This window comes from Lentzea xinjiangensis, from assembly GCF_900110955.1.
Lineage (GTDB): Bacteria > Actinomycetota > Actinomycetes > Mycobacteriales > Pseudonocardiaceae > Lentzea > Lentzea xinjiangensis.
Map to the genome: position 1 here is coordinate 1 of NZ_FOFR01000018.1, position 55,184 is coordinate 55,184.

Genomic DNA, 55,184 nt, shown 5'->3' on the forward strand with positions numbered 1-55,184 from the left:
GGTGGACACCGAGACGCTGTACCAGACCACCACGGGCGTCATCGCGCTCGCCGAACGGCGGCGGCTGCGGCTGTTCCTGCGCCGCGACCCGTACGGCCGCTTCTTCTCGTGCCTGGTCTACCTGCCGCGCGACCGCTACACGACGACGAGCCGCCTCGCGATGCAGGAGGTGCTGCTCGCCGAGCTCGGCGGCCTCAACCTCGAGTACAGCGCGCGCATCGGCGAGTCGGCGCTCGCCCGCGTGCACTTCATGGTGCACACGGACCCGGCGCGCACGCTGGAGCCCGACGTCAACGCGATCCAGGCCAAGCTCGCGGAGGCCGTGCGCAGCTGGGACGACCGCATGGTCGAGGCCGTCACCGGCGGCAACGGCGAGCTCGGCGCCGAGTCGGCCACCGAGCAGGGCCAGCGGTTCGCCGCGGTGTTCCCGGAGGCCTACAAGGAGGACTTCCCAGCCGCCACGGGGCTCGAGGACTACCGGCGCATCGAGGCGCTCGCCGAGGGCGATCTCGACATGGTGTTCTACGTGCCCGAGAACGCCGAACCGGGGGAGCGGCGCTTCAAGCTGTTCGTGACCGGCGAGGGCATCACGCTGTCCGACGTGCTGCCGATGCTGCAGCGCATGGGCGTCATCGTGGTCGACGAGCGGCCGTACGAGATCGCGCGCGAAGACGGCGTCCAGTGCTGGATCTACGACTTCGGCCTGCGCATCGACGCGGCCTCGCTCTCGCAGTTGTCCGAGTCCGACCTCGACCACGTGCGCGTGCGGTTCCAGGACGCGTTCGCCGCGGTCTGGCGTGGCGAGGCCGAGGTCGACAGGTTCAACTCGCTCGTGCTGCAGGCCGGGCTCACCTGGCAGCAGGCCGCGATGCTGCGCGCCTACGCGAAGTACCTGCGCCAGGCGGGCACGCCGTACTCGCAGGACTACATCGAGGACGCCGTGCTCAGCCACACGAGCGTCGCGATCGCGCTGGTCGCGTTGTTCGAGTCGAGGTTCGACCCGCGGCTCGACGACGCCACGCGCGCCGACCGCACCGAGACGATGGTCACCGAGATCGGCAAGCTGATCGACGACGTGACCAGCCTCGACGCGGACCGCATCCTGCGCAGCCTGCTCACCCTGATCAACGCCACCCTGCGGACGAACTACTTCTTCCGCGACGCCGACGGCAACGCGCGGCCGTACCTGTCGGTCAAGCTCGACCCGCAGGCGATCCCCGACCTGCCCGCGCCGCGGCCCAAGTTCGAGATCTTCGTGTACTCGCCGCGCGTCGAAGGCGTCCACCTGCGCTTCGGCAGCGTCGCGCGCGGTGGCCTGCGCTGGTCCGACCGGCGCGAGGACTTCCGCACGGAGGTGCTCGGCCTGGTCAAGGCGCAGGCCGTCAAGAACGCGGTCATCGTGCCGGTCGGCGCGAAGGGCGGCTTCGTCGTCAAGAAGCCGATCGCCCCCACCGGCGACCCCGGCATCGACCGCGAGAACTTCATGGCCGAGGGCATCGCCTGCTACAAGATGTTCATCTCCGGACTGCTCGACCTCACCGACAACCTGATCAACAACGAGGTCGTGCCCGCACCGCAGGTCGTGCGCTACGACGGCGACGACACGTACCTCGTCGTCGCCGCGGACAAGGGCACCGCCACGTTCTCCGACATCGCCAACGGCGTCTCGCAGAGCTACGGCTTCTGGCTCGGCGACGCCTTCGCCTCCGGCGGCTCGATCGGCTACGACCACAAGGCCATGGGCATCACGGCCAAGGGCGCGTGGGAGAGCGTGAAGCGCTCGTTCCGCGAGCTCGGCCTGGACACGCAGACCCAGGAGTTCACCGTCGTCGGCATCGGCGACATGTCCGGTGACGTGTTCGGCAACGGCATGATGCTCTCCGAGCACATCCGGCTCGTGGCCGCGTTCGACCACCGGCACATCTTCATCGACCCGAACCCGGTAGCCGCCACGTCGTTCGCCGAGCGCGTGCGGCTGTTCAACGTCCCCCGCTCGTCGTGGGACGACTACGACCGCTCGCTGATCAGCGAGGGCGGCGGCGTCTTCCCGCTCTCGGCCAAGTCGATCCCGATCTCCGAACAGACCCGCGTCGCGCTGGGGCTGCCGGAGGGCGTCGTGAAGCTGTCCCCGCCGGAGCTCAAGAAGGCGATCCTGCTCGCGCCGGTCGACCTGCTCTGGAACGGCGGCATCGGCACCTACGTGAAGGCGTCGACCGAGTCGCACGCCGACGTCGGCGACAAGGCCAACGACGCGATCCGCGTCAACGGCGCCGACCTGCGCGTCAAGGTCATCGGCGAGGGCGGCAACCTGGGCCTCACCCAGCGCGGCCGCATCGAGTTCGCCCGCACCGGCGGCAAGGTCAACACCGACGCGCTCGACAACTCCGCCGGCGTCGACTGCTCCGACCACGAGGTCAACATCAAGATCCTGCTGGACCACCTGGTCCGGGAGGGAGCGCTCGAACAGCAGCAGCGCAACGAGGTCCTCGCCGAGATGACCGACGAGGTCAGCGACCTCGTGCTGGCGGACAACTACTCGCAGAACAACGTCCTCGGCGTCAGCCGGGCGCACGCCGCCCCGATGCTGTCGGTGCACGCGCGCCTCACGGCCGACCTCGAGGCGCGCGGCGCGCTCAACCGCAAGCTGGAGGCGCTGCCGAGCGCGGCGGAGTTCAAGGCGCTGGAGAAGGCGGGCGACGGCCTCACCTCGCCGGAGCTCGCCACGCTGCTCGCGTTCACCAAGCTCACGCTGAAGGAAGAGCTGCTCGCGAGCGACATCCCGACGATCGACACGTTCACCCGCAAGCTCCCGGACTACTTCCCGAGCCTGCTGCGCGAACGGTTCGGCGCGGCCATCCCCAACCACCCGCTGGCAAGGCAGATCATCACCACGGTCGTCGTCAACGAGGTGGTCGACGGCGGCGGCGTGTCCTACGCCTTCCGCCTGGCCGAGGAGACGAGCGCGTCGGCCACCGACGCGGTCCGCTGCTACGCCGTGGTCACCCAGGTCTTCGACCTGCCGTCGATCTGGCGCGAGATCCAGGCGCTGGACAACCTGGTCTCGACCGAGGTCCAGGACAGCATGGTCCTGGAAACCCGCCGCCTGCTGGACCGAGCGTCCCGCTGGCTGCTCTCCAACCGCCCGCAGCCGCTGCCCGTGGGCTCGACGATCAACCGCTTCCGCGGCGTGGTAGAGGAGCTCAGCCCGTCCGCCTTCGACCTGTTGCAGGGCAAGGAGTACGACGTCGTCGCGGGCAAGGCGGACAGGTACGTCGAACAGGGCGTCCCGGCCGAACTGGCCCGCAAGGTAGCGGCACTGCTCTACATGTACGGCCTGCTCGACGTCACGGAGATCGCCGAACTGGCCGAACGCGAGATCGGCCCGGCCGGCGGCATGGGCCCGGAACGCTCGCACCGCGAGACGGCCGAGCTGTACTTCGCGCTGTCCGACCACCTCGACATCGACCACATGCTGGACTCGGTGACGAACCTGGAACGCGGCAACCGCTGGCACGCCCTGGCCCGCCTGGCCCTCCGCGACGACTTCTACTCGTCGCTGCGGGCCATCACCCTCGACGTGCTGAGGGCAAGCGACCTGGGCGACACGGCGAGCGAGAAGATCGCCAAGTGGGAACAGGCCAACGCCTCCCGCCTGGCCCGCTCCCGCGGAGCGCTGGAGGAGATCAACCGGGTACACCAGCTGGACCTGGCCACCCTCTCCGTCGCCGCCCGCCAGGTGCGGAGCATGGTCCGGTAGTGCTCACCAACCGGGGCGCCGCGGTCCTCTTCCGCAGCGCCCCGGTTTCGGGTTCGGCGCTGTTTTCGCAGTTCATCGTGTGTGCTGTCGGCGGTGGTGCGAGTTATCCACAGGATTTCGGAGGCGGCGGGAACCGAAATCGGCTTTCGCTCGTTGCGCCAGGAGGAAGCGCGCGGGGGGCACGTGCCGACTAGCGTGCGGCACCGTCCACCGGGCTCGATCCACCTCATGACCTCCGGTGGTGTTCGCCGACTCGTGGGCTGCGGTGGTGTTCGCCGAGTGGAATCAGGTGGGGGTTGGCCGAGCGGGCATCGAGCCGCGTGCGCGTGCCCGGCGGGCTCGGTTCGGTGAGTGCTCGTCGAGCGGGTGCCAGCAAGGGCTCGGAGAGCGGGCTTCGCTGATGTGCTTCGGCGGATGTTCGCCGACTTGTCGACTTGCCGCCTTCAGACAGCACAGCCCGAGCGTGCCACGGACATGACGAGCCGCGGTCGCGACTAGCCTCGGCCGCGGCGAGCCACAAGTCCGCGAGCGCGACAAGCCACAAACGCGACAAGCCGCGAGCGCCGCCTCGCTCAGCGCCGCGACACAGCCCGCCCACCAGATCAGCCGCCTTCACCCGGCAATGCGTGCGAACGAACCTCCTACCGCGATCACCCGTCTCCCCGGCGACGCGTGGCGCGAACTTCCCAACGCGATCAGCCGCCTTCACCCGGCAACGCGCGCGGAGATCCCGCCGGAATCGACCTTCATCCGGCGACGCAGGCGGAGTCCCATCGCGAACAACCGCCTCCGCCCACCGACGCCGGCCCGCCGAACCCCGATTCCGTTGCCCCACAGCGGGTACCCCGGCACCAGACGGTTGACGGGCCCACGCCATCGGACTGGGGCAGAAGATGCAGAACCAGCACCCCCGGGACTACGAACAGCACCACGACGCCGACCACACCGAGCACCGCCGCGACGGCCCCGGCGGTGTTCGCCACAGGCGGCGGGAACGGCCAGGGTGCCCCGGGGATTCGGGGTAGGGCTTTCCCCGTCACCGGTGCTGCTGGGTAGGGTCCCTGCATGGGTGTCTTCGTCACTGGTGTGCGGCCGCGGTGGTCGGACATGGATGCGTACGGTCACGTCAACCACGCGAAAACGGTGACATTGCTGGAAGAGGCCCGGATCGAGCTGCTCTTCACCGAGGCGGCCCGCCACGGGGTCAAGGAGATGGCCGAGGGTGTGGTCGTGGCGCGGCTCGCTGTCGAGTACCTCGCGCCGATCGTGTTCACGGGTGAGGACGTCGTGGTGGAGATGTCGGTGCGGGAGCTCAAGTCCGCGTCGTTCACGCTCGACTACGTGGTGCGGGGCGGCCGGGAGCCGGAGAGCCCCGTGGTGGTCAGGGCGGAGACGCTGATGGCGCCGTACAACGTGACGACCGCGCGGCCGCGGCGGTTGACTGAGGCTGAGCGCGATTTTCTCGCCGGGTGGCGGGCAGGGGGTAGTGGTGCCTGAGCTGGTGCTGGCCGATGCGGCCGAGAGGGACGACCTGGGGGCGTTCGCGGCGCGGGCTGTGCGTCTCGATGCGCAGGCTGTGGTGCGGTTGCGCAACCGCAGCGAGGAGCTGCTTGACGCGTGGGTCGCCACGCCGTTCGACACGCTGGCCACGCGAACCGTTGCGGGGCAGGCGGATCCGGCTGACGTGACGGTGTCCGGGTCCGAGTTGCTGACGGGGCTCGCGGTGATGCGCGACGAGCGCATCGATCCCGGGCCCGCCAAGGACCTGATGTGGCGTTCGGCGCTGCCGCCCGCGGAGGGCTGGCTGCTGGTGGACCGGTTGCCCGTCGAGGTGATCTCGAAGCTCGCGGACGAGGGCGTCGAGGTGGCGCGGGAGAACACCGGGCCGCACGGGACGCCGCCCGCCTCGTTGCTGGACCAGACGGTGTTGGTGGTGAGCGGGTCCGGGTTGGACGTGAAGATTCCGCTGCGGTGCCTGTTCGCCTTGTCCGGCATGGGGTTCATGGGCGAGGACGGTGACGTCCGCGTCACGGCGACCGACTCGTGGCTGCGGATCGACGCCAAGTTCGGCGCCGTGGTGCGCCGGCGGCATTCGATGCTGCCGCTGCTCGTCTGATCCCCGCCCGCCGCGGTGGAGAGGAGCTGCGGGCGTGCGAACACGCCCGCAGCGGACCTCAGACGAGCCAGACCGCGGTGTCCGGGGGGAGCTGGTCGCCGTCCATCGGGCCGGACGACAGCAGCACCTGGCCGGGAGGCAGTGGCACGGACGCGCCGGACGTGTTCAGCGCGCAGATCAGGCCGCCGCCCTTGCGCCGGAACGCGAAGCAACCCGCCGGGGCGCCGTACCACTCCAGCTCGTCGCCGGCGAACGCCGCGTTGGTCTTGCGGTGCTCCAGCGCCTCGCGGTACAGCGACAGCATCGAGCCTGGGTCCTCGAGCTGTGCCTCCGCCGTGAGGTGGTCCCACTCGTTGGGCTGCGGCAGCCAGGTGGTGACGGCCGTGGAGAACCCGAACGGCGGGGCGGTGCCCTCCCACGGGATCGGTACGCGGCAGCCGTCCCGGCCGCGCTCGGTGTGGCCGGAGCGCTCCCAGGTCGGGTCCTGCAGGGCCCAGTCCGGCAGCTCCACGTTCGGCAGGCCGAGCTCTTCGCCGTTGTAGAGGTAGATCACGCCCGGCAGTGCCAGCTCGACCAGCGTCATCGCGCGGGCCCGCTTCTCGCCGAGCTCGCCGCCGCCGTAGCGGGTCACGTGGCGCACCACGTCGTGGTTCGACAACGTCCACGCGGCGGGCGTGCCGGTGAGCGCGACGGCGGCCAGGGAGTGCTCGATGGCCGACCGGACGGCGTCGGCGTCGAAGCCCGCCTCGACCAGGCGGAAGTTGAAGCCCAGGTGCAGCTCGTCGGGGCGGACGTAGGCGGCGAAGCGCTCGTCGTCCTTCACCCAGATCTCGCCGACGGCCATGGTGCCGGGGTAGCCGTCCATGACCTTGCGGATCATCCGGTGGATCTCGTGCACGCCGTCGTTGTCGAAGCGCGGGTCGCGCACGTCGTCGGACAGCACGCCCGGGACCTGCGCCCGGATCTCCATGTCGGGCAGGCCGTCGGGCTTGGCCATGCCGTGCGCCACGTCGATGCGGAAGCCGTCGACACCGCGGTCCAGCCAGAACCGCAGCGTGTGCTCCAGGTCGGCGCGGACCTCCGGGTGGTCCCAGTTGAGGTCGGGCTGCTCCGGCGCGAACAGGTGCAGGTACCACTGGCCGTCGGGCACGCGGGTCCAGGCGGGGCCGCCGAAGACCGAGACCCAGTTGTTCGGCGGCTGCGAGCCGTCGAAGCCACGGCCCTCGCGGAAGATGTAGCGCGAGCGCTCCATGCTGCCGGGACCGGCCTGCAACGCCTCCTGGAACCACTCGTGCAGGTCGCTCGTGTGGTTCGGGACCAGGTCGACGGTCACCTTGATGTTGTGCTCGTGCGCCTCCGCCACCAGCCGGTCGAACGCGGCGAGGTCGCCGAAGAGCGGGTCGACGTCGCGCGGGTCGGCCACGTCGTAGCCGTGGTCGGCCATCGGTGAGCGGTAGAACGGGGTCAGCCACAGGGCGTCGACCCCGAGCAGCTCCAGGTAGCCGAGCCGGGACCGGATGCCGTCGAGGTCGCCCACGCCGTCGCCGTTGGAGTCGGCGAAGGAGCGCACGTACACCTGGTAGAAGACGGCGTCACGCCACCAGGCGGACTCTTCGGCGATCTCGGGAGTGAGGTCGGAGGATCGTCGCACGGGGGGTCATCCTGCCATTCGTCTCGCTGCTAAAGGACCCGATCGGGTGATGGGCGCTCAGGACCAGCTGTTCATCAGACTGTTCGCGGCCATCTCCATGTAGTCCCAGAGCTGCTTGCGGTGAGCCTCGTCCAGGCCGGCTTCGTCGACGGCGATCCGCATGCAGCGCAGCCACGCGTCGCGCTCGATCGGCCCGATCTTGAACGGCACGTGGCGCATGCGCAGCCTCGGGTGGCCCCTGTTCTCCGAGTAGGTGTGGGGACCGCCCCAGTACTGCATCAGGAACAGCCGCAGCCGCTCCTCCGCAGGTCCGAGGTCGGATTCCGGGTACAGGGGCAGCAGGACGTCGTCGGCCTTCACCTCTTGGTAGAAGCGCGCGACGACGCGGTGGAACGTCTCCTCGCCACCGACCTGTTCGAAGAAGCTCACGGGGTTGCCCACCCACCCATCCTGACTCACGTGGGCCACCTCGCGCAGGGCACCCCGGTTGTTCGTTGGGTCATAGGGGTGTGATCTGGCAGGACGCCGGGCGATCATCGTCTTGAATGGGTGTTCTCCCTCACCCGGAATTCGGGTTTCGCCGCCTACTTGGCGGTGAAGCCGGCGTCTTCCAGCGCGGGCATGAGCCGCGCGCGCAGGTTGCGCTGGACCGCCCACTGCCGGCCGGGGCGCGTCTTCACGGTGACCCGCAGGGTGATGTTCTCGGGCGTGAACTTCTCCACGCCGAGCACCTCGGGCTTGGCGGTGATGTCGGCCTTCAGCGGTTCCTGGTCGGCCACCTCGGCGGCCGTGCGCTCCAGCACCTGGGTCGCCTCGGCGAGGTTCGCGCCGTAGCTCAGGGGCAGGTCGACGACCGCGACCGCGAAGCCCTGCGACGAGTTGCCGACGCGCAGGATCTCGCCGTTGCGGACGTACCAGACCGTTCCGCCGGTGTCGCGGATCGTGGTGGTGCGCAGGGCGACCGCCTCGACGGTGCCGGTGATGGACGGGCCGAGGTCCACGACGTCGCCGACGCCGTACTGGTCCTCCAGCAGCATGAACATGCCGGACAGGAAGTCCTTCACGAGGTTCTGGGCGCCGAAGCCGATGGCGACGCCCAGGATGCCCGCCGAGGTCAGCACGGGCGTGATGTCCAGCCCGACCACGATCATGATCTCCAGGAACGCGATTCCGAAGATCAGGATCGTGACGATGGACTTGAGCACCGAGCCGATGGTCTTGGCGCGCTGCTCGCGGCGCTCGGAGATCAGGTTCCCGAGCGCCTGCGGAGCGCGTTCGCGCAAGGGCTTGAGCAGGCCGGGCTTCTTGCCCTCCTTGCCGGGCGTCGTGATCCCGTTGATGACCTTGCGCAGCAGGGCCCTGACCACGAAGGCGGCGATCAGGATCAAGACGATCTTGATCGCGCCCGCCAGGATCGAGGGACCGTACTTCTCGAAGAACTCGACCGCCTGCGCGGTCTTGTTCGCGGCGTCATCCACTGGACTCGTCGCCAACACGTGGTCGTGCCCTCCTACAACTCCATGCCCGTGGCATTCGCGAGAAACGTCAGCTGGTCCACGGCGAGAGCCACCGTCCGGCTGACCGACCTGCCCGCGTGACCGACCTCGGTCTCGCGCCTGATCAGCACGGGGTGCTTGGCCGGATCGCTCCTCGAAGCGTGCTGCAAGGCCGCGCACATCTTCCTGGCGTGGTTGGGATCCACGCGGGAATCCGACTCGAACACCGTGAACAGCACCGAAGGGTACTCAACATCGGCTTCGACGCGATGGTACGGAGAGTAGGACAACAGCCAACCCAACTCCTCGGAAACGCCCGCGCTGCCGTATTCGTCGGCCCACAGGCGTCCGAGCAGGAACTTCTCGTAGCGCACCATGTCGAGCAGTGGCGCTGAGCACACCACGGCCGCGTAGAGCTCGGGGCGCTGGGTGAGGGCGGCGCCCACGAGCAGGCCGCCGTTGCTGCCACCCATGATCGCCAGCTGCTGCGGCGTGGTCCACCCGTCGCGGATCAGGCGCTCCGCCGCCGCGTGGAAGTCGTCGAACACGTTCTGCTTGTTCTCGCGCATACCGGCGACGTGCCAGTCCTCGCCTTCCTCGTCGCCGCCGCGCAAGGACACGTGCACCCACACGCCGCCCGCCTCGACCCACGCCAGCGTGGTCGCGCTGTAGCCGGGGCCGCGGCCGATCGCGAAGCCGCCGTAGCCGGTGAGCAGCGCCGGCCGGGGCAGGTCGGGCTCGCGCTCGCCGCTGACCACGAACATCCGGACCGTGGTGCCGTCCTTGGACGTGTACGCGACCTGCTGCGTCGTCACGGCGGGCAGCTCGACGCGGCCGGGCGCGGCCTCGTGCAGCACGGTCTCGCCGGTGGAGGTGGAGTACCGGTACACCGACTGCGGTGTGACGAAGTCCGTCCACCCGAACCAGACCGTGTCCTGGTCGTGGTCCGTGCGGGCATCCACAACGGACATGCCGTGCAACGAGCCCGTGCCGGGCAGCGGGATCTGCCGCTTGTGCGCGCCGGTCGCGGCGTCGTGCAGGTGCAGTTCGGACACCGCGTGCCTGGTGCGCAGGACGACCAGGTCGCCGCCCAGCCAGCGCACGCCGTCGAGGACCGAGTCCTCGTCCTCGCCGATCAGCTCCGTCCACTCGGTGGGGTTCGCGGGGTCGGCGACGCAGAGCCGCTGGCGGGGCGCCCCGTGGTTGGTGTGCAGGTAGAGCCTGCCGTCGCGGGCGACGGACGCCGAGCACTGGACGCCGGCCTCCGACAGGACCACCGGCTCGAGCGCGCCGTCGCCGTGCAGGTCCGCGATCCACACCGAGTCGTGCTTCACCGTGCTGGGTGACCCGCTCACGACCAGCCAGCGGCCGTCGTGCGAGACGTTGAGCGTGTAGTAGAAGGTGGGCGCCTGGTCGTCGCCGTGGACGTTGACGTCCGTGTCCGGGTCGGTGCCGACGCGGTGGCGCCACACGCGGCGGTGGAACAGCTTCTCGTCCTCGGGCAGCAGCGCCGGGTCGAGCTGGCGCACGTAGAAGAACTCCTCGCCGCCGGGCAGCCAGCCGATCGCGGAGTAGCGGCACCGGTCGATCGGGCCCTCGACGAGCTCACCGGACTCGACGTCGAGCACGTGCAGCAGCGAGTGCTCGTTGCCGCCGACGGACACCTGGTAGGCCAGGCGCGTGCCTTCGAGGCTGGGGGACCAGCCGTCCAGGGTGGTCCTGCCGGACGGGTCGAGCGCGCTCACGTCGAGCAGCACGCGCTCGGTGCCGTCGGTCTCGCGCACCACGACGACGGGGTGGTCCTGCTCGGGGCCGCGGCGGGTGAAGAACGCCCTGCCGGCGCGCCAGACCGGAGTGGACACCGATCCCGTGCGCATCAGCTCCTTCAGCCGGGCGCCGAGGCGCTCACGGCCGGGCATCGCGTCCAGCCAGGAGCGGGCGAGCACGTCCTGCGCCCGCGACCACGACTCGGTGCGCGGGTCAGCCGGGTCCTCGAGCCAGCGGTACGGGTCGGCGACGTCGCGCCCGTGGATCCGCTCGACGAGGTCGAGCCGCTCGGCGGCCGGGTAGGCGACCGTCGCGGGCAGTGGTGTGGAAGGAGCCTCTGTCACCTTGGCAAGGGTAGCGGGTGATGAAAACCATCTCCGTTAGGGAGCGAGTTCACCCCTGCTTCGATCACACATCCGTGACGCGTCACTTATCACACGTGATTTTTTCCTGGTAAGTGTGGTCTCCTATGGCTGAACCGGTGGAGGTGGTCGCGTGCCAGACCGACAACCGACCCCTATCGGCGCCTCGTCACCAGGCGAGACCGCGCCGACGGTCCCCCCATGCCGAAATCAGCCCGACCTGCGGGCGGTGCCGGATGGGGATCGAGGCGGGGGAGGTTCCGGTCCGACGCCGGCGGTTTTCCCCTGGGGAAGACGCAAGGTCCTCCTGCTGAACGCCACGTTCGAGCCGCTCACGGCCCTGTCGCTGCGCCGGGCGGTCGTGCTGGTGGTGTGCGGCAAGGCCGAAGTCGTGCACGGTGACGCCTCCGGGCTGGTGCTGCACTCGTCGAAGTCCGAGGTGCTCGTACCGTCCGTGATCCGGTTGAGCACGTACGTCCGCGTTCCTTACCGCGGTCGCGTGCCGATGACCCGTGCCGGGCTCATGCACCGCGACCGGTACCGCTGCGCCTACTGCGGCGGGCGGGCCGAGACGATCGACCACGTCGTGCCGCGTTCGCGTGGCGGACCTCACACCTGGACGAACTGCGTCGCCTGCTGTGCGAAGTGCAACCACCGAAAGGCGGACAAGCTGCTGTCGGAGCTGGGCTGGCGGCTGCGCGTGGTGCCTGCCGCGCCGCGCGGCCCGCACTGGCGGCTGCTCGCCGGGGTGGCCGAGGCGGATCCGCAGTGGTTGCCGTACCTGGGTGAGCCCGCGGCCTGATCGTGCCTGCCGGCTGGGTCAGGCCGCGAGGGAGAAGTCGTCCTTGCGTGCGGTGATGCGCACGGAGTCGTCGTGCGCCGTGATGCGCACGGAGTCGTCCATGGTGATGCGGACGCTGTCGTCATGCGCGGTGATGCGCACGGAGTCGTCCATGGTGATGCGGACGCTGTCGTCATGCGCGGTGATGCGCACGGAGTCGTCCATGGTGATGCGGACGCTGTCGTCATGAGCCGTGATGCGCACGGAGTCGTCCATCGTGATGCGGACCGAGTCGTCGTGAGCGGTGATGCGGACGGAGTCCTCACGCGCAGTGATCCTCACCGAGTCCTGCTGGGCGGTGATGCGCACGGAGTCCTCGCGCGCCGTGATGCGGACCGAGTCGGCGCACGTGATCCTGACCGAGTCGCGCGCCGTGATGCGGACGGAGTCGTCCATGGTGATCCGCACCGAGTCGGCGGCCGTGATGCGCACCGAATCGGTCATCGTGATCCGAACGGAGTCGGTGGCCGTGATGCGAACGGAGTCACTGGCGGTGATACGCACTGAATCGGCCTTGTAGCTCGGAAGAGTGAAGGTCACGGCCTGGGGGCGGGTCATCGTGAACATTTTGTGTCCTCCGGGACTCTCGGGGCGGGTGCGCAAGACCCGTATAGGTGAAAAGCTAAGAGGTGGGTGTTCGGGGAACAAGACCCCAAACCGGCACCCGTTCGCCGCCGACCGGGTGAGGCCTGACCGGGTGTAACCGCTGCGCCGCACGAGAGCACACGTTGGCCTTACTGGCCGGTATGGACACGCTCTGTAGCGTGCATTCTGATGGAACGTGATATGCGTCATACCGCTCACGGCGTGCGCGGACGTGGTTTTCGAGCGCTCACCGCGGCGTGGGCGGTGTCGCTCGTCGGCGATGGCGTGCGCATTGTCGCGTTGCCCTTGTTCACCGCCGCCAGCACCCGCGATCCGCTCGCCGTGTCCGCTGTGGCCGTCGCCGTGGCGCTGCCCTGGTTGCTCGTCGCGCTGCCCGCCGGCGCCCTGGTGGACCGCTGGCGGCCGAGAACCGTTGTCGTGGTGGCGCATTGGCTGCGAGCGGTGGTGACCGGAGCGCTCGCGCTGGCGGTCCACACCGGACACGCGACGGTGCTCGTCCTGTGCGCCACGGCTTTCGTGCTCACGTCGGCCGAGACGTTCGCCGACTCGGCGTCGCAGGTGCTGCTCGTCGAACTGGCCGGTCCCGGCGAGCTGGAGGCGGCGAACGGCAGGTTCGTCACCGTCGAGACGATCGGCATGGACCTCGCCGGTCCGCTCGCCGCCGCGGTGCTGTTCTGGTGGGAGCCGGCGGCCTGCTTCGCGCTCGACGCGGTCTCGTTCGTCGTCGCCGCCGCGCTGGTGTCCCGGGTTCCGGACGTCGCGCCCGACCGATCGAGGGACGACCTGCGCGCGCAGCTCGTGGAGGGCGCGCGGTTCCTGGTGCGGACCCCCGGCCTGCGGTCACTGGTAGTTGCCGTCGCAATCACCGCTGTCTGCGCGGCCGCGGTGAACGCCGTGCTGGCGCTCTACTCCATCCAGGTGCTCCGCCTCGCCGAACCGGTGGTTCCCGGGCTCGTCGTGTGCATGGCGGCCGGTGCTCTGCTAGGCGCCTGGCTGTCGCCGCGGCTCGCGGCGCGGTGGGGCGCCGGGCGGGTCATGGTCGGGTTCCTCGCGCTGCTCGGCGCGGCGTTCGCCCTGTTCGGCCTCGTGCCGTGGCTGGTGATCGCCGTGGTCGCGTGCGTGCTGTTCGGCGTGGCGTCGGCGGGCTGGAACGTGCTGTCGGCCACGCGGCGGCAACGGCTCACGCCCGGACCGGTGATGGGCCGGGTGACGAGCGCCTACCGGGTGCTCGCCTGGGGGCTCTCGCCGCTGGGCGCGGGCCTCGCCGGACCGCTCGCGGCGGCGACGTCGCTGGGCACCGTCTACGTCGTGGCGGGCTCGATCGTGGGACTGACCTCGATCTTGCTGGCCCGGCCGCTCGTGCGCGGCTGAGTTCGGCTACCGTACCCGCCGTGACCATCGTGGAGACCGTTCTCGTCTTCGCGCTGATCCCGCTGGCGATCTACGGCGTGATCACGCTGCTGACGGTGAGGCCAAAGGCCACCCGGATCCCCCGGTACCGGCCCGGCCAGGAGTGGGGCTACGCCCCGGTGTGGTGGAGCGCCAACCCGGCCGGGTTGAGCGCGGACCACCGCAGCGCCGCCGAACCCGTGACCTCGGGTTCGACCGCCAAGGGAGGTGCCCGTGGCAACTGGTGAGGTGACCAAGGCCGTCGACCCGTCGACGCTGCCGCTCGGTGCTGTTGTGACCAACAGCGGCCGGGTGTCCGTCGCGAAGATGTACGAGCCGCAGGCGCCGGAGCTGCCGTTCACGCCCGCCCAGCTCGCGCAGCTGGACGAGGCGCTGACGCTCTCCAGCCGCACCACCGGCCTCGACTTCAGCGTGTACCTGGGTGCGCTCGGCGCGTCCTCGCGCGAGCGCGCCGAGGAGCTGCACGGCTCGACCGACCGCCCGTCGCACCACGTGCTGGTGGCCGTGTCGCCGGGTGAGCGCGTCGTCGAGATCGTGACGGGCGAGGAGTCGCACCGCCGGATCGCCGACCGCGGCGCCAAGCTCGCGGTGATGAGCATGGTGGCGTCCTTCAAGGAGGGCGACCTCGCGGGTGGGCTCATCTCGGGTCTGCGCATGCTGACCGACCAGGCGGGCAACGCGCCGCGTTCCTGACTTCGCCGCCGAACGCCCCCGGTGTGTCACCGGGGGCGTTCGCGCATCTTCCGGGGGACTTCGATGAACCTGCACCGGCACGACGCCGCATCCGCCGCGGCCGCGCTCACGATGGTCCGGGAGATGTTCCCGGAGCTCGACGACGTGACCTTCGCGGCGGTGGACTGGCTGGGCCGCCAGTACCTGGAGACCGACGGGGTGCTGGCCGTCTTCGACCCCGGCTCGGCCGAGGTGCGCCCCCACTACCACCCGACGGTCGACGAGGCCCTGGCCGCCGCGCCGGACGAGCTGCTGCGCACGGACCTGCTGGCCGAGTGGCGGGCACGGCACCCCGAACCCCTGGCGGCCGGGTGGTGCGCCGGGTACCGGCAGCCGCTGTTCCTCGGCGGCGAGGACTCCGCGGACAACCTGGAGGCCGTGGACCTCGCGGCCTACTGGTCGACGCGCGGCCGGACCTGGTTGCGGGTCAAGGACCTGCCGCCGGACAGGCGGATCGGCGGCGTCATCCCGGGCTGACCGCGTTGCGCGCCACCACGAGGTCGGAGATCTTCTCCCAGCCGAGCTCGCGGTAGAGGTGCACGCCGTCGGTGGAGGAGAACAGCAACCCGGTCCGCGCGCCGTCCTTCAGCGCTTCCCGCACCAGCGTGCCCATCACGACGCTGCCGAGCCCACGCCGCCGGTGCGCCTCCGCCGTCTCGATGCGGTGCGCGACGGCGTCGTCGCCGACGACGGCCATCAGCCCGCTCGCCGCCTGGTCGCCGTCCCGGGTCAGCACCCGCACGTCGATCACCGGGCTCCTGCGCACCTCCACCGCGTAGCCGGCGGGAGGGGTGGCGGACGGGTGGCCGTCGAGCACGCGCCCCATGAAGCTCTCGTCGGGCCGGGCCACGACCATCCCGGCCGCCTCGATCTCCGCCGTCACCCGCCGCGGCGCGTGCGTCAGCACGCTGAGCCAGTTCGGTTCGGCGGTGGCGGCGACGGTCCCGGCCACCGCGGCGACGTCGGCCTCGTCGGTGACGATCCACTCGTACCGCCGGTGGGGGCGGTTCACGTGGACGACCAAGTGCCCGTCGCGGCGCTCGGACGTCAGCCCGTCGGCCGCGATCCAGCCCCGGTGCCAGCGTTCCGCCAGAACGCCGATGTTCATCGCTTTCTCCTCCCGCAACAGCATCTTCCTAACGCGCGCACAGGCCCCGTGACGCGCGGACGCGTCACGGGGCCTGTCATGGCGAACAACGTCAGGAGCGGTCGAACTCCTGTGCCGCCAGGGCGCGCACGATGCCCGCACGGCCTTCGGACACCAGGCGGCGCAGGGCGGGCGGGTGCTCGTCCGCGAGCCACGCGTCGGCGGCCTCCACGGTGGACTTCGCGATCGACCACGCCGGGAACATGCCCACCACCATGGACTGCGCGCGCTCGGAGCTGCGGCGGTCCCACACGCCCTTCACGTCGGCGAAGTAGCGCTCGACGTACGGCTCGAGCAGCTCCTTCTGGCTGGGGTGCGAGATGCCCGCGATGATCGCCTCGCTGACCGCGTTGGGCAGCTCGTCGTCGTTCACGGCGCGGTCCCACGCCTCGTCCTTGGCCGCGGTGGTCGGGCGCAGGGCACGGGCCTGCTGGGCCCGGCGGTGGCCGGTGGAGGTCGGGTCGCGCTCCTCCTCGGCGTTGATCTCCGGCAGGCCGGCCTTGCCGTGCGCGACGAGGGCGTGCAGCAGGCGCCAGCGCAGGTCGGTGTCGACGTCCAGGCCCTCCAGCACGGCCGAACCGTCGTACCAGCCGCGCAGCACGTCCAAAGTGGACTCGTCGAGGACGGACGACGCCAGCGCGTTCACGAACGCGAGCTGGTGGTCCGAGCCCGGCTCGGCCGCCTGGGCCAGCTCCAGCGCCGTGGCCACGAACCGGCGCCAGCCCTCGGCCCGCCACGAGTCGTCCGCGTAGGACGACAGCGAGGTCTGGGCCTGCAGCAGGAGCCGTTGCACCACACCGACCTCCGACTCGGAGTGCAGGCCGCCGAGCACCAGGTTCACGAAGTCGCGCGCCTTCAGCTCGGCCTCGCGGGTCATCTCCCACGCGGCCGACCAGCACAGCGTGCGCGGCAGCGGCTCGGCGATGTCGGAGATGTGGTCGATCAGCGCGGCCAGCGAGTCCGGGTCGAGGCGCATCGTGCAGTACGTGAGGTCGTCGTCGTTGACCAGCACGATCTTGCCGCGGTGCACGCCGACGAGCTCGGGGACCTCGGTGCGCTCGCCGGTCACGTCGAGCTCGTGGCGGTGCGTGCGGACCAGCTTGCCGGACTCGTCCGCGTCGTAGACGCCGATCGCGATGCGGTGCGTGCGCAGCTCACCGGCACCGGGACGCGCGCCGCCCTGCAGCACGGCGAACTCGGTGAAGCGGCCGTCGGCGTCCACGGTGAACTTCGGGCGCAACAGGTTCAGGCCCGTCGTCTCCAGCCACTGCGCGCTCCACCACGACAGGTCGCGGCCGGACGCCTCCTCCAGCGCGCCCAGCAGGTCCGCGAGCGTCGCGTTGCCCCAGGCGTGCTTGCCGAAGTAGACCCGCAGGCCCGCCAGGAAGTTCTCCAGCCCGACGTACGCGACGAGCTGCTTGAGCACCGAGGCGCCCTTGGCGTAGGTGATGCCGTCGAAGTTGACCTCCACCGCCTGCACGTCGGAGATGTCCGCGGCGACCGGGTGCGTGGAGGGCAGCTGGTCCTGCCGGTACGCCCACGACTTCTCGATCTTCGCGAACGTCGTCCACGCCTGGCGGTACTCGGTGGCCTCGGCCTGCGCGAGCACGGACGCCCAGGTGGCGAACGACTCGTTCAGCCACAGGTCGTCCCACCAGCGCATGGTGACGAGGTCGCCGAACCACATGTGCGCCATCTCGTGCAGCACGGTCTCGGCGCGCCGCTCGTAGAGGTAGCGGGTGACGCGGCTGCGGAAGACGTAGTCCTCGAGGAACGTGACGCAGCCCGCGTTCTCCATCGCGCCCGCGTTGAACTCCGGCACGAAGCACTGGTCGTACTTGCCGAACGGGTACTGCACCCCGAACGCCTCGTGGAAGAACCCGAAGCCCTGCTTGGTCTCGGTGAACAGCCGCTCGTGGTCCATGTGCGGCGCGAGGGAGGCGCGGCAGTAGATGCCGAGCGGGATGCGGAAGTCGCTCCCATCACGATTGTGGCTCACGAACTCGTCGCGCCACTCGGCGTAGGGGCCGGCGACCAGGGCCACGATGTAGGTCGACATCGGCTTGGTGGTGGCGAACGTGTGCACGTCCGCGCCGCCCTCGCCGGGCTCGGTGGCGGTGATCTCGCCGTTCGAGATGACCTTCCAGTCGTGCGGCGCCGTGACCTTCATCGAGTAGACCGACTTGAGGTCGGGCTGGTCGAAGCACGCGAACATGCGCTTGGCGTCCGCGGTCTCGAACTGCGAGTACAGGTACACACCGCCGTCGACCGGGTCGACGAACCGGTGCAGGCCCTCGCCGGTGTTCATGTACCGGCAGTCGGCCTCGACGATGAGCTCGTTGGTCTCGGCGAGGTCCGGCAGCTTGATGCCGTCCTCCTCGCGGTAGGAGGAGACGTCGATCTCGCTGCCGTTCAGCACAGCGCGGTGCACCGTCGCCGCCACGATGTCGATCCACGAGGAAGCACCCGGAGTCCGGCTGCGGAACACCACGGTGGTGGTGGAGCGGAACGTGTCCGTACCCGGCTTTCCGCCGCCGTCGGTCAGGTCCAGCTCGATCCGGTAGGACTCCACTTCCAGCAGCTCAGCACGTTCTTGAGCCTGGTCGCGGGTGAGGTTGGGCGCGGCCACTGGTCACCTCGTCTGCCGCGCGTGTGGTTACGCGCTGACGTCGTCGGGAATGGTTATGACTCCCGCATCCAATCACGGAACCGGCGTGCGGGAAGAGATGACAGGGTGATGTCGTTGGGCTGATGGGGCGATAACGCCACTCACCGTCACTGAAGGGGCACGCATGACCGACAAGGCGAAGGTCGACTTCTACTTCGACCCTCTTTGCCCGTTCGCCTGGATCTCCTCCCGCTGGATCCTCGAGGTGGAGAAGGTCCGCGACATCGACCTGAGCTTCCACGTGATGAGCCTCGCCGTGCTGAACGAGGGCCGCGACCTGCCTGAGCAGTACAAGGAACTCATGACCAAGGGCTGGGGCCCGGTGCGCGTGGCCATCGCCGCGGAGCAGAAGTTCGGCAACGAGGTGCTGCCGAAGCTGTACACCGCGATGGGCACGCGGATCCACAACGAGGGCAACCAGGACTTCAGCGAGGTCATCAAGCTCGCGCTCGCCGACGCCGAACTGCCAGCCGAGCTCGCCGAGGCCGCCACCTCGACCGAGTACGACGAGGCGCTGCGGGCGAGCCACCACCGCGGCATGGACCCGGTCGGCATGGACGTCGGCACGCCGACCATCCACATCGACGGCGTCGCGTTCTTCGGCCCGGTGCTCACGAAGATCCCGCGCGGCGAGGAGGCCGGGACGATCTTCGACGGCGCCCGCATGCTCGCCGGCTTCCCGTACTTCTTCGAGCTCAAGCGCACCCGGACGGGTGAGCTGGACTTCAGCTGACCCTTCGCCGGTGGTGCTCGCCGCCTGGGTGGCTTGGCCGAGGGGGAGTGGCGTCGTGCACGGGTCTTCGCGACCCGGCGCGGCGCCACGGTCGTTCCGGCACCGGGGAGCCTCACGGGTGACCTCCGCGAAGTGATGTGACAGTCTGGGGTCCGTCAGCGCATTGGGTGTCACATCCGCCTGGAGGGCTCTCGTGATCGAGGTCGTCAACCCCGCCACCGAGGAAGTCGTCGGCACGCTCGCCGAAGGCACACCGGCCGACGCCGACGCGGCCGTGGCCACGGCCGTCGCGGCCTTCCCGGCGTGGTCGCGGACTCCGGTCGACGAACGGGCCAAGGCCGTCCGGACGATCATCGACGGCCTGCGGGAGCGCTCCGGCGAACTCGCGGAGACCATGACCAGGGAGATGGGCACGCCGCTCACGTTCAGCCGGAAGGTGCAGGCCGTGAACCCCGTCGCGATCGCGGAGGGGGTCGCGGACGTGCTGGAGCGCGGCTACTTCTCCCCGGAGGAGATCGGCAACTCGCTGGTCTTCCGCGAGCCGGTCGGGGTCGTCGCCGCCATCACGCCGTGGAACTTCCCGCTGCAGCAGATGGTCGCGAAGGTCGTGCCCGCGCTCGCCGCGGGCAACACCGTGGTGCTCAAGCCGAGCGAGCTCGCGCCGGGCACCGCCGACCTGCTCGCCGGCATCGTCGCGGCCGCCGTCCCCGAGGGCGTGTTCGGGCTCGTCCACGGCACCGGGCCGGTCGTCGGCGAGGCGCTGGCCGCGCACCCGGACGTGGACATGGTGTCGTTCACCGGCTCCACCAGGGCCGGGCGCCGGGTCTCCGCCGTCGCCGCCGGGACGGTCAAGCGGGTCGCGCTGGAGCTCGGCGGCAAGTCGGCGTGCGTCGTGCTCGACGACGCCGACCTCGGGCGGGCGGTGAAGATCGCGGTCGCCAACGCGTTCATGAACAACGGCCAGGCGTGCAGCGCGTGGACCCGCCTGCTGGTGCCCGCCGACCGGCATGACGAGGCCGTCGAGCTGGCGGCCCAGGCCGCCGCCAGGTACACGCCGGCGGACCCCGCCGACCCGTCCACGCGCATCGGGCCGGTCGTGTCGAAGGCGCAGCGCGACCGGGTGACCGGCTACATCCGCCAGGGCGTCGAGGAAGGCGCGACGCTGGCCGCCGGCGGGCCGGACGCGCCACTGCCGCGGGGCTTCTACGTCACGCCGACGGTGTTCGGCGACGTCACGCCGGAGATGACCATCGCGCAGGAGGAGATCTTCGGACCGGTCCTGTCGGTCATGCCGTACGCGGACGAGGACGACGCGGTCCGGATCGCCAACTCCACGATCTACGGCCTGGCGGGAGGCGTGTTCTCCGCCGACACCGACCGGGCGATGCGCGTCGCCCGGCGGCTGCGCACCGGCCAGGTCGACATCAACGCCGCCGCGTTCAACACCAGCGCACCGTTCGGCGGTTACCGCCAGTCGGGCAACGGCCGCGAGTTCGGCCGGTTCGGCCTGGACGAGTTCTGCGAGATCAAGTCGATCCAGCGGTAATTGAGCTGCGGGTGCGGCCGTGGCGGCGTATCACTGCGACCATGGCTGACTCCGCGCTGACCATCAGGACCATCGACGACGACGACCTCCCCGAGTTCCGCCGGGTGTTCGCGTGGTCGTTCCTCGATGAACCCGTCGACGAGCACCGCTGGTTGAAGGTGCTGGAGCTCGACCGGGCGCACGCCGTGTTCGACGGCGACGAGATGGTCGGCACCGGCGGCATCCTCACCCGCGAGCTCACCGTGCCCGGCGGCGTCCAAGCCCGCGTGGGCGCGGTGACCGTCGTGGGCGTCAAACCGGGGCATCGCCGCCGTGGCATGGCATCGTTGCTGATGGAGACGCAGTTGCACAGCATCCGCGATGCCGGTGAGTCGATCGCGATCCTGTGGGCGTCGGAGGGCGGGATCTACCGCCGGTTCGGCTACGGCGAGCACGCGTCGAGCCTGTCGATGATGACGATGCCGACGCGGATGCCGTTCCACCCCGGCGTGCCCGTGAGCACCACCCGGATCCGGCAGGTGACGCGCGAGGAGGCGATGCCGTTCATGCGGGAGGTCCACGACCGGGTGCGCCGCACGCGGACCGGCTGGCTCAGCAGGGTGGAGCAGTCGTGGGAGGTCCACCTCTCCGACGCCGAGCGCGACCGCGGCGGTCTCACGTCCTACCGCTACTGCCTGCACCCGCAGGGCTATGTGGTGTTCCGGGTGAAGCACGAGTCGGACAACGGCGGGCCGAAGCACGAGCTGCACGTGCGCGAGCTGGTCTGCGAGACCGAGCAGGCCTACGCGGACCTCTACCGGTTCCTGCTGGACGTCGACCTCGCGGGCAGCATCTCCTTCTTCACGGCCACCGACGACCCGATCCTGCACATGGTCGGCAACCCGCGGAAGGTGCGGCAGGAGCTGACCGACGCGCTGTGGCTGCGGGTCGTCGACCTGGAGAAGGCGCTGCCGCTGCGCCGCTACCAGTCCGATGTGGACAGTGTGCTGGAGGTCGAGGACCCCCTCTGCCCGTGGAACGCCGGTCGCTGGCGCCTCACGGTGAAGGGTGGCGAAGCGGTCGTGACGCGCACCGACGACCCGGCGGACGTGTCGCTCGACGTCGCCGCGCTCGGCAGCGCCTACCTCGGCGGGGCAAGGCTTTCCGTGCTCGCGCGAGCACACCGCGTGGTTGAGCACACCGCCGGACACGTCGACGCTCTCTCGTTCGCGTTCCTCGGTGCCCATGAGCCGCATTGCCCTGAGGTCTTCTGACGGAACTACGACCGGCGTTCACACGTTGACGGTTTACCTGCCGTGGGAGGTAAACCGTGGGCACCGTCGTGTGGGTTGTTGTACTGGTACTGCTGGTCGCAGGCGTGTTCTACCTGGTCAGTCAGAGCAACGCGCGCAAGGCGCGGGAGCTCGACGACGCCAAGGCGGAGGCACGGCGCTGGGTCGAGCGGCTGGGTGGGCAGGTGATGAGCCTCACCGGTAGCAACACCGCGTCGACCCAGGCGCTGGCGGACGCGTCGGAGCGCTTCACCGCCGCCGGGTCGCAGATGGAACAGGCCCGCACGATCCCGCAGGCCCGGCTCGTCACCCAGACCGCGATGGAGGGCCTGCACTACGTGCGCGCGGCCAGGGAGGCCATGGACATGGACCCCGGCCCCGCGCTGCCCGAGATCGCCGGGCAGAAGCAGGCGGGCGCCGTCAGCGAGGACCGCCGCGTCACCGTCGAGGGCCACCAGTACGCCGCGTCGCCGCAGTCCGGTTCGGGCACGCCCTACTACTACCCCGGAGGCATGGTCGCCGGGCGTCCGGTGCCGCGTGGCTGGTACTCCGAGCCGTGGTGGAAGCCCGCGCTCGTGGCCGGCGCGTGGGGCGTGGGCACGTTCCTGCTGATGGACGCCATGTTCTCCGGCATGCACGGCATCGGCGACTACGGCATGGGTGACATGGGCATGGGTGGTGACATGGGAGCCGCCGACCTGGGTGCCGGAGATGCCGGTGATGCCGGCGGCTTCGACTTCGGGGACATGGGCGGGTTCGACTTCTGACCCGTCAGGCCTGGCAGACGGGGCACCAGAACAGGTTGCGGGCGGCCAGTTCCCTGGTCAGCACCTCGGTGCCGCAGAGGAAGCACGGCTGTCCGGCGCGGCGGTAGACGTACACCTCACCGCCGTGCCGGTCCGTTCGCGGCGCCCGGCCCATGAACTTCGGCATGTGCTCGCGGCGGACGGTGTCGATCCGGCCGACCTTCACGCCGTCCTTCATCAGCACGACCAGGTCGTCCCACATCGCGTCCCACAGCTCGCGGCTGACCTGGTTCCCCGGCAGCAACGGGTTCACGTTGTGCCGGAACAGCACCTCGGCGCGGTAGACGTTGCCGACGCCCGCGAGAACGCTCTGGTCCATCAGCAGCACGGCGATCGACTGCCTCGACCGGACGATCCGCTCGTAGGCGAGGTCGGGCTTCGCGTCCCGGCGCAGCGGGTCGGGCCCGAGCCGGTCGCGGATCGCCTTGGCCTCCGCGGAGTTCAGCACGTCGCAGGCGGTGGGGCCGCGCAGGTCGGTCCAGTGCGTCTCGCCGACCATCCGCATCCGGACCTGGCCGACGGGCAGCAGCACCGGCAGCGGCGCCTCGGTGAACGTCCCGTACAGCCCGAGGTGGACGTGCACGATCGCGTCCGGGCCGTAGACGTGGAAGAGGTGCTTGCCGTGCGCCTCGGCGCGGACGAGCCGGCGTCCGTCCACGAGGGCCGCCGCGAAGCGTCCCTGCGGACTGCTGACGGACACCGGCCTGCCCGCGTACCGGCGCTGGTGCAGCCGCGCGAGGCGGTGCAGCGTGTGACCCTCAGGCACGCTTGTCTTCGTACGCGCTGACCTGGTCGATGCGCCGCTGGTGACGTGCCTCGCCGGAGAACTCCGTGCGGAGGAACGCCGAGACGATCGCGGTCGCCTCCTCCGCCGTGTGCTGGCGGGCACCGATGCCGACGAGCAGGGCGTCGTTGTGCTCGCGGGCCAGCTCCGCGGTGCCGGTGTTCCACGCCAGCGCGGCGCGGGCGCCCTTCACCTTGTTGGCGGCGATCTGCTCGCCGTTGCCGGAGCCGCCGATCACCACACCGAGGCTGTCCAGGCCGGCGGCGCGGTCGGCCACGACCTTCTCCGCGGCGTCGACGCAGAACGACACGTAGTCGTCCTGGGCGTCGTAGGTGTGGGCGCCGACGTCGACGACCTCGTAGCCCTGCTCGCCCAGAGCCGTGGACAGGTGGGACTTCAGCTCGAAGCCCGCGTGGTCTGCTGCCAGATAAACGCGCACGTCACGGAGTCTGGCACGCTGGCGGGTGTGTTCAGCCAGGAGGGGTACCAGCTGAGGCTGGAGTGGGGGCCGCAGGGCGTTGCCGCGCTGCGGGACTGCGACGTGCTGGTGGTCGTGGACGTGCTGTCGTTCACGACGTCGGTCGACCTGGTGGTCGGCAACGGTGGTCAGGTGCGGCCGTCGCGCTGGACGCCCACCTCGGGCCGGCCTTTGCGACCGGCGTCACTCACCGGGGCCACCGGCCTGGTCGAGATGCCGTCGCCGAACGGGTCGAACCTCTGCGCCGCGGCGGCCGAGACCGGCGCGCACGTGCTCGCGGCCTGCCTGCGCAACGCGCCGGCGGTGGCCGCGCGGGCCGCGGAGCTGGGCGAGACGATCGGGGTGGTGCCCGCCGGCGAGAGGTGGGGTCTCGACGTCCTCGGCTCAGGGCCCCGCGAGTTCGGGCCGCTGCGCCCGTGCGTCGAGGACCACCTGGGCGCCGGGGCGGTGCTGGCGGCGTTGAGCGGGAAGGCCTCACCCGAGGCCCTGCTCGCGGTCGCGGCGTTCCGCGGCACCGATGTCGCGGCCGCGGTGCGGGAGTGCGGGTCGGGCCGGGAGCTGGTCGAGAACGGGCACGCGGCGGACGTGGACCTGGCCGTGCGGCTCGGTGTGAGCGACGCGGTGCCGGTGCTGGTCGATGGAGTGCTGACTGGCGGGGTGCTGACCGGCGGGACGCCGCGATGATCGAGATCGCGCCGGGGGTGTTCGTCCGCCGCCACACCGAGCTGGACCTGACGCTCGGCCTCATCACCGGATCAGGTGATTCTCTGGTGGTGGACGCCGGCCTGGACCCGGTGTTCGCGCGCGCGGCGCGTCCCTCGCGGATCGTGTTGACGCACAACCACTTCGACCACGTCCTCGCGACGGAGGCGTTCTTGCCGTGCGAGGTCTGGGCGCACGAGGACTGCGTGGTCGACGGCCGCGTGCTCGACGAACGCGCGAAGTACTACGACGACCCGTTCGAAGGCACTCTCGTCGCGCCCACGCACACGTTCCGCGAGAGCGTGACGCTCGACGTCGGCGGGCGCCGCGTCGACCTGCACCACTTCGGTCCCGCGCACACCTCGCACGACGTGGTCGTGCACGTGCCGGACGCGGGTGTGGTGTTCGCGGGCGACCTCGTGGAGGAGGGCGCCGAGCCGCAGGCGGGCCCGGACGCCACGCCGTCGAACTGGCGCGCCGTCCTCGACCGGGTGCTGGCGCTGGGGCCGCGGGTCGTCGTACCGGGTCACGGGAACCCGGTCGACGCCCGGTTCGTGCGGGAGATGGCTATCCCGGCGGCCACGTGAGAGCGCGTCCACCGAGGACGTGGCAGTGCACGTGGAAGACGGTCTGGCCGCCGTCGCGGCCGGTGTTGAACACGAGCCGGTAGCCGGAGGAGTCGATCCCCTCGGACTTCGCGACCTGGTGCGCGGTGGCGAGGACCTGCCCCGCGAGCGCCGGGTCGAGGTCCCCGACGGCCTGGTGGTGCTCCTTGGGGATCACCAGGACGTGCGTGGGCGCCTTGGGGTCGATGTCGCGGAACGCGAGCGTCGTGTCGGTCTCCGTCACCACGGTCGCGGGGATCTCACCGGCGACGATGCGGCAGAACAGGCAGTCGGTCACACCGGCATCGTATTGGTACCGGCTATTGGTCCCGTTGGACTCTGTTGCCAGGGCCCGGCGGCGTTGAACCATGGCCGGGTGAAGGGCACCAAGCTGCTGGTCGTCGTCCGGTGCCTCATCAGCTTCGCGATCGGGGTGCTGCTCGTGGTGCTCGCGATCCGCTTCGGTGAGGCGCTCTGGCGCGCGGTGCAGTAGTTCCTCAGTGGACGAAGCAGAACTCGTTGCCCTCCGGGTCGCGCATGACCTGGAAGCTGCCCTGCCCGTCGGTGACGACCACGCCCTCCCTGCTCGCCCCGAGGCTCACCGCTCTCACGACCGCGGCTTCGATGTCATCGGCCTCGAAGTCCAGGTGCAGCCGGTTCTTCACGTCCTTGCGCTCCGGCACGGGCTGGAACGACATCCGCACGCCACCGGGTGTGTCGACGTGCGCCCACCCGAGCTCGCGGTGCACCGGTTCGGCGCCGAGCAGTTCCGCCCAGAACCGCACGAGCCGGCCGGGGTCGTTGCTGTCGATGACGATCTGCCGCAGTCTCACGTCTCCACCAGGTTTTCCCGGGCCCAGCCGCAGCACAGGTCGAGCAGTCCGAGCACCTTGCGCCCGTGGGCGGTCAGCTCGTACTCGACCCGCGGCGGGTTCTCGTCGAACGCCTCGCGCGTCACCGTGCCGTCGCGTTCCATCGCCCGCAACGTCTCGGTGAGGACCTTGGGCGTCACCGGCAGCACCGCGCGCAGTTCGGTGAACCGCCGGCGGCCGTCCTGCAGTTGCCGCAGCACGTGCGCGGTCCACTTGTCACCGATGCGGTACGGCAGGTCGCCGTGCTGGCATTCCACCTGCTCACCCCCGATATCGTTGCGGGAACCGGCAGGTGGCAGCCTACCTTCGCGCTCATGGCGAAGATCGTTGTTTTCGGAGCGTCCGGCAGGGCCGGTTCGCGGATCGCGGCGGTGGCCCGGTCCCGCGGCCACGAGGTGACCGGGGTGGGGCGCGATCCCGGGGTGCAGGCGGCGGCGTCGGTGGCGGCGGGGTACGACGTGGCGGTGAGCGCGGTGGCGGACCTCGCGCGCGACCCGGCCGAGTTCTACGCGGAGGCGGCTCGCGCCCTGGTGTCGTCGGGGGTCGGCAGGATCGTGGTCGTGGGCATCTACCCGTTGCTGGAGACCTCGCCAGGGGTGCGCCTGGTCGACTCGCCGGACTTCCCGGCGGAGCACCGCCCGTTCTGCCTGGGGCACGCGGCGGGCGTGGAGGTGCTGGCCGCCTCGGAGGCGGACTGGGTGGTGCTGAGCCCCGCGGGGGACTTCGGCGGCGAAGCCACCGGCACCTACCGCCGAGCCGCGGTGGACCCGGGCAACCAACTGACCTACGAGGACTTCGCCCTGGCCGTGGTCGACGAAATCGACCACCCCACCCACCACCACACCCAAATAGGCGTAGCCTCCGTGTGAGCCACACCACGTAAATGGCGGCCAGCTCCGGCTGGAGGGCCGGAACCGGCTGAGCCGGGCCTGGGCTTCGCGCCGAACGAATGCGGCCGCCACACCGGTCTGCGACTCCACGTAACCCGACCACGCGGATCACGTAACCGGATCACCCAACCCGACCACGCGGATCACGTAACCGGATCACCCAACCCGACCACGCGGACCACGTAACCGGATCACCCAACCCGACCACGCGGACCACGTAACCGGATCACCTAACCCGACCACGCGGATGGGGGTCCGGGGGCGAGCCCCCGGCTGGGGGTCTGGGGGCTCGGCCCCCAGAGAAAACACGAGAGGCCGACGGGGTCTGCGCACTCCGCAGACACACGTCGGCCTCGGCCGCGAGCGGGCGACGGGAATCGAACCCGCGTAGCTAGTTTGGAAGACTAGGGCTCTACCATTGAGCTACGCCCGCGTTGCCGCCCCTTGGGGCTGCGGTCACCACTTTAGCGGAGGGCGGTAAGCTGGGTGCAACCGGGGCGTGGCGCAGTTTGGTAGCGCACCCGCTTTGGGAGCGGGGGGTCGCAGGTTCAAATCCTGTCGCCCCGATTGAGAGCCCTGACCTGCAACTACAGCGGGTCAGGGCTTTCCCATAGGTGAGCACAGGGCTCGGTGACACCCCAACTGGAGAGTCACGACCATGCCCGAACAGCCAACCCCGCACGGCTGGGAAAGCCTCATCCGCGAATGGGTCATCTCCCTCCGCGCCGGCCGGAAATCCAAGCGCACCATCGAGGTCTACGAACGAGCCGCGCTGTTCCTCGCGCGCTGGCTCGCCGACAACGACCTCGACCTCGCGCCCGACGAGATCGAACGCCAACACGTCGAGCAGTACTTTGCCGACCTCAACGAGCGCACCAGCCCCGGCAACGCCCACACCAACTACCGGTCGCTGCGGACCATGTTCCGGTGGATGGTCGACAACGAGGAGATCGCCCGGTCCCCGATGGACAAGGTGGCCGCGCCGATCCTCGACGAGAAGCCCGTCCCCACGCTCAGCGACGACCAGATCCGCGCACTGCTCGATCACTGGTCCGGCCGGGACATGGTCAGCCGACGCAACACCGCCATCATCCGCCTGCTCATGGACACCGGCTGTCGCCTCGGCGAGATCGCCAACCTCACCCTCGATGACGTCGACCGCGACCTCGAAGTGATCAGGGTGCTCGGCAAGGGCAACCGCGTCCGTGCGGTGCCGTTCGGGCCGTCCACCAACAAGGCCATCGGCCAGTACCTCCGCGTCCGCGAGCGCGAGCCGTGGGCCGCGCGAACCAACAAGCTGTGGCTCGCCGAACGCAACCGCGGGCCGCTGCAGCCCAACGGCAACGCCATCAAGCTCATGCTCCGGCGCACCGGCCACGCCCTCGGCATCGACCTCGCCGACGGCAAACACGTGCACGCGCACCGATTCCGCCACACCGCGGCGAAGGAGTGGCGCAAGAACGGCGGCGACGTCGTCAGCATGAAACGGATCTTCGGCTGGAAGTCCGACGCCATGCCCGAGCGCTACGGCTCGGCGGCCGCCGACGAGATCGCCCAGCAGCACCACCGCGAGCTCGGACTGGGGGAGCGGCTGTGAACCAGGCCGACGACGCTGTCGCGAACTGCAAGCTGAACCAAGAGCGGATCTTCCCCGCCAGTCGGGTGCTCTTCTGTGACCGCTGCGGTCACGCAACCGGTGGCGAATACGGACACTTCTCCGGCTGGTGCAAGCAGGCGGGGGGCTTCAAGAGCCCGCACTTCTGCTGCCCTGCGTCCTGCGAGCTCCAGGATGGTGTCGAGATGTCAGCGAATGCGCCGTGTCATCCGGCTTCAGAAGACATCGCGAGGTGGGCAATCGCCAGAGACGAGGAACGCTGACACCGGCCTTATCGGTGACACGGGAGCGCTGTGCTCGGGTCATGGAGATGACCCCCGCACAGCGCTCCCTTCGTGCCCGCGTCGCCGCGCACACCTCGTGGGCCAACACCAGCGACCGCGGCGCACGCACCTCGAAGGCGCGCCAGGCCGCGATGGACCGGTTCGAGAAGCTCGTCGACCCGGACGGCGTCCTGCCGCTGGAGGAACGCCAGCAGCGCGCGGCATCGGCGCGAACAGCCCACTACCTGAAGATGGCCGCGGCGAGCGCGGCGGCGCGGCGAGCGAAGAGTCGGAAGTCCTAGAGCGAGTCGGCCTCAACGAGGCTGATGCAGGCAAAGCACCGCACTGCGGCGACCTGGTCGCGTTCGGCGTTGAGGCGGATCGCGTGGGCGGATACCGTCTTCTGGCACATCGCGACCCAGATCGGCGCGTCGTGGTTGCGCCAGCGATTGAACGCGTGTTCCGTGCCGCCGCCGACGTCGCGCCACACGTACATGGACACAACGTCGCCGTTCACGGTACGCAAACCCCCAGCCGCTTTGCGTAGTTGCTTTTGCAACTACCGACTACTACGTATAACGGGCAGAAAGCTCACGAGAAAGTGCGCCAATCGGGCGAAACCTGCCGCGATGACGCTGACACCGGAGGCCGTCCTTCGCGGCCTCGACGGGCCTTCTCTCGTGCGTTCGTCGGCTACATCTCCGCGAGGTAGACGCCGAGCTCCTGCTGTGCGATGAACACCGTGCTGCCGAAGCTGCCAGCGCTGTCGATTACGGCCCTGATTGCGTCAATCGCCCGCAGGGCCGCGGGGCTCTCCGCCCCGGCGAACACGCTGACCGCGCGCGGGAAGACCTCGTACTCGACCTCGCGGGTGATCGCGTCGGTCCGGCTGCTCAGTTCGCCCAGAACGTCCTGCAGCGCCCGAACCTCCGCGGCGATCTCCTGAAAGCTGCTCACCCGTCAGATTCGTCTTCCGTGACCGGCTGCACGTACTGGCGTGGCGTGAGCGTGTCGGCCCAGAAGGCAACGAGGTCGCCGGACTGGGCCCCGGCGAGCAGGTGTCGCGGTCCCGCGTCCGGATCGGCGGTCGGCCACCGCCAGCCCTCGCGGGCGACGAGCTCGGCGACCGTCACCTCCTGGTCCACCGGTTCGCCTTCGTGACGGGGTCGACGGGCGCGTCCAGTGGACAGCCCACGGACTCGTCGACCTGCCGGTGAGTCTCGTCGGACTCCGCCGGCCGCGTGAAAACGCGACCACAAGCGCCGCAGCGACGCGACTCCGACCGGCCCTCACGGGCGGGAGCGGAAAGCGTTGGGGTAGTGGTTCCCCAGACGACATCTTCAGCCATGACCTGCACGTCCTTTCATGACGCCCGCTTCGCGTGGGTCGCAGCGGCGGCCGGGTCGGGGGCGCCGGCCGCCGCCGCGTTCTGGGGCTGGCCGACCTCGGATGGGGACGGGTCGGCCAGCCTGCGTGCCGCGGCCGCCGCGCCCGCGGCCACGGCAGTCCATTCCGCCTGGTGCGCCGCCAGCAGGGCCCGCGCGCGGCGCGTCTGTCGCCGCGCCTGCAGCTTCCGGACGAGCGGGACCAGGGCCGCAACGATCGCGAGCAGCGCCACGAAAGCCATCGTCGTCAGCACGGTGATCACGCCTGGGTCCACAACGCACCTCCCGGTCAGGGGAGCGGCGAGCCGGGCTCGGGGGACCTGACCCGGCTCACCGCCCAGGCGCTGATGCCGCCGGCACATCCGACGCAACTCGGAAAGCGGCGAAGCGCCCGATAGCCACAGTACAAGTGCACATGTGCAGATAGCGATTCTCCGATTGGGGGATTCGTACGTCACCCTGAGTCGGGGGAGGATGAACCCAGCCGATCAACGAAGGAGGCAGTCGTGGCCACCGCCAACCCGCTGCGCGTCGAGCTCGGACAGCGCCTGCGCGCGCTCCGGGAAGCGGCAGGAGTGAAGACCGCCGCGGTCGACAGCGACGAGGTGCTGGGCTGGTACCCCGGCAAGACCTCGAAGGTCGAGACCGGCACGCGGGTGCCCGGCGACGCCGAGATCCACCGGCTCGGCACGCTCTACGGCATCACCGACGCCCAGCTCGCCGACCTCAAGGCACTCGCTCGAGGTGCCCGCAAGCGCACTCGGATGCCGCACGTCGCCGACTTCGCCCGCAGCTACGTTCTGCTCGAGCAAGAAGCCGAAGCGGTCGACTACCACGACGCCGAACTGATCCCCGCAGTGCTTCAGGCGCCCGGCTACGCTCGAGACCTCCTGTCACAGGTCAGCCACGACGACCTCGAGGTCCGCGTAGCCGAACGCCTCGAGCGCGGACGTCTGCTCTCGAGCGCCAACGCCCCACGCTTCCGCGCCATTCTCGGTGAAGCAGCACTTCACCGGCAGCCTCGAGACCGCGCCGCGGCGCTCGAGCAACTCGAACGCCTGCTCGAGTACTGCACCGCAGACCAGGCCGACGAGACTCGAGGTCTTCGGATCCTGCCGTTCGACGTCGGCCTGCACCCGGTGGTCGGCGTCGGATTCACGATCGTGCGCCTGTCCTCCCCTGCGATCACACGCGTCTACCTCGAGGGCGCGACCGCCGCCACCTACCTGCACGAGCCGGCCGAGACGGACGTCTACGCCTCGAGGTTCGAACGCTTGCGGGCGCTGGCGGCTGACCGGGGCGCATCTGCGACCCTCCTTCGTAGGCACATCCAGCAACTCGAGCACCGGAGAAGGAATGGGTAACAGGCACGCACCCGCATGGGGTGAGAGAAGGGTGAGCAGCTACTCGGACGGCGCGAACAACTGCCTCGAGGTCGCCCACTGCCGCCGGAAGGTCGGCCTGTGGGACACCAAGGACCGCGGGCTCGGACATCTCGAGTTCACGCTCGAGCAGTGGCAGTGGTTCGTGGACACCGCGAAGCGGAGCTGACCCGGAACGATGGAGGTCCCCGGCGCTGGTAGCGCCGGGGACCGACGCCGTTTCTACCGCCGCTCGAGCAGACCGAGACGCCCGAGCACGTCGTCGAGCATGCGTTCGGTCGCTGATCTCGAGGTCGTACCCAGCACACCGACCTTCGGCCGCACCGTCACCACCTGCCGGTCGCGGGCTCGCTCGCAGGTGATCTCCGCTTCGCGGACCACCGCCTGCACCGAGACACCCGAGCCCATGCCGATCTCGGCCTTGATGATGTCGCCGACGTTCCAGTCCACACCGAACCGGGCCCGGTCGGTGTCGATGGGCACGATGTCCACCGACTCCACCGGCCCCGACTCGTCCCGCCGGCGGTCCGCCGCCGCCTGCAGCTCCGTCCCGCCGTCCGTGTCGCTCGCGGCGCGCTGGTCCACGAAGTCCTCGATGCGCCGCCACGCGGCCGTCGCCGACGTGTTGTTCGCGGCCCGGAACATCCTGTCGTCCTCCTCGCCGCGGCCGCCGGCAATCACGTAGGTGGCCTGCGGGGCGGCGAGCCGGTACCGCAGCGACAGCAGGTTGCCGAGCGCGAGCGAGAACCGCGCCTTGCCGGCCCGGTTCGCCACCGCCGCGACGTGCACCGTGCGCGCGCCCGACGTGGTCGACGTGATCCACACCCGCAGGCCGCGCTGCTCCGCGATCGGCGCCACCACCTTCGACAGCAGCGGATCGAACCGGGCCTTCCACGCGATCGACGCCCCGATCGCCGGGTCGGCGATCGTCACCAGGCCGGGAACCTGCCGGTCCGCGAGAGCCACCGAGGCGGCGTTCGCGTCGATGTAGCCCAGGAGCACCGTCGACGCCGCCCCGGATCGCTCGTCGTACGCGGCCGCGGCCTGGCTCGTCGCCACGCTCGCCGGGTCCGGGTAGACGCGCCGCTCCTCCAGCACGGTCATGTCGTCCGGGCCGGACAGGATCACCCGCGGCGGCGTGCGGCCGCGCCGCGGGTCCGAGTCGTCGCCGACCGCGATGTCCACCATGTCGATGAGCCCGGAGTAGCCGGGCAGCGGGCCGCCGTCGAACACGATCCGCCAGCCCTCGCCGATCTGCAGCGTCGACTCGTCCAGCGGCGCCGACAGCGACCACTTCCCGACCCCGAGGTGCATCGGGTTCATGACCGCGCGCCGGTACGGAATCGGCCGGCGGCGCTTGCCGTCCGGGTCGATCGGGTACGCGACCGGCAGGCTCACCACGGCGAGCTCCAACGCTGATAGAACTCCAGCTCGATCTTCGACCCCGCGGACGCGCCGGACAGCGTGAGCGACAGCTGCGAGGTCCCGGCGGGCAGCGCCCACAGCGCGGCCCCGTCCGCCAGGTGCTCCCACCAGTCCACGCCAGGATCGTCCGGGTCCGCATCGTCGAAGAGGCGGATGTCCTGCCTGCCCGGCTCGGTCTTGATGACGAGCGTGTGCGCCGCGGGGATCGTCTCGGTGATCTGCAGTTGCTCGCCGGTGGTGTCGTTGCGCAGGATCAGGTCCGTGCCGGGCGGCGTGATCCGCCACGTGCCGTACGTCGCCTCCGTTCCGCCGTTGGTCACCGGCACGTCGCCGATCACCTGCGACGGGCTGATCTTCAGCGGCAGGAACGGGTCGCCGAGGAACGACACCGGGGCGGGCGGGTCCCACGCCAGCCGGGTCGGCTCCGCGTCGTACCAGTACGGGTCCGCGGCCAGCAGTTGCAGCCCGAAGCGCTGCCAGGTCGTGTCGCCGCCGAACTCGATGGTCTCCTCGTCCGGCAGGCCGCCGAGGTAGTAGCACCACAACCGCCGCTTGCGGCCGTCCGCCTGCTGCAACTCCAGTTGCCCAGGGGCGGGCTGGCCGGCCGGGGTCCGGGTGCGCACCGCGGCCTCAAGCGCGCGCAGGCGCGCGAGGAAGGTGTCGCGATCCGGGGCGCGTACGGCCATCGGAAGCATGGGCTGCTTCGGCACCGCGAAATCGGCTTCGACGACCGCGCCGTCCGCCCACGGGCTTTCGTCCGTGACCAGCTCGCGCGGCACCGCGCCGAGCCCGCGCACGCCCTTGTGGACCTCGTACCCGGCGGCCGCGTCGGTCAGCACGATCGGCGGCAACCCGTGCACCTCGGCCGGGATCCACGTGATCTGGCGGCTCACGCCAGCACCCCCTCGGCGATGTCGTGCATGACGTCGCGCAGCCACTGCTTCGACGGCATCGACTTGATCTCATGCAGGTGCAGGTTCTCGATGTGGACCGGCGCGCGGCCGCTGCCGCCCGCCGCCAGGTACGGCTCACCGCCAGCCGGAGGCGCAACCGGGCCGGCGGTCTGCGACCGGTTCATCATCTGGTCGATCGCGCGCGTCTCGGAGGCGGTGAACATGAAGCCGTCGCTCGGGAACACCGCGAGTTCCTCGCCGCGCTCGCCGACCTTCAACAGCTGGTTGGCCTTGAACGCGCCGCCGTCAGCGCGCGGAGAAGGCAGCGGGAGCGGGAGGTTGTTCGGGTTCTGGTTGGGCGCGCTGCCCGTGACGATCTCGTTGATGAAGACGTCGATCCACTTCCGCGAAGGCAGGTTGTCCAGCTTGGTGTGGATGCCGGTGATCACGCTCGACGCCTGGTCCGCCGCGGAGATCTTCACCTCCTTGCCGTTCGGCAAGCGGATCACGGCGTTACCTGCGCCGTCGATCGTGCGCGACGCACCCAACGCCGACAGCGACGTGTTGTCCATGTTCGCGATCACCGTCTGCAACGCCAGCGGAAGAGGCCCTTCCATCGTGGCCGCCAACTCCAGCGCCTTCGCCTGCTGGGCCTTCAGCGCCGCGGTCTGCGCTTCGACGCTGCCCTGGTTCGCGAAGTGCGCCGAAGCCTCCTTGCCCGCAGCCTCGATGACCCGCAGCGAAGCCGACTCGACCTGCTCCTTCGCGGCCCGGATCTCCAACTCGGTCGCGGTACCGGACTTGAGGGTGTCGTTCAGGTTCTTCCGCGCCTGGTCGTAAGCGGTCGTCGACATGCGCAACGCCAGGTTGTTCCCGGCCAGCAGCAGGGACAGGCTCAGCTGCTCCTGCATCCGGTCCACCAGCGTCTGAGTGGCGCGCGCCGCTTCGTACTGACTGTCCTTCAGCCGCTGCTGCGCCAAGGCGAGGAAGAACGACGCCGAAGACGCCTGCTCGGAGTCCTTGCCGTACTTCTCGACCGCGAACGAGTGATCCGCCGCTGCAGCGGACGCGTCAAGCTGCGCACGCTGCAACGTCGTCATCGCCCTCCGCTGCTTCGCGATCTCCTGCGTGACATCCTGCGAAGTCGGGATGAACGTGCGGGCAACGGTGCCAACCCAGCTGGCGGTATTCCGCTCCAGAAACCCCACCATCTCCGCGTTGCTCTGGAGCTTCGACCTTGCCTCAGCTGCAGCGTTACCGCCAGCCATGAGCTTGCCGGCCAGCTGATCCATCGAGCCGAACAGCGCATCGGTGGCGGCATCCAAGCCGATCAGGGCCGCGCCCGCGACCGCGCCGTAAGTGCCGACGAAGGACAGCGCCGACCCGAGGCCACGCATTGCGCCACCCGCCCGGCCACCCTTCTCCCCGGCCGTCTGCATGCGGTCACCCGCGCGACCAACGACGTCACCGACCGCGCCGAACACGGCGGCACCTGCCCGCATGGACAGCAGCACACCGACGATCGTGCCGAGCGCGGGCGCCATCGGCCCGAGCACGGTCATGATGCTCGACAGCACGCCCAGCAGCGTCGAACCTGTCGACGCGAGCACCGGGAAACCGTTCTCCGCCAAGCCCTCCGCGGCGCCGGTCGTCTGGTCCAGCAGCACGCGCGCATCCGCGAACGTGCCCTGGAAGTCGTTCGCGAGCAACGCGACGATCCGGCCTCCGAAACCAAGCAGGGTCTCCAGCATCAGCCCGAGCTCGCCCGCGGAGCGGCCGGCGGCCGGGGCGCCTTCGGAGATCTCTTCGAAGAAGTCCGAGATGCCGCGTCCGGTGTGCTCCATGAGAGCATTCAGCCCGGCGACGGCCTGCCCGGACTGCTGCACGCTCTTGCGCATGCCCGGCAACGCGTTCGTGGCCAGCTTGACCACGCCGTCCACGAGCATCGTCACCGACGGTCCCGCCTCGGCGGACATAGCCTTCAGCTCGGGACGCATGCGCCGGAACCCGGCAGTCACCTGGTCAGCCGCGAGCACCAGCTCATCACGCAGTGGCGCCGTGATGTCCTCGGCGCCGTCCGCGATCTCACTGCCCGCCGCACTCCATGCGGTGACCATGTCGTCACTGCTGCGCTGCGTTGCGATCGCCAGACCGGCGAGCAGCGCCGGCACGCCGACCAGGCCCGCTGCGACTGCGGTGCCCGCCACGCCACCGGCGACGCCGAGCCCCAGCAGCGAGCCGGCGAACACCAGCGCGCCGCGGTTACCGCGCTCAGCCTCACGCGTAGCGAGCGCCTCGGCGACCGCCCTCGCGCGCGCCTTGGTCGCCGCCTCCTCGTCCTTCTTGCCCTTCGCCGCGACTGCTTCGGCAGCGCGCTCGGTGGCGTCAGCCTCCTGTTGCTTCAGCCGGACGGCTTCCTGCTCCAGGCGGATTGTGGTCTGGATCTGGGAGTCGTGCGCACGGCGCGCAGCGGCGAGGCGTTCCTCGGCCGCGACCACCTTCTCGGTGGGGGCGTTCTCACGTAGGGCGTTGAGCGCCGCTTCGGCGACACGGACCTTGCCGGCGGCGTCCTCCTCAGCCTTGCGGGAGGCCTCGATCTTGCGCGCGTTCGCCGCAGCCTTGGCGGCCGACTTGTCGCCCGCCTGGTCGAACTTTTCGAGCTCGCCACGGGCACCGGCCGTATCCGCCGTCACCTTCGCGTAGAGCTCGCCAACCAGCAGGGCCACGGACGTCACGCTTGTGGCTGGGTGTCACCCTTGGAGATCGGCGGGGGTGGCGCCTTGCGCGAGCGCAGCGCGGTCCACATGCGCGACTCGAACGTCAAGCCGAACAGCAGCGTGGTGAACCGGCGCCACGTCATCCGGTCGAGCACGCCCGGCTCTGACAGGTCGAGCCCGTTGTACTCGCGCGTGAAGTCGGCTTCGATCAGCGCCCACTCTTCGAGGATCTCGCTCCAGCCGACTTTCGGGGCGGCTGCTTGGCGTTCTTGGCGGAGGGCTTCTTCCCAGAGGTCGTCGTCGATGAACTCCGGGAGCTCCTTGAGCGCCCCGTCGCCGGGGCCTTCACTGGGGGGTCTGCGTCACCGCCGCCCGTCCAGGTGGCCAGGGCCTGATCTGCACCGAAGATGTGCCACGCGATCAGGGTCTTGCCTGCGCGTTCGATCTCGGTCCAGGTGAGGCCGTCGGCTTCCATCTCGGCGAGCCGGTCGCCGAGCAGGTCACGGATGAGGATGGCCTCGGACTTGTCGTCGAGCAGCTCCGCGTTCAGGTCGAGCTTCTGGCCGGCGATCACCGCGAGCGTGATCTTCGACGTCTCCTCGCGAACGCGCATGATCGTGAGACCGGCGCTCGCGGGGATGTCCGGGGAGAACGAGTAGGTCTTGCCGCCGATGGGCAGCTCCAGCGGTTCCCGATTGAGGGACTGCTGGAACCGTGCGAGGTCGGGGAAGGTGGGCACGGTCGTCTACCTCACGGGGTCGGGTCGTAGTCGGCGAGCTCGCCCTGGCCGAGCAGTTCGCACTGGAAGCGCGTGAACTCGGTGAGTGACCCGCCGGTGCCGTTCCACTGGGCTTCGGCGGTGCCCTGGTAGCCCTCGTCCGGGTTGAGCCGGTAGGCACGCCACTGCACGACCGCGGCGTCACCGACGAGCTTGCCCTTGGCCTTGAGGAACACCTGGCCGGGGTCGCGCACGTAGGCGGAGGTGTAGCCCTCCAGGCCCTCCAGCACGACCTTGTACTTCTTCTGGGTCGAGCCGTCGGAGCCCCATCCGTTCGAGTCGAACGTCGAGGTGTCCTGGTTGGTCGGCGAGATCTGGATGTCCTGGTTGCGCTGGCCCTTGACCTGGGTCCACACGGGCACGTCGACGGTGCCGGTGTTGACCTCGACCTTCCAGCCAGCGAGCGGGATTTTCGTGAGTTCGGCCATGCCGCCATGTCTCCTTAGGACGGATCGGTGTTCGTTTCGAGCTGGACGTTCTGCATCCAGCGCTGACGGCCGCGCGCATCCGCAGGAAGGGGAAGCGGCTCGGACGATGTGGCGACGCACTCGGTGACGTGCAGCCGATGCTCCGGCGAGCTTGGTGCCCACACGGTGTTGAAGGTGCCGTGCACCGCGTCCACGCAGGCCTTGACCAGCGACCGCACGGGAAGCGACGGGCCCGGCTCGTCCAGGCCGACAAGGCCCAGCAGCGGGTACGCCCACGCCGACACCTTGTCCGGCGCTGGAGAGGGCCGGGTCACGATCAGCAGGCAGCGACCGGCCTTGTCCGGCGCCGACTCGATGTACGCAGGCGGCAGCGAGCCAGCGCTGTCAGGCGGGTACCTGACCAGCCCCAGCGAAGCCAGGTGCGTTGCGAGCGCAACCGAGGACGCCACATCGCGAGGTTCGCGGCGCGGTGTCACCAGCAGCGGGTCAGCTCAAGGCGTCCCGCAGCTTCCCGGCGATGTACGCGTGGTACCGCGGGCGGTTCTCGTCGAGCGGGCCGGACAGGTAGTGGTCGGTGCCGACCTCGTGATGGAAGTCCTCGCGCCTGTGCTGGATCTCGTCGTAGGGAGGCGCGTCGTACGACACCGCGCCGTGCACGACGTCCCCGCCCCCGTCCACGCTGGCCTTGCCGGACCGCTGCAGGTCGCCCTGGTCGTACGGAGTTCGCTCGCGCGAAACCGACAGCAGGTCCTCGGTGACGTCACGCACAGCCTCCGCGCTAGCGCCCTGGATCGCCGCGATCGCCGCGCTCACCCCCGACGTCCAACGGACTTCGCTCACTGCGTCCACACCTCCCGGTGCATCACCGCGCCGTTCCACCACGCCAGCTCATCCACCATCTCGACGAGCCGCTCGGCGCCATCCACGACGACCTTGTCGCCCGGCGCACACGGCCTTGAACCAGGCCAGAAGATGCACAGGTTCAGCACCACGACGCGGCCGTCAGCGAGCTGCACTCGCTTCGACACCTTGTCCACCCGGCAGCCCGGCTCAACGTCGACCGCGGCAGCCCACCGGGCGCCGTCGCCGCCGTCGTCCAGCTGCGCCAGGTGCTGAACGGGATTGCCCTTCTCCACCGTGTGCGTGGGCGGGATGAACCCGCCGAGCAGGCTCACCACGACGGCACCCCGCCGCCGAGCAGGTTCGCCGCCAGCAGCGCCTCGATTGCCTCGACCGGCACACGGTCCGCGGACCGGCCGATCTTCGCGCCGCCACTCCCGCCGGACTTCGACCCGCCCGACACCGACAGCTTTCCGGCAGTGACCGACCCGCCCGCGGCGATGACCTCGGTGAGCCCTTCGCCGCCGAGCTGCTGGGCGAGCTGCTGCGCCTCGAACCGGGCCTTCACCGTCTCGGCGACCGCGGCGACGATGTGGCCGCGCTGCTCCTCGTCCGCGGCGCGGTCGGTCTCCTCGTCGAGCACGGGCCAGCGGAGGACCTTCGCGCCGAGCGTGCGCGCGCACCGGTCGATCATGCGCTGCACCGCGGAGTCCTCGGTGCCTGCCGGGATGTCGCCGGCGTCGAGGTAGCCGCGCACTTCGGCCACGGTCGCCCAGATCATGTGCACCTCATTCGAAGAGCAGCAGCATGCTGCTGGTGGCCGCGGGGATCTCCAGGCCGTAGGCGCGGGCGATGTCGTCGCGGCTGCCGGCCGGGGCCCCGGTCGCGGGGTTGGTCAGGGCGGTGTCGATGCCGGGCCGCATCTCGCGCGCGGCGAGCGGCTGCGCGCCGAGGTCGTAGAGGATGGCGAGCATGGCGTGCTGCCAGTCCACGTCGACCGTGCGCGCCGGGTCCGGCACGCTGTTGGAGTACCAGCGGGAGACGCCCCACCAGCCGCGCCAGTTGCCGGTGTTGAACACCAGCGCGCCGGACGGACGCCGGTACAGGGTGAAGCCGAATGGCAGCGCGCCGGGGGAGCCGGTGTAGATCGTGCCCGCCGTGTTCACGCCGCGGCCGCCGAACGTCTTGCTGACCGGATTGAGCTGCACGAGCCCGTCCGGCTGGCCGGCGGAGCCGTCGGCGACGTCGCACTCGTAGCCCAGGGTGGCCTTGGCGGTCACGTAGGACTGCCCGGAGGTGAGCGCCTGGACGGATGAGCTGTTGCGCCAGATCGGCAGCGACTTGCTGGCGAAGGGCACTTCCATCGCGTCGACCACGGCGCCGTTGACGCGGAACAGCTGGCCCGTGAGCTCGTTCTCGCGGCGCACGTCGGTGTTGGTCTTGCCGTTCGCCGGCGTGTCGTCCCGCCACGTGCCGGTCCACTCCGGGCTCGGGTCGTAGCCAGTGCCGGCGAAGCCCGCGGACACGTCGCGGGTGGCGTTCTCCTTGTAGCAGATCTGCAGCCGTCGCCCGGTGTCGGCGACGTCGAACCGGGTGTGCCACAGGGCGGTGTTCGAGCTGGTGCAGAACAGGTTCACGCCTGCGTCGACGGCCGCGGTGTACGCGTCATAGACGCCAGCGGTCCAGTACTCGGAGTGCCCGAGCAGGCCGACGAGCGCTGCGTCGGTGAGCAGGGTCGGGTCGATGTCGAGGTCCACGTCGGACAGATACGACAGGTCGTAGCCCTGCGCTTCGAGGAACACGATGTTGGCCTGCTCTGAGTCCCACAGGTACGTGTTGGCGTTGCCCGCCATCGTGTGATACGGCCGGTCGAAGCTGACGGCGTAGGCGCGGTGCCCGAAGTTGTCGGTGGCTCCGTCTGCGCCGTGCCGGTACAGCGAACGGCCGCTGATCGTGCCGGTGGAGAAGTCACCGAAGTCGCCGACCGCGCCCCACGCGTTGTAGGCCTGGTAGGTGAGGTCCGGGATGGTCAGCACGAACCGGCCCGCGGTGGCGCCGCGCACGACGAAGTGGTGCGACGCGAACTTCGACGTGTCGTCGGTGCGGCGGAACAGCACGAAGTACACGCCAGGGCAGGCGTCGGCGGGGATGGTCCAGGTGGCGTTGGTGGTCCACGCGCACTCCGTGTGTCCGAGCGTGCCGTCCACGGTGGGCGTCGGCTGAGCCTCGATGGTGCCGGTGATGTTGGGTGCGACGCGTCGGGCGCCGAAGTTTTCCCACCCGTAGTAGCCGAGCCGGAACACCTCGGCGCGCCAGGCGTGGCCGGTGCTGTCGACGCGGAACTCGACGGTGTCGCCTGGCTCGTACGACACCTTGTCGGTGTAGCCCGCGATCGTCGCCGACACGCCGCCCTCACCGACGAACCAGAACGCGCTGTCTGTGCCGGGCAGGCTGTTTTCCCGGGCCACCTGGGGGATCTCGGGGTTCGTCGGGACGCCGGAGGTGTCGGTGTAGAGCACCTGCACCGCGTACGCCGTCGTGTCCCCGCTGGGGTTGACGAACTGGGACGTCGCCCGGTAGTCACCCGCCGCCTCGGTCACGGGGAACGCGCCCGTCGGGGTGACGTCGGCCAGCCCGGAGGCCCACACGAATTGGGCGCCCGACGCGGGCTGGTTGAAGTTGTTGCCGTACAGCTTGCCGACCGGGCCGAACCCGCGCATCTGGTTGAGCTTGTTGCCCGGCCGCGACGGCAGCGGCGCGTTCACCGCCCACAGCCCGACCAGCACGCCGTTCGCCGCGGCGGTAACCGGGCTCGACGGCGCGATCTCGTACGAGCCGGTCGGCGGGCCTGCCGGGATCGCGCCAGCGCCGTTGCCCGACCAATTCGCGAACGTGAGACCCGGCCCGAGCTCGTACACCAGGCCGCTGACGTTCTCCGCGCCGTTCAGCGTGATCGGCACCGAAATCTCGCCGCCGGCCGCGACGATGTCGGACACAGACACGTCCATGCCGCCGCCGCCGTAGGTGGTGCGCTTCGTGCCGCCCGAGAGCGACACGATCGCGCCACCCGCGGCGACCACGACGAGCGTGCTGCCCGCCGTCGCCGCCGGGATCGTGATGTTCTTCGACGTGCCCGCGGCGGCGACGTGCGACCACTCGGTGACGTTCCGGACGAGGGCCACGTCAGAACCCCTTCGCCAGGGCGACGACGTACCACTTGTCGGCGGCCTGGTTGTAGACGGCGCCGAGGATGTCCTTCTTGCCTGCGGTGCTCGTGAGCACGAGCGACGGCATGTCGGTGCCGAGCACGAACTTGGAGCCGGGCGTGAGCGTGCGGCCGCCGGTGCCGTCCTGGACGATCTCCCACCGCAGCATCTGCCCGTCGACGGGGTTCGACGGGTTCGCCAACGTCCGGTTGCCGCCGAGCGTGACCCGGAACAGGTCCGCCAGCGACGCGTCGGTGTTGATCGTGGCGGCGTCGGCGAGCGTCACCGGCGCCTTCTGTCGCTTGGCGTTCAGCACGACGGCGCCGGTCGACGACGGCGAGACACCGTCGACGCTCGTCACGATCGGCGTGCCGGAGCCCTCAACCGGGGTGACGGGCGCGAGGTCGGCGAGGTCGACCGGCGTGGTGCCGGTGGGCAACGCGACCGAGTACGCCTGCACCTCCTGGCCGGACAGGGCGATGGTGACGTCGTAGACGAACCCGTTCGGCGCGAGGTCCGGGTCGTTCGTGGCGGGCAGCAACACGCCCTTCCCGCCAGTGCCGACCGCGCCGAGGGGGCCGACGAGCTCGCCGTCCTCCAGCGTGCACGGGATGTTGCCAGGCACGAGGATCACGTCGGCGGAGGTGTTCTTCAGCCACGGATCCCCGGACGGCCTGAACGTCACGGTGCCGGTCGCGGCCGCACCCGTGTAGCTCAAGAACGTTCCGGTGACCTCGATCAGGTCGACGTTGCCCGGCAACGGCATGGCTCAGCCCCCGAGCTTCTTGTCCCGCAGCTCGTTCAGCTTGCGGTGGATCCAGGACGCGGCGGTCGCCAGCGCCGTCTTCGCGGCGGTGACCGCGATCAGCCGCCAGTCCAACTGGGTGCCGATGATGAGCGGCGACACAGCGACCATGACGGCCACGCCAACGTCGACCGCGAGGTTCTGCACGAGCGTCCGCAACGCGCGAATGGTTGCCTCGTTCATGGGGTTCCTGCCTTCAGCTCGGCGTGCCGGTCTTCGGGTCGCCGTCGCGGTCGCGGCGGTCGCCCTCGTCGTTGACGGCCTTGGCGATCTCGGTCACGTCGACCTTGGCCACGGTCGGGATGCCCGACGCCTTGAGCTCCGCCACCTGCGCCTGCAGCTTGGACAGGTCGCTCTTGACCTTGGACAGCTCGCTGCGAGTGACCTCGTGCTGAAGCTCCGAGTGCCGCAGGACTTCGCGTGCGTTGGCCGTGTGCGTGGTGCCGTCCGCGTGCACCATCACCAGCGGGTAGTTCCAGACCTCTTCTGCTGACACGTCGTCCTCCAGGTACGAGAAGATCTTGTTGATCTGAATAGCGCCGGGGTCCCAATGCGTGTCCGGCGCGCAGAGGTGCTGGTGGCCCAGCCAGCCGGAGAAGTCCCGCAGCTGGGTCGGGCTGATGCGGATCGGCGACTGCGCGCTGGAGATGTACGGCGTGATGCCGTCGCGGCCGTCCTTGAAGTCGAGCGCCCGTCGCGGCACGCCGAAATGGTCCTCGATCGGCTTGATGACGTCCTCGGCGATGTTGCGCCAGGCCTCGTCCGGCCAGAAGCGGGACTCCGCGGCGAACCCGACGAGCTCGATCTGCACCATGTAGTCGTCGTCGTTGCCGTCCATCGCCGAGTACGAGGCGAGGTTCAGCGGGACGTGCTGGAGCTTCTGGCGGGTGCGCCAGTCGTAGATGCCGTGCGGCGGGTACGGCGCGTAGGCCGCGAGCGCGCCCGCGATCGACGTGCCCTCGGTCGTGTGCAAGCAGCCCTTGGGGTTGTGGCCGTACTGGTACGTCTTACCCCTGAGGCCGAACGGGTGCCGGTTCCAGCCCGGCAGCCAGATATCGGGCATACCCGCACCCTGACCGCCGGGTGTTACCTCAGGCGGTCTCGTACGTCACCTGGAAACAGAAGCTCGACCCGCCGCCGAACTGCAGCGGAATCGACCCCGGCGTCACCAGCTGGTTGCTGCCGTCCAGCGCATACAGCGCCAGCTGGGTACCGAGACCGGCCTGGCACGCCATGTTCCGCCACAGCCCCACCGTCGGCCGATACTGCGCGGCGCCAGGGAAAGCGGCCGCGTTGCCCGGATCGCGGGCAGGAACCGGCAGCGACGCGGTGATCTGGTTGCCGCCCAACAAGGTGTCGCTCGCACCCAAGATCGCGCCCACCACGTGAATCAGGCCGGACGCCAGCCGCTTGTACCGGCCCGTCGACACCGCGCCGCCGATCTGTGCGAACCCGGACCACACCGGTGTGTACGACACCCACGAGCCGACGTCCGTCCAGATCGGCTCCAGCCACAGGTCGCTGTAGTTCTGCGCAGACCCGGAGCCGGGGCATCGCGCCATCGCGATACCGATCTCGTACGTGGTGTCGTCCTGCTGCAGCACGGGCGGTTGCGCGTTGCTCGACGGGGTGCCCTGCTTGATGTGCGCGGTCACGCTGTCGCCCGAGTAGGAGAGGCGCAGCACAAGCCGGTCGACGCGCGGCAGGGTGTTCGCGTTCGCGACACCGGTCTTCGTCGTCGCCGACGACTCCACCCGGTAGTACATGCCGCGCACCAGCGCCTCGAACCCCGCCGGCAGCACGAAGTTCAGGCCCGCGCCCAGCGACACGTAGGGCGTGCCGGGCGGGATGCCGTCCGCGGCGAACAGGCGCGCCATGCGCGACCACGCCAGTTCGGTAACCGACGTACCGGCGCCACTCTGGAACGGGTAACTGACCTCTGCCACACATCAACGCTGCGGGCGAGGTGTCACCCAGCTACTTGCCGAGCACCGTGACGAGCGACGTCACCACGCCAGACGCGACCACCGTGCACAGGCCCACGAAGATCGAACCGCGGACCGTGATCCCGTGGCGGTCGTCGGCGTTGTTGCGGGTCTTCAGGTCCTCGACGTCGTCCTCGACGTGCGCCAGACGAATGCCGTGCTCCGCGAGGGTGCGGCCTTGCGCCGACACCTCGTCGAACAGCCGGTCCAACTTGCCCTCGACGCGACCGAACGCGTGCGCGGTGCCGTCATCCACGACCGCCCCTTTTCCTCGGTTCCGGGGCTGGCAGTTCAACGACCGGAGGCTGGTCCGCGGCCGCGAGTTCGGCCGGCGGTTCGTTCACGGGAGGCTCGTCGGAGCCGGGCGCGGGCACCTCGTGACGCCAGCCCGAGGCGCGCAACGCAGCCTCCATTGCTGAGTCCCGATCCGCCCACATCTTGTGGGTGTCCGGCGCGTCCGGCGCGTGCCCAAGCCACGGCATGCCGACGATCCTCCCAGACAGGTATGACAAGGGGTGGATGCCTGGACCCGAGGGCCCACCTTCCCCGCAGACGGCGCGACCGCCACGGGCCCAGGCACCACGTTCTACTTCGCGGCCAGCTCAGCGAGCTTCGCGCGGATCTCGGCGGGGTCGTGCTCGGCGCCGGCGTTCGCCAGCAGCTTCGCGTCGACCGCGGCCTTCTTCTCTGCGTCGGTCAGCGGCTGGGCCTTCGGCGTCTCGGCCTTGGCCGGCTTCGACTCCTTGACCTCGCGCCAGCCGTCGGTGCCGTCCTCGGCGAGACGCCGGTACTTGGCGATCTCGGCCTTGTCGTGCGTGCGGACGAGAGCGGCGCGGTGGGCGCCGCTGAAGCGCTCGAAGGTAGGCATCAGACCTTCAGCCCCTCCAGGACACCGTGGGCGCGCTCGTTGCCCCACTTGAGGCCGATCTCGCCGTAGATCTGCGAGCGCTCCGAGGCGCCGGTCTTGGCGAGCTCCTCCTCGAAGAACACGCCCTTGCCGGGGATGTTCAGCAGGACGGGCATGAGCTGCTCCAGCGACACCGGGACGATCATGTCCTGGGGCAGGTGCCGGTCGAGCATGACGTTGAGCGTGCCGAAGTCGGTCACGATCGTGGTGAGGTCGAGGCCGCCGACGTTGCGGGTGGTCTCCTGGAACTTGCCGTAGGCGTTGCCGAACGCCTTCGTCAGGGCGCGCTTCTGGATGCTGTTGCACGCCAGGGTCGCGGTGCTCTGCTCCGACAGGCCGCCGTTGTCGTAGCACATCTGCATGATGTCGCTGACGTGGTCGGTGGACAGGTCGGTGGTCCACGGCTCGACGTACGAGAGGCCGGTCGCGGTGCCGAGCGTGAGCGCGGTGCCGCCGAGCGACGTGGCCACCTTGAAGGTGTTGGCCGCGACGTCGCGGACGTAGTAGACGCGGCCGGCGACGATGTTCGTGGCGACACCCGTGTTGCGGAATACGATCTTGTCGTCGTTGGACAGGCCGTGCGCGGTCGAGGTGACGGTGTCCGTCGCCGAGGACGCACCGGTGACGGTCGCGGCCTTGGCGATGCGGTTCGTGGTGATCGCCGCGAGCAGGCCCTTGGTCTGGCGGGCGGAGGCGTTGGTCGTCGGCTTCTGGTACTGGCCGTTCCAGAACGACCAGTTCACGTCGAGCGCGATGGACTTGATGGCCTGCACGACCTGCCAGTCCATCTCGTTCGTGACCGGGTTCGGGCCGCCGCCGGGGTGGTTGTACGGCGCCGACTGCGGCGAGGCCAGGTTCCCGACCGCGGCCTGCTTGGTGTACGACACCGAGACGGCCTCGTGGTGGATCTGCACGACGTTCGTGACGTTCCCGCGCGTCCGCTCCTCGGCGGTCGGCGCGTCGGCGCCCTCGACCTTGGTGCGCTGACCGGGGTCGCGCAGGTCGTAGGTCTGCCACTCGAACTCCGTCGAGGTGGTCTGGCCGCCGCCGGTCAGGCCGCCGATCGCGGACAGCAACGGCGTGTCCTCCGGCGTCAGGGCGAACAGCTGGCCCGTGTAGTTCGGCAGGTTGAACGTGGTGCCGAGACCGGTGATTCCGGCCATGATGGTTCTCCTCGTGCATCCGTGCTAGCTGGCTGCTCGCGGAGTTCGAGCGATATACCTCCGTGGTGCCCGGTGCAGTGGGCCGGGCGGGTTACCTGCGTTCGGGCACCACCGTGCAGGCCGTGTGTTACCTGCCTGCCTGCTCGCGCGCTTTCTGTCGCTGCAGGGAGATCGCGAGGGCGTGGTTGCCGGCCTTCGTGGCGGCGGCGATGCGCTCGTCAAGGCTCGGCGTGGCGCCGCCCTGGCCGTCACCACCGGACGAGCCGGGCAGCACGGCGCCCTTCCACTCGGGGAACTCGGCGGCCTTCGCGTCGACCGCGGACTTGATGGCGGTGCGCACGGCGTCGCCACTGGTGGGGTCGACGTCCTTCAACGCTCCGGCGAGGTCGACGAGCTTCGCGAACGTGCCGACGCGTTCGGGCCTGATGCCGGCCTGTGCGGCGAGGGCTTCGGCCATCGCCGACTGCGCCTGCTGCTGGTAGGCGTTGGCCTGCTGCTGGGCCTGCTCCAAGAGCTTCGCAGGGTCGGGGGCGCCTTCGGGGTTCTGCCAGCCCATCGCCTCGGCGAGCTTCTTCATCTGCTCGGACTGCTGGCTCTGCAGTGCCTTCTGCTGCTTCTCCAGCCGCTCGCCGATGATCCGGTCGAGGTCGGCCTGCGTGAACGTCTTCTCGCCGCCGGGCTGACCGGCCGGGGGCTGCGCGGGCGGCGTGCCCTGCGGCGCGGGCGTGCTGGCCGGGGGAGTGGGCGCGGGCGGGGTCGCGGCGGCCGGGGGCTGGCCGCCCTCGGGCGCGACGGGTGCGGGCGGGGTGGCGGCGGGGGCGCCCTGTGGCGCTGCGGGGTTCGACACCCCGCCACCGTCCGATCCGCGTGTCACCGGTCAGTCGATGATGCAGCAGGTGGCGTTGGTGGCGGACGAGAAGTTCACTCGGACGTTGCCGTCCGCGTGCTTGTACTCGGGGCCAAACGGCCCAATGAACTCGCCGACCGGCGTGGTCGCGGCCACGGCAACGACGCGGTCGGTGACGTCGAGGCCGTCCACCTGGGTGGCGACGTCGATGGTGACGTTCGTGGCCGTGCCGCCGGTCTTCACGAGGAGACGCGCGGTCGGGGTCCACGGGAAGTACATGCCGTCCGGACTGGCCGTGGCGTCCACGTTGGTCATGGCGGGCTCGGCGCCCGCTCTGGTGGTGGTGAGCTTGCCGATGAGGGTGCGTGCCATGACCGGAGGGTCACGGCACGCTGTCACCTCTCGGTCAGATGCGCTCGTACGTGGCCGCGAAGATGTCCGCCTTGCACGAGTAGAACTCGCCCTTGACGCCGCAGATGACGAAGCTGGTCAACTCGGCGAAGTGGTCGCCCTCCAGGGTGCGGATGACGAGGCCCGGTGTCTTGAACGGCGCGAAGACGTAGCCGCCGCCGTCAGGAACGTAGTACGCGCCTTGACTGTAGTCCCACTCCAGGTCGGCGACGTTCAGCCCGCCGCACCACTCAGCCACCTCTGCGACGTTCTCGGCCGTGAGCTGCCGCGCCTGGATCTCGACGGGCTTCTTGCGAAAGGTCTGCGGGGTCATGGGGCGACCGTGTCGGGGTGCTGTCACCGAGCCGGACTAGCCGCCGACCAGGCGTTCCCGCTCACGCCGGCGGTTCAGGCCCGACGCCTCTGTGTGCGCCGCGATCTGCTCGCTCTTCACCCGGATCTTCCGCCGCAGATCCCGCGCCGCCTGCGTGTCGCCGAGCTGCTGCACCGCGAGCAGCGTCCGCTTCAACTGCCGGACCTCGCGCTCCAGCCGCCGCAGCTTCTGCTGCTGCTCATACCCCTCTGGGTTCTCGCGCGGCTCGGGCACGCGCGTGAGACCAGAGACGTACGGGTCGGCGCGGTGCGTGCAGTTCGGATGCCACAGGCCAGCCGCGCGCGCCTCGGCGACCGAGCCCACCACCACGAGCCCGTCCACCTCGGCCCCGACCGACGAGCCGGAGATCGAGAGCAGCTTCGACTCCCACGGGCGGCACAGCCTGCACTCGCGCACCGAGTCGGAGATGACGACCAGGTCCTTGCCGCGCGCGACCATGCCGTCCAACTGGCCTTCGATCATCGTGTGCTGGGCGACCGTCCGGCCGGCCATGCGCACGTAGGCGTCGAGGTGCCAGCGCTTCCCGTCGCCGGCCGCGAACCGGTCGACGCCCTCGGTCAGCAGCCGGTCCACGGTGGACGCCACGGCTTCGCGGCGCACCATCGTGCCCGTCTGCATCAGCAACTCGGACTCGGTCACTGCACGCTGAAACACGTCCTCATGCGCGCGCGTGACGGGAACGTAGGTGCCCCGCAGCTTCCGCGCGAACAGCGTCGCCAGCCGGATCACCTTCGACGGGTTGCTCGCGACGAACCGCTCACCCAGCGACTCGGCCGCCCGCTCACCGAGCGCGTACGCCTCCTGCAGCGCGGCGACGGCGGTCTCCTCGGTCGGCACCTGCCGCATGATGCCGCGCAGCTCGCCGGACACCGCGAGGGCTTCGCGGGACTTCTGTTCCGCCCAGCCCGGCTCGTCGATGCCGCGCGCCAGCCGCCGGGCGACGGTGAGAAGCATGCGTTCGGCGGCGGTGTCCCACACGTCCACGAGGGTCTTGAGGACGCGGGAGGCGTCGGCGGGGTTGACGCCCTTCACCCGCTACTCCTCGTCCGGCTTCGGCGGCGGGACGTCTTCGGGGTGGTCGTCCTCGGTCGGGCCCAGCAGCGGCGAGAGCGCGTTGAGCTCCTCGTCCTCCTTCGCCAGCCGCGCCACCTCCTCCTGGACCTGGGTGTCGTCCCAATCGGGGTGGGCCTGGCGCACCCGCACCTCGCGCGACGCGGCACGCGCGCGGGTGAGCAGCTCGATCACCTGCGCCATCTCCAGCGGGTCCGCCTGGTCGGCCTCCCGCCACACCAGCGTCGGCGGGCCGTCCGGCACCGGGGCGCCGGGGTTCAGCACGGCGTTGAGTCGCATCAGCGTCTCGGCGATCGACTCCAGCGCGGGACGCAGATAGCGGCGCTTGCGGTCGCGGGTGCGGTACGACTTCTCCGCACGCCGACGCATCGCCGTGCCGGACAACTGGCCCTCGACGTGCATGCCGAACGACTGCGGCGCGTACCCGGCGCGGCTGACGATCTGCTCGATGAGCTGCAGGACGGTGCGCTCGTGCGCCTCGAACCGGATCTCCGGCTGGATCAGCTGGATCGGGACAGGCTTGCCGTCGCTGTCCTCTACCGGCATGTTCAGCGGCACGAACACCTTGGCGTCCACATCGAACGCCTTCGCGGCGGTCGTGTTGCCCTTGCCGAACAGGCCGCCGAGGATCCCGCCCCTGCCGGCGGTCGGCGTGAGCATGTCCTCGGAAGCGAGGATGCGGGCCTTGGCGAGCTCGATGTCCCGCATCCACGACGCCATCGCCTCGTCGAGCGCGTCGAACAGGGTCTCGCAGCCCTGGAAGTCCGAGCGGCCCAGTGGAACCGTGGTGTCGAGCGGGTTGGGCAGGTTGTTCGGCACGAACTCGACCAGCAGCCCTGGCTTGATCGGCGTCGTGTCTATGACCGGCAGGAACTGCTTCGTCGTCGGGTGGTCGGCGAGCGGCTGCGGAGAGCCGATGTGGGTCAGCGTGCCGCGCCACAGCTCGTGTCGGATCTGGCCAGGCTCGTGGTGCTCCAGCCACCGCCACACCTCGGTCGAGTCGCGGCGCTGCGTCCAGTCCGCCGGGGCGGGCAGCTCGGTGACGAACGTGACCGCCAGCAGCTCGCCGAACAGGAACGTCGGCAGCGCTTGGTCGCCGGCCACGATGGTGAGCAGCGGCCGCTTGCCGAGCCGCTCATCCCATGCGGGCTTCAGGTACCAGCCGCCGACGGCCGAGCCCGTCTCGACACCCTCCAGGAGCTTGTTCGCGAAGCCGATGCGCTGCGCGATCCCGTCCCACGCTTCCTGGACCGGGCTCTTCTTCGGCTTCGCTGGCGCCTCACCATCCGCGGGCTTGGCGGGCTCGGCCTGCTGGTCTTCCCAGTCGATGTGCGGCGTGTCCCCGGCGACGAGATCGGCAGAGGTGCGGGCGATGTCCGCGGCGATCGGCACGTGCACCTGGCGTTCACCGGGCTTGTACGCCATGCGCGCCCAGTAGCCACCGGGGGCGGTTGTGGGCGTGCGGGTGCGCAGGGCCGTCAGGTCGCCGCTCCACCAGGCCCGGTGCGACTGCCAGTAGGCGCGGAGGGTCCAATGCCCTGGGGGCGGCCACATCGTTCCGGGCTCGATCAGCACGATGCCCACGCTCGGGGTGGGGTGTCACCTCGGCGTGGGCTTCGCGCTTCGCCACCATCTACGGTCCCTGGATGAGCCGCACAGGTGACGTTGCGCAACGCGTGTCACCCGTAACACGTCCACGGTCGAGGGCGACCACACGAGGTGGAGACGACTGCCGGCAGGGGTGGACATGCAACGTCGAACGATGGCCGTGCTCGCAGGGGCGTTCGCGCTGGCTGGACTTGCCGGCGGCACCGCGGCCCTGCTCGCGGCGAACGACCAACCGGTGAGGGCCGGCACCCAGAGCACCGCCACCGCGACGGAGGCGACGCCGGCGGCGAACGCGAAGGACACCTTCGTGAAGATGCTGCGCGACCAGGGCGTCGTGCACGGCCCGGCTGACGAGCAGATCGTCTACGCCGAGGGCGACATGTACTGCCGGTACTTCGGCGAGGGCCTGACCGTCCAGCAGCTCATGGACAACGCGGGCGCGACGGGCACAGCCGAGCGGGCGAAGTCGGAGCGTGTGCTGTCGGCCGCGGCCGCGACGCTGTGCCCGCAGCACGCACCGAAGCTCATGCCGCAGTCCTAGCGTCGGCCGTGCTCGCGAGATTGGGCAGCCACGCCCGCCAGATCATGCGGCCGGCCATGACCGCGTAGCGAAGGGCGTCCGGGCCGTGGTCGTTGACCTTCAACGGCTGCTCGTCCTCGCCGCGTTCGAGAGCCTTCTCGTCCCACACGTACCCGGTCAGTTCGTCCCACAGGATCGGGCAGCGCGCCTTGTCGACGTACAGGCGTTCCCCACCGAACAGCGACAGGCACGCCTGCAGCCCGAGCTCCACGCGGTTGTCGGCGCCGCGGACACCAGGCCAGCCGTCAGCACGCAGTTGCACGCGCAGCGGGGCGGCCGAGGGGTCGAGCACGGTCACGAACCCGAGGCCAGAGGGCTCGACGATCGGCGCCGCCCACGCGGCCATGCGCGCGGACTGCTCCGCGGCGGTCAGCTGGCCCTTCTCACGACCGTTGTGCTGCCACTCGGCGACGACCCAGAACGCGTCACGGCCGGAATCGTCGGCGGCCAGCACCATCAGCACGGCGTGCGTGGGGTTCGAGGTGCCGTAGTCGATGCCGACCCAGGCCTGCTGCCACCGGTCGGGCGGCGGTGCTGGCTTGCAGTGCACCTTGTCGTCGAGCAGGCCGTAGATGGCGCCTTCGGCGGCGACCCACTTGCCGTCGATGTTGCGGTCGTACCAGAGGCCGTGGTTCTCGGCGATCAGCGACCGCTTGTAGTCGTCGTCCAGCGAGGGGTTGTCGGGCAGCCGGAACTGGAAGCGGACCATGTTCGGCCGGTCCTTGTGGCCGATTGGCAGTTCGAGCTTCCTGATGAACTCCTTCATCAACCAGTGCGACGGCGTGTCCGGGTTGGTCGTCGCGAACAGCTTCGCGCCCGGCACCGACAAGCGGTTGAGGAGCTGCTTCCACACCACGTGCGGGATGACCGTCGCCTCGTCGACGTACGCCCCGTACAGCGTCCAACCGCGGATGGTGGCCTCGGCTTTGACGTCGTGCGCGCCGACGACGTGCACTTCGCGGCCGTAGATCTTGCAGGTGGGTGCGCCGCGGGTGAAGACGATGGCACCGGGGTCGATGTCGGCGATGACGTCGAGCACGTTGCGGGCGATGCTGTCCTTCGTGCGGCCCATGATGACGAGCGCGCCGCGCTTGGGTGCGTCGCGCACGAACTTGAGCCAGCGGATGATGCTTCCGACGGTCTTGCCGGACCGGACCGCGCCGTCCCATAGGTTGATGCGGGCGTTGGCGCGGAAGATCGACCGCTTCTGCTTGCGGCTCAGCGGGACGAGCTTGAAGACGCTCGTCGGGACGAGCGTGCTTTTCACTCGACGGGCTCGCTGGGTGTCGGGGCCTCGTCGTCTTCGTCGTCACCGATGGTCTCGGGGTCGTTGACGAGCGCTTCCCAGAACCGATCGAGCAGGCCAACCGAGGCATCGGTGCGACTGGTGTCGTTGTCCAGCTTGGCGAGGTCGACGGCGGCCTTGGAGAAGGTGGCGATGGCAGCGGACATCGCGCGGTAGTCGGCGGGGCCAGGCGGGAGAACAGTGTGCTCGACGTGTTCGCCGCCATCTTCGCCGCCGTCCTTGACGACGTTCAGGTGCACGACCTCGTCGTGGATCCGGTCGACCAGGTCGGCGGCTGAGTCGAGCAGGTCTTCCTGGAGCAGAGCGCGCTGGCGTCCGAGGTGGACGCGACGGGCTTCGGTGGCGGCAGCTGTCTGCTCGGCGCCTTCCAGCCAGGCGTCGCCGAGGCCGTGCTCGTCGGCGATGACTCCGACGGTGGTCTTGCCGATGCCGAAGCGGCGGGCGATGGCTCGGACAGAGCCTTCGGGGGTGCCGGCGTGCGCGCGGATGTAGTCCGCGACCTCGGCGCGGATGTGGTCCGGTGTGCGGTTCTGCGGGTTCGGCACGCGGTGATGGTCGCCGCGTGCTGTCACCTACTGCTGTGGCGGTTCCAGGATCTGTTTGCACAGGTCAAGGACGCGTTGGAGTTCGGGGTCGGTGACGAACCCGCCGGCACCGGTTATGGCGAGGATGCGTTGGTGGCGTTCCTGCAGGGTCTGGATGGTGGCGGGGATGATCTCGGTGACGAACAGCGGGCGCGGGGGTGGCATGCGTGTCTCCTGGTGTGGGTGCCCGGCTGGCTTCCCATTCCAGCCGGGCGGCGCAGAGTCTCGCACACCTGTTCGATTCCGTGTCAAGCGGACTTCCATCTCCACTCGTCGCGGTAGCCGGGGCGGTGCCGGTAGGCCAGGCCGAGCCGCCGGACCACGTCACGCATCCGTCGCCGGGCAACGGGATTGGACATGAGAACGCCTTGCTCGTCCGACCTCTGGTCATTGCTGCTGTCGCACACGTACTCGAACAGATCGAGGATCGCCTCGTGCGCGTCGCACTGGGCCAGCACGGTGCGCGGGTCGTGGCGGACGATGTGGGCGATCTCGTTCACCCACGAGTGCGTGACGATGAGGTGTCCCACGCCGTCAACGATCCGAGCGTCCTTCCCGTACCACCGCTCGGTGCCGTGTTCTACGCGGCTATGTGCCGCGTGCGCGACCTGTCGGTCCTCGGTGATCTGCTCGCGCAGCCACGTCACCAGGTCATCCACGTCGGTCATCCTCTCAGGCTGCGGCCGGTATGGCGGCCTCGTCGGGCTGCTGCTCGCGTTCGGCGCCCAGCGGGGCCGGGACGTCGAGCGGCAGCAGGTACTGGCCGGCCCCGGCGAGGCGCCGTCCGGCCTTGAACGGCACGGTGAGCACGAGCAGCGGCCGCGACCACACCGCCATCGCGCGGGCCCGGAACCGGCGTTCACGCTCGTACAGGGCGTGGCCGTCTTTGCATGGCCTGCAGGTGCAGCCCCATTTGACGCGGCGGGCGTGGGTGCCGTGCGGCGGCGGGTCGCCGGGCAGGGGGAACCCGAACTCGACGGCGATCTTCTTGCGGTCGGCACGGTCGAGTCCGCCCCAGATGCCGTTGGGTTCGCCGCGTTCGAGGGCGCTGATGGCGCAGTCGTAGCGGACGGGGCAGGCGGCGCAGATCGTCTTGCACGCGAGCGCCTGCGGGCTCTTGGCCTTGGCTTCGATCCAGTCGAGCTCCGGGAACAGCTGGCAGGCGCCGCGCTCGTGCCAGTCCGGCACGCTCCAGGGCACGCGGGGAAGCTCGACGGTCGTCACGGGCCCGCCTCGGCGTCGAGGCTGCGGTGCTCCGTGAGTCGGAGCTTGTGGCACATCAGGCCGACCCACGTCGACATCGAGTAGCCCGCGCTGCCGCACCACTCGCCGTTGCCCTTGCGCCACCACGTGACGCCGTCCGAGGACTTGA

65 protein-coding genes and 2 tRNA genes (1 of these 67 running past the window's edge) are annotated in these 55,184 nt (G+C 70.1%); 21 read left to right on the forward strand and 46 right to left on the reverse strand.

What is annotated here, in order from left to right; all coding sequences use genetic code 11:
- The 3 genes from BMW88_RS30360 to BMW88_RS30370 form a co-directional block, all read left to right on the forward strand.
- The coding region (locus BMW88_RS30360; RefSeq protein WP_143116325.1) for an NAD-glutamate dehydrogenase at positions 1 to 3,757 on the forward strand (3,757 nt) is incomplete at its 5' end.
- 1,065 nt (positions 3,758 to 4,822) lie between these two features.
- On the forward strand, positions 4,823 to 5,254 hold the full coding sequence (locus tag BMW88_RS30365) for an acyl-CoA thioesterase (protein ID WP_089957220.1): 432 nt from the start codon (positions 4,823 to 4,825) through the stop codon (positions 5,252 to 5,254).
- Complete coding sequence (locus BMW88_RS30370) at positions 5,247 to 5,873, forward strand: DUF8010 domain-containing protein (protein WP_089957671.1); 627 nt, start codon at positions 5,247 to 5,249, stop codon at positions 5,871 to 5,873. Before BMW88_RS30365 ends, BMW88_RS30370 begins: the two co-directional genes overlap by 8 nt.
- A gap of 58 nt (positions 5,874 to 5,931) precedes the next feature.
- Here the strand turns inward: BMW88_RS30370 and BMW88_RS30375 are convergent, their stop codons facing one another.
- From BMW88_RS30375 to BMW88_RS30390, 4 genes are all read right to left on the reverse strand, one after another.
- Positions 5,932 to 7,524 carry a glycoside hydrolase family 13 protein gene (locus tag BMW88_RS30375; protein WP_089957225.1) on the reverse strand — a complete coding sequence of 531 codons (1,593 nt, stop codon included), beginning with the start codon at positions 7,522 to 7,524 and terminating at the stop codon, positions 5,932 to 5,934.
- 57 nt (positions 7,525 to 7,581) lie between these two features.
- The gene (locus BMW88_RS30380; RefSeq protein WP_245778176.1) at positions 7,582 to 7,965 is read right to left on the reverse strand and encodes a globin; all 384 of its coding nucleotides are present in this window, start codon (positions 7,963 to 7,965) and stop codon (positions 7,582 to 7,584) included.
- A 143-nt stretch (positions 7,966 to 8,108) separates the two neighbouring features.
- Positions 8,109 to 9,002 carry a mechanosensitive ion channel family protein gene (locus BMW88_RS30385; RefSeq protein ID WP_483868435.1) on the reverse strand — a complete coding sequence of 298 codons (894 nt, stop codon included), beginning with the start codon at positions 9,000 to 9,002 and terminating at the stop codon, positions 8,109 to 8,111.
- 32 nt (positions 9,003 to 9,034) lie between these two features.
- Entirely contained in the window at positions 9,035 to 11,131 is a 2,097-nt protein-coding gene (locus BMW88_RS30390) for a prolyl oligopeptidase family serine peptidase (protein WP_089957234.1), read from the reverse strand.
- Positions 11,132 to 11,282: 151 nt separating this feature from the next.
- On the opposite strand from BMW88_RS30390, the gene BMW88_RS30395 reads away from it, so the two are divergent.
- On the forward strand, positions 11,283 to 11,951 hold the full coding sequence (locus tag BMW88_RS30395; protein WP_177221473.1) for an HNH endonuclease: 669 nt from the start codon (positions 11,283 to 11,285) through the stop codon (positions 11,949 to 11,951).
- 18 nt (positions 11,952 to 11,969) lie between these two features.
- On the opposite strand, the gene BMW88_RS42245 is transcribed toward BMW88_RS30395, so the two are convergent.
- Complete coding sequence (locus tag BMW88_RS42245) at positions 11,970 to 12,434, reverse strand: DUF2345 domain-containing protein (protein ID WP_177221474.1); 465 nt, start codon at positions 12,432 to 12,434, stop codon at positions 11,970 to 11,972.
- A gap of 342 nt (positions 12,435 to 12,776) precedes the next feature.
- On the opposite strand from BMW88_RS42245, the gene BMW88_RS30405 reads away from it, so the two are divergent.
- The 4 genes from BMW88_RS30405 to BMW88_RS30420 all read left to right on the forward strand — a co-directional run bounded on the left by BMW88_RS30405 (position 12,777) and on the right by BMW88_RS30420 (position 15,215).
- Positions 12,777 to 13,967 (forward strand): MFS transporter, encoded by a 1,191-nt coding sequence (locus BMW88_RS30405; protein WP_177221475.1) that lies wholly within the window; start codon positions 12,777 to 12,779, stop codon positions 13,965 to 13,967.
- A gap of 20 nt (positions 13,968 to 13,987) precedes the next feature.
- Complete coding sequence (gene ctaJ, locus BMW88_RS30410) at positions 13,988 to 14,233, forward strand: aa3-type cytochrome oxidase subunit CtaJ (protein WP_089957247.1); 246 nt, start codon at positions 13,988 to 13,990, stop codon at positions 14,231 to 14,233.
- Positions 14,220 to 14,699 (forward strand): DUF5130 family protein, encoded by a 480-nt coding sequence (locus BMW88_RS30415; protein ID WP_089957251.1) that lies wholly within the window; start codon positions 14,220 to 14,222, stop codon positions 14,697 to 14,699. The genes ctaJ and BMW88_RS30415 overlap by 14 nt, the downstream gene beginning before the upstream one ends.
- A gap of 63 nt (positions 14,700 to 14,762) precedes the next feature.
- Positions 14,763 to 15,215, forward strand: a complete 453-nt coding sequence (locus tag BMW88_RS30420) for a hypothetical protein (protein ID WP_089957254.1) — start codon at positions 14,763 to 14,765, stop codon at positions 15,213 to 15,215.
- Here BMW88_RS30420 and BMW88_RS42915 read toward each other — a convergent pair.
- Positions 15,202 to 15,846 (reverse strand): GNAT family N-acetyltransferase, encoded by a 645-nt coding sequence (locus BMW88_RS42915; protein WP_089957258.1) that lies wholly within the window; start codon positions 15,844 to 15,846, stop codon positions 15,202 to 15,204. The two genes, BMW88_RS30420 and BMW88_RS42915, sit on opposite strands and share 14 nt — an antisense overlap.
- Before the next feature lie 91 nt (positions 15,847 to 15,937).
- The gene (pepN, locus tag BMW88_RS30430) at positions 15,938 to 18,514 is read right to left on the reverse strand and encodes an aminopeptidase N (protein WP_089957261.1); all 2,577 of its coding nucleotides are present in this window, start codon (positions 18,512 to 18,514) and stop codon (positions 15,938 to 15,940) included.
- Positions 18,515 to 18,677: 163 nt separating this feature from the next.
- Here pepN and BMW88_RS30435 point away from each other — a divergent pair, with 163 nt between their 5' ends.
- From BMW88_RS30435 to BMW88_RS30450, 4 genes are all read left to right on the forward strand, one after another.
- A complete protein-coding gene (locus tag BMW88_RS30435) occupies positions 18,678 to 19,286 on the forward strand; it encodes a mycothiol-dependent nitroreductase Rv2466c family protein (RefSeq protein WP_089957264.1) in 609 nt (202 codons plus the stop codon).
- Positions 19,287 to 19,479: 193 nt separating this feature from the next.
- Positions 19,480 to 20,832, forward strand: a complete 1,353-nt coding sequence (locus BMW88_RS30440) for an aldehyde dehydrogenase family protein (protein WP_089957266.1) — start codon at positions 19,480 to 19,482, stop codon at positions 20,830 to 20,832.
- Between the two features lie 41 nt (positions 20,833 to 20,873).
- A complete protein-coding gene (locus BMW88_RS30445; protein ID WP_089957269.1) occupies positions 20,874 to 22,085 on the forward strand; it encodes a GNAT family N-acetyltransferase in 1,212 nt (403 codons plus the stop codon).
- Between the two features lie 56 nt (positions 22,086 to 22,141).
- On the forward strand, positions 22,142 to 22,870 hold the full coding sequence (locus tag BMW88_RS30450) for a hypothetical protein (RefSeq protein ID WP_089957272.1): 729 nt from the start codon (positions 22,142 to 22,144) through the stop codon (positions 22,868 to 22,870).
- A 4-nt stretch (positions 22,871 to 22,874) separates the two neighbouring features.
- On the opposite strand, the gene BMW88_RS30455 is transcribed toward BMW88_RS30450, so the two are convergent.
- Positions 22,875 to 23,675, reverse strand: coding sequence for an Fpg/Nei family DNA glycosylase (locus tag BMW88_RS30455; RefSeq protein ID WP_089957275.1), 801 nt, complete (start codon positions 23,673 to 23,675; stop codon positions 22,875 to 22,877).
- Positions 23,668 to 24,132, reverse strand: a complete 465-nt coding sequence (locus BMW88_RS30460; RefSeq protein ID WP_089957277.1) for a ribose-5-phosphate isomerase — start codon at positions 24,130 to 24,132, stop codon at positions 23,668 to 23,670. The genes BMW88_RS30455 and BMW88_RS30460 overlap by 8 nt, the downstream gene beginning before the upstream one ends.
- A 27-nt stretch (positions 24,133 to 24,159) precedes the next feature.
- On the opposite strand from BMW88_RS30460, the gene BMW88_RS30465 reads away from it, so the two are divergent.
- Both BMW88_RS30465 and BMW88_RS30470 read left to right on the forward strand, forming a co-directional pair.
- Positions 24,160 to 24,855, forward strand: coding sequence for a 2-phosphosulfolactate phosphatase (locus BMW88_RS30465; protein ID WP_089957280.1), 696 nt, complete (start codon positions 24,160 to 24,162; stop codon positions 24,853 to 24,855).
- On the forward strand, positions 24,852 to 25,460 hold the full coding sequence (locus BMW88_RS30470) for an MBL fold metallo-hydrolase (RefSeq protein ID WP_089957282.1): 609 nt from the start codon (positions 24,852 to 24,854) through the stop codon (positions 25,458 to 25,460). Before BMW88_RS30465 ends, BMW88_RS30470 begins: the two co-directional genes overlap by 4 nt.
- Here the strand turns inward: BMW88_RS30470 and BMW88_RS30475 are convergent.
- The 3 genes from BMW88_RS30475 to BMW88_RS30485 all read right to left on the reverse strand — a co-directional run bounded on the left by BMW88_RS30475 (position 25,441) and on the right by BMW88_RS30485 (position 26,607).
- Positions 25,441 to 25,776, reverse strand: coding sequence for a histidine triad nucleotide-binding protein (locus tag BMW88_RS30475; RefSeq protein ID WP_245778168.1), 336 nt, complete (start codon positions 25,774 to 25,776; stop codon positions 25,441 to 25,443). The genes BMW88_RS30470 and BMW88_RS30475 overlap by 20 nt on opposite strands.
- Before the next feature lie 199 nt (positions 25,777 to 25,975).
- The gene (locus BMW88_RS30480) at positions 25,976 to 26,311 is read right to left on the reverse strand and encodes a VOC family protein (RefSeq protein ID WP_089957287.1); all 336 of its coding nucleotides are present in this window, start codon (positions 26,309 to 26,311) and stop codon (positions 25,976 to 25,978) included.
- A complete protein-coding gene (locus BMW88_RS30485; RefSeq protein ID WP_245778169.1) occupies positions 26,308 to 26,607 on the reverse strand; it encodes a winged helix-turn-helix transcriptional regulator in 300 nt (99 codons plus the stop codon). The genes BMW88_RS30480 and BMW88_RS30485 overlap by 4 nt, the downstream gene beginning before the upstream one ends.
- Positions 26,608 to 26,664: 57 nt before the next feature.
- Here BMW88_RS30485 and BMW88_RS30490 point away from each other — a divergent pair, with 57 nt between their 5' ends.
- Positions 26,665 to 27,219, forward strand: coding sequence for an NAD(P)-dependent oxidoreductase (locus BMW88_RS30490; RefSeq protein WP_089957677.1), 555 nt, complete (start codon positions 26,665 to 26,667; stop codon positions 27,217 to 27,219).
- A gap of 383 nt (positions 27,220 to 27,602) precedes the next feature.
- Here BMW88_RS30490 and BMW88_RS30495 read toward each other — a convergent pair.
- Positions 27,603 to 27,673: transfer RNA gene (locus BMW88_RS30495), tRNA-Gly, on the reverse strand.
- A gap of 60 nt (positions 27,674 to 27,733) precedes the next feature.
- Here BMW88_RS30495 and BMW88_RS30500 point away from each other — a divergent pair.
- The 3 genes from BMW88_RS30500 (at position 27,734) to BMW88_RS30510 (ending at position 29,420) form a co-directional block, all read left to right on the forward strand.
- A tRNA-Pro gene (locus BMW88_RS30500) sits at positions 27,734 to 27,807 on the forward strand.
- A 91-nt stretch (positions 27,808 to 27,898) separates the two neighbouring features.
- On the forward strand, positions 27,899 to 28,837 hold the full coding sequence (locus BMW88_RS30505) for a tyrosine-type recombinase/integrase (RefSeq protein WP_089957291.1): 939 nt from the start codon (positions 27,899 to 27,901) through the stop codon (positions 28,835 to 28,837).
- Positions 28,838 to 29,165: 328 nt separating this feature from the next.
- The gene (locus BMW88_RS30510; RefSeq protein WP_089957678.1) at positions 29,166 to 29,420 is read left to right on the forward strand and encodes a hypothetical protein; all 255 of its coding nucleotides are present in this window, start codon (positions 29,166 to 29,168) and stop codon (positions 29,418 to 29,420) included.
- Here BMW88_RS30510 and BMW88_RS30515 read toward each other — a convergent pair.
- The 4 genes from BMW88_RS30515 to BMW88_RS30530 form a co-directional block, all read right to left on the reverse strand.
- Positions 29,417 to 29,635: a hypothetical protein gene (locus tag BMW88_RS30515; RefSeq protein WP_143116326.1), complete on the reverse strand. Its 219-nt coding sequence runs from the start codon at positions 29,633 to 29,635 to the stop codon at positions 29,417 to 29,419. The genes BMW88_RS30510 and BMW88_RS30515 overlap by 4 nt on opposite strands.
- Before the next feature lie 176 nt (positions 29,636 to 29,811).
- On the reverse strand, positions 29,812 to 30,075 hold the full coding sequence (locus BMW88_RS30520; protein WP_089957299.1) for a hypothetical protein: 264 nt from the start codon (positions 30,073 to 30,075) through the stop codon (positions 29,812 to 29,814).
- Positions 30,072 to 30,263, reverse strand: coding sequence for a hypothetical protein (locus BMW88_RS30525; protein ID WP_089957303.1), 192 nt, complete (start codon positions 30,261 to 30,263; stop codon positions 30,072 to 30,074). Before BMW88_RS30525 ends, BMW88_RS30520 begins: the two co-directional genes overlap by 4 nt.
- Before the next feature lie 218 nt (positions 30,264 to 30,481).
- Positions 30,482 to 30,778: a hypothetical protein gene (locus tag BMW88_RS30530; RefSeq protein WP_143116327.1), complete on the reverse strand. Its 297-nt coding sequence runs from the start codon at positions 30,776 to 30,778 to the stop codon at positions 30,482 to 30,484.
- Between the two features lie 231 nt (positions 30,779 to 31,009).
- On the opposite strand from BMW88_RS30530, the gene BMW88_RS30535 reads away from it, so the two are divergent.
- Together BMW88_RS30535 and BMW88_RS30540 are read left to right on the forward strand one after the other, a co-directional pair.
- Complete coding sequence (locus tag BMW88_RS30535) at positions 31,010 to 31,867, forward strand: helix-turn-helix domain-containing protein (RefSeq protein ID WP_177221476.1); 858 nt, start codon at positions 31,010 to 31,012, stop codon at positions 31,865 to 31,867.
- A 31-nt stretch (positions 31,868 to 31,898) separates the two neighbouring features.
- Complete coding sequence (locus BMW88_RS30540) at positions 31,899 to 32,054, forward strand: DUF397 domain-containing protein (RefSeq protein ID WP_245778170.1); 156 nt, start codon at positions 31,899 to 31,901, stop codon at positions 32,052 to 32,054.
- 53 nt (positions 32,055 to 32,107) lie between these two features.
- On the opposite strand, the gene BMW88_RS30545 is transcribed toward BMW88_RS30540, so the two are convergent.
- From BMW88_RS30545 to BMW88_RS30650, 23 genes are all read right to left on the reverse strand, one after another.
- The gene (locus BMW88_RS30545; RefSeq protein WP_143116328.1) at positions 32,108 to 33,286 is read right to left on the reverse strand and encodes a Gp37-like protein; all 1,179 of its coding nucleotides are present in this window, start codon (positions 33,284 to 33,286) and stop codon (positions 32,108 to 32,110) included.
- Positions 33,280 to 34,203: a phage tail family protein gene (locus tag BMW88_RS30550; protein ID WP_177221477.1), complete on the reverse strand. Its 924-nt coding sequence runs from the start codon at positions 34,201 to 34,203 to the stop codon at positions 33,280 to 33,282. Before BMW88_RS30550 ends, BMW88_RS30545 begins: the two co-directional genes overlap by 7 nt.
- Positions 34,200 to 36,929 (reverse strand): flotillin family protein, encoded by a 2,730-nt coding sequence (locus BMW88_RS30555; RefSeq protein WP_143116329.1) that lies wholly within the window; start codon positions 36,927 to 36,929, stop codon positions 34,200 to 34,202. The genes BMW88_RS30550 and BMW88_RS30555 overlap by 4 nt, the downstream gene beginning before the upstream one ends.
- A gap of 5 nt (positions 36,930 to 36,934) precedes the next feature.
- On the reverse strand, positions 36,935 to 37,063 hold the full coding sequence (locus tag BMW88_RS44110) for a hypothetical protein (protein ID WP_281249467.1): 129 nt from the start codon (positions 37,061 to 37,063) through the stop codon (positions 36,935 to 36,937).
- A gap of 65 nt (positions 37,064 to 37,128) precedes the next feature.
- Positions 37,129 to 37,659 carry a DUF7426 family protein gene (locus BMW88_RS30560; protein WP_089957327.1) on the reverse strand — a complete coding sequence of 177 codons (531 nt, stop codon included), beginning with the start codon at positions 37,657 to 37,659 and terminating at the stop codon, positions 37,129 to 37,131.
- A gap of 11 nt (positions 37,660 to 37,670) precedes the next feature.
- The gene (locus BMW88_RS30565; protein WP_089957329.1) at positions 37,671 to 38,126 is read right to left on the reverse strand and encodes a phage tail tube protein; all 456 of its coding nucleotides are present in this window, start codon (positions 38,124 to 38,126) and stop codon (positions 37,671 to 37,673) included.
- Positions 38,127 to 38,140: 14 nt separating this feature from the next.
- Positions 38,141 to 38,575: a hypothetical protein gene (locus BMW88_RS30570; RefSeq protein WP_089957332.1), complete on the reverse strand. Its 435-nt coding sequence runs from the start codon at positions 38,573 to 38,575 to the stop codon at positions 38,141 to 38,143.
- A 37-nt stretch (positions 38,576 to 38,612) separates the two neighbouring features.
- The gene (locus BMW88_RS30575) at positions 38,613 to 38,966 is read right to left on the reverse strand and encodes a hypothetical protein (RefSeq protein WP_143116330.1); all 354 of its coding nucleotides are present in this window, start codon (positions 38,964 to 38,966) and stop codon (positions 38,613 to 38,615) included.
- A complete protein-coding gene (locus BMW88_RS30580) occupies positions 38,963 to 39,304 on the reverse strand; it encodes a hypothetical protein (protein ID WP_089957338.1) in 342 nt (113 codons plus the stop codon). The genes BMW88_RS30575 and BMW88_RS30580 overlap by 4 nt, the downstream gene beginning before the upstream one ends.
- Positions 39,298 to 39,747, reverse strand: coding sequence for a hypothetical protein (locus BMW88_RS30585; protein ID WP_143116331.1), 450 nt, complete (start codon positions 39,745 to 39,747; stop codon positions 39,298 to 39,300). The genes BMW88_RS30580 and BMW88_RS30585 overlap by 7 nt, the downstream gene beginning before the upstream one ends.
- A 7-nt stretch (positions 39,748 to 39,754) precedes the next feature.
- Positions 39,755 to 42,148: a N,N-dimethylformamidase beta subunit family domain-containing protein gene (locus tag BMW88_RS30590; protein ID WP_089957343.1), complete on the reverse strand. Its 2,394-nt coding sequence runs from the start codon at positions 42,146 to 42,148 to the stop codon at positions 39,755 to 39,757.
- Between the two features lies 1 nt (position 42,149).
- The gene (locus tag BMW88_RS30595; RefSeq protein WP_089957344.1) at positions 42,150 to 42,938 is read right to left on the reverse strand and encodes a hypothetical protein; all 789 of its coding nucleotides are present in this window, start codon (positions 42,936 to 42,938) and stop codon (positions 42,150 to 42,152) included.
- 3 nt (positions 42,939 to 42,941) lie between these two features.
- The gene (locus BMW88_RS30600; RefSeq protein WP_089957347.1) at positions 42,942 to 43,160 is read right to left on the reverse strand and encodes a hypothetical protein; all 219 of its coding nucleotides are present in this window, start codon (positions 43,158 to 43,160) and stop codon (positions 42,942 to 42,944) included.
- A 13-nt stretch (positions 43,161 to 43,173) separates the two neighbouring features.
- Entirely contained in the window at positions 43,174 to 44,040 is an 867-nt protein-coding gene (locus BMW88_RS30605) for a hypothetical protein (protein ID WP_089957349.1), read from the reverse strand.
- 28 nt (positions 44,041 to 44,068) lie between these two features.
- Complete coding sequence (locus BMW88_RS30610) at positions 44,069 to 44,923, reverse strand: hypothetical protein (protein WP_143116332.1); 855 nt, start codon at positions 44,921 to 44,923, stop codon at positions 44,069 to 44,071.
- A gap of 31 nt (positions 44,924 to 44,954) precedes the next feature.
- Entirely contained in the window at positions 44,955 to 45,218 is a 264-nt protein-coding gene (locus tag BMW88_RS30615) for a hypothetical protein (protein WP_089957354.1), read from the reverse strand.
- A 330-nt stretch (positions 45,219 to 45,548) separates the two neighbouring features.
- A complete protein-coding gene (locus tag BMW88_RS30620) occupies positions 45,549 to 45,830 on the reverse strand; it encodes a hypothetical protein (RefSeq protein WP_089957357.1) in 282 nt (93 codons plus the stop codon).
- The gene (locus BMW88_RS30625) at positions 45,830 to 47,032 is read right to left on the reverse strand and encodes an SU10 major capsid protein (RefSeq protein WP_089957358.1); all 1,203 of its coding nucleotides are present in this window, start codon (positions 47,030 to 47,032) and stop codon (positions 45,830 to 45,832) included. Before BMW88_RS30625 ends, BMW88_RS30620 begins: the two co-directional genes overlap by 1 nt.
- Positions 47,033 to 47,159: 127 nt before the next feature.
- The gene (locus BMW88_RS30630; protein WP_089957361.1) at positions 47,160 to 47,879 is read right to left on the reverse strand and encodes a hypothetical protein; all 720 of its coding nucleotides are present in this window, start codon (positions 47,877 to 47,879) and stop codon (positions 47,160 to 47,162) included.
- 30 nt (positions 47,880 to 47,909) lie between these two features.
- Entirely contained in the window at positions 47,910 to 48,251 is a 342-nt protein-coding gene (locus BMW88_RS30635; RefSeq protein WP_089957362.1) for a hypothetical protein, read from the reverse strand.
- Between the two features lie 34 nt (positions 48,252 to 48,285).
- The gene (locus tag BMW88_RS30640) at positions 48,286 to 48,603 is read right to left on the reverse strand and encodes a hypothetical protein (RefSeq protein WP_089957365.1); all 318 of its coding nucleotides are present in this window, start codon (positions 48,601 to 48,603) and stop codon (positions 48,286 to 48,288) included.
- A gap of 36 nt (positions 48,604 to 48,639) precedes the next feature.
- Positions 48,640 to 49,695, reverse strand: coding sequence for a phage minor capsid protein (locus tag BMW88_RS30645; RefSeq protein WP_089957367.1), 1,056 nt, complete (start codon positions 49,693 to 49,695; stop codon positions 48,640 to 48,642).
- Between the two features lie 3 nt (positions 49,696 to 49,698).
- Positions 49,699 to 51,309, reverse strand: coding sequence for a phage portal protein (locus tag BMW88_RS30650; protein WP_143116333.1), 1,611 nt, complete (start codon positions 51,307 to 51,309; stop codon positions 49,699 to 49,701).
- Positions 51,310 to 51,496: 187 nt separating this feature from the next.
- On the opposite strand from BMW88_RS30650, the gene BMW88_RS30655 reads away from it, so the two are divergent.
- A complete protein-coding gene (locus tag BMW88_RS30655; protein WP_177221478.1) occupies positions 51,497 to 51,883 on the forward strand; it encodes a DUF732 domain-containing protein in 387 nt (128 codons plus the stop codon).
- On the opposite strand, the gene BMW88_RS30660 is transcribed toward BMW88_RS30655, so the two are convergent.
- From BMW88_RS30660 to BMW88_RS42260, 6 genes are all read right to left on the reverse strand, one after another.
- Positions 51,867 to 53,189, reverse strand: a complete 1,323-nt coding sequence (locus BMW88_RS30660; protein WP_089957376.1) for a PBSX family phage terminase large subunit — start codon at positions 53,187 to 53,189, stop codon at positions 51,867 to 51,869. The two genes, BMW88_RS30655 and BMW88_RS30660, sit on opposite strands and share 17 nt — an antisense overlap.
- Positions 53,186 to 53,773 carry a hypothetical protein gene (locus BMW88_RS30665; protein WP_143116335.1) on the reverse strand — a complete coding sequence of 196 codons (588 nt, stop codon included), beginning with the start codon at positions 53,771 to 53,773 and terminating at the stop codon, positions 53,186 to 53,188. The genes BMW88_RS30660 and BMW88_RS30665 overlap by 4 nt, the downstream gene beginning before the upstream one ends.
- 27 nt (positions 53,774 to 53,800) lie before the next feature.
- Positions 53,801 to 53,977 carry a hypothetical protein gene (locus tag BMW88_RS42250; protein WP_177221479.1) on the reverse strand — a complete coding sequence of 59 codons (177 nt, stop codon included), beginning with the start codon at positions 53,975 to 53,977 and terminating at the stop codon, positions 53,801 to 53,803.
- A gap of 83 nt (positions 53,978 to 54,060) precedes the next feature.
- Positions 54,061 to 54,480: a DUF6221 family protein gene (locus BMW88_RS30670; protein ID WP_089957381.1), complete on the reverse strand. Its 420-nt coding sequence runs from the start codon at positions 54,478 to 54,480 to the stop codon at positions 54,061 to 54,063.
- Between the two features lie 4 nt (positions 54,481 to 54,484).
- On the reverse strand, positions 54,485 to 55,036 hold the full coding sequence (locus BMW88_RS42255; protein ID WP_177221480.1) for a WhiB family transcriptional regulator: 552 nt from the start codon (positions 55,034 to 55,036) through the stop codon (positions 54,485 to 54,487).
- Positions 55,033 to 55,184 carry the final stretch of a hypothetical protein gene (locus BMW88_RS42260; RefSeq protein ID WP_177221481.1) on the reverse strand. The gene runs 856 nt beyond the window's last position, so only the last 152 of its 1,008 coding nucleotides appear in the window; the start codon falls outside the window, past its right edge; the stop codon is at positions 55,033 to 55,035. Before BMW88_RS42260 ends, BMW88_RS42255 begins: the two co-directional genes overlap by 4 nt.

Coding starts and splice junctions, on each gene's coding strand:
- BMW88_RS30490 (WP_089957677.1), top strand. CDS start 26,665: ATGGCGAAGATCGTTGTTTTCGGAGCGTCCGGCAGGGCCGGTTCGCGG.
- BMW88_RS30620 (WP_089957357.1), bottom strand. CDS start 45,830: ATGCCTACCTTCGAGCGCTTCAGCGGCGCCCACCGCGCCGCTCTCGTC.
- BMW88_RS42250 (WP_177221479.1), bottom strand. CDS start 53,977: ATGCCACCCCCGCGCCCGCTGTTCGTCACCGAGATCATCCCCGCCACC.
- BMW88_RS30640 (WP_089957365.1), bottom strand. CDS start 48,603: ATGACCCCGCAGACCTTTCGCAAGAAGCCCGTCGAGATCCAGGCGCGG.
- BMW88_RS30510 (WP_089957678.1), top strand. CDS start 29,166: ATGACCCCCGCACAGCGCTCCCTTCGTGCCCGCGTCGCCGCGCACACC.
- BMW88_RS30435 (WP_089957264.1), top strand. CDS start 18,678: ATGACCGACAAGGCGAAGGTCGACTTCTACTTCGACCCTCTTTGCCCG.
- BMW88_RS30470 (WP_089957282.1), top strand. CDS start 24,852: ATGATCGAGATCGCGCCGGGGGTGTTCGTCCGCCGCCACACCGAGCTG.
- BMW88_RS30405 (WP_177221475.1), top strand. CDS start 12,777: ATGCGTCATACCGCTCACGGCGTGCGCGGACGTGGTTTTCGAGCGCTC.
- BMW88_RS30585 (WP_143116331.1), bottom strand. CDS start 39,747: ATGATCTGGGCGACCGTGGCCGAAGTGCGCGGCTACCTCGACGCCGGC.
- BMW88_RS30625 (WP_089957358.1), bottom strand. CDS start 47,032: ATGGCCGGAATCACCGGTCTCGGCACCACGTTCAACCTGCCGAACTAC.
- BMW88_RS30605 (WP_089957349.1), bottom strand. CDS start 44,040: ATGCCCGATATCTGGCTGCCGGGCTGGAACCGGCACCCGTTCGGCCTC.
- BMW88_RS30595 (WP_089957344.1), bottom strand. CDS start 42,938: ATGCCGTTGCCGGGCAACGTCGACCTGATCGAGGTCACCGGAACGTTC.
- BMW88_RS30565 (WP_089957329.1), bottom strand. CDS start 38,126: ATGGCCGAACTCACGAAAATCCCGCTCGCTGGCTGGAAGGTCGAGGTC.
- BMW88_RS30505 (WP_089957291.1), top strand. CDS start 27,899: ATGCCCGAACAGCCAACCCCGCACGGCTGGGAAAGCCTCATCCGCGAA.
- BMW88_RS44110 (WP_281249467.1), bottom strand. CDS start 37,063: ATGACGTGGCGCCGGTTCACCACGCTGCTGTTCGGCTTGACGTTCGAG.
- BMW88_RS30420 (WP_089957254.1), top strand. CDS start 14,763: ATGAACCTGCACCGGCACGACGCCGCATCCGCCGCGGCCGCGCTCACG.
- BMW88_RS30445 (WP_089957269.1), top strand. CDS start 20,874: ATGGCTGACTCCGCGCTGACCATCAGGACCATCGACGACGACGACCTC.
- BMW88_RS30600 (WP_089957347.1), bottom strand. CDS start 43,160: ATGAACGAGGCAACCATTCGCGCGTTGCGGACGCTCGTGCAGAACCTC.
- BMW88_RS30365 (WP_089957220.1), top strand. CDS start 4,823: ATGGGTGTCTTCGTCACTGGTGTGCGGCCGCGGTGGTCGGACATGGAT.
- BMW88_RS42245 (WP_177221474.1), bottom strand. CDS start 12,434: ATGACCGATTCGGTGCGCATCACGGCCGCCGACTCGGTGCGGATCACC.
- BMW88_RS30635 (WP_089957362.1), bottom strand. CDS start 48,251: ATGGCACGCACCCTCATCGGCAAGCTCACCACCACCAGAGCGGGCGCC.
- BMW88_RS42915 (WP_089957258.1), bottom strand. CDS start 15,846: ATGAACATCGGCGTTCTGGCGGAACGCTGGCACCGGGGCTGGATCGCG.
- BMW88_RS30670 (WP_089957381.1), bottom strand. CDS start 54,480: ATGACCGACGTGGATGACCTGGTGACGTGGCTGCGCGAGCAGATCACC.
- BMW88_RS30655 (WP_177221478.1), top strand. CDS start 51,497: ATGGCCGTGCTCGCAGGGGCGTTCGCGCTGGCTGGACTTGCCGGCGGC.